The organism is Arcicella sp. LKC2W (genome assembly GCF_034931005.1).
GTDB lineage: Bacteria > Bacteroidota > Bacteroidia > Cytophagales > Spirosomataceae > Arcicella.
Genome location: NZ_JAYGIN010000024.1, coordinates 1 through 57,671 on the forward strand (window position 1 = coordinate 1; position 57,671 = coordinate 57,671).

Sequence of the window (57,671 nt, forward strand, 5' to 3'; positions counted from 1 at the left end):
GAGTAAAGTAAAATCCAGTTCAGATGGCAAAAATAGTGATTGTTTCATCCGCCAAAACTAAGCTAAAAATATAGTTTTCACCAAAATTGACGAAGAACCTTTTTAAACGCAATACTCATAAACAAACTATTTAATAAGTTATCTAAGTAATTTTTATCCTAAAATGTTCGATTGGGGACCTTTCTAAAAAATGGAGCAAATATCATGAAATAATTTTTCACTAAAGTGTAACTTTTACTTTCTCTAAAGGAATTAAGTGATATAACCTATATAGATTTTTTGATTTGGTAAAATAAAGCAGTTTCTCTATAAAGTATTGGAACTTATTTTTTAAATATAGAAGAGGCTTCAGGATAAAATATGGATTTAATGAGTTCTAAAAGACTTGGTTATATTACAGACTACTTAACCGAAAGTTTATATACAGTTTATCTTTAACTTCTAATTTATGAAGGATATTTACCTTTTAGAGCAAATAGTCGGTTTTCATAATAAAGATGATAATGCCTTTAGAAGTGCAGCCAAAAAATTTAAGGACAATAATTATTCTCAGGTATTAAAAACAGCTTTAAAAAAATACGATGATGTATCTATTGCAAAAAGCCATGTAGATTTGAGTTTTAATTTATTTTTTGTCGCCATAACTCAATTCAAATTTCCGAAAGCAGACTATACTACTTCGCTCAATATTTTAGTTTCACTACCCTATTATCAAAATAAATTAGCAACTGAATTACTTTATTATCTAAATCAAGGAGCGTCAGATTATATCTCTACCGAGAAAGAACTAAAAAGTAGTATTCTCCATTTTTTTAAGCCTTTTGCTGAAAAATTATTTGTAAAAGTTTTGGAAAGTGAGCAAAGTAAAAACCTAAAAGAAAGTGCAATAGCACTTGATTGGATATATAAATCAGCTTTTGAGATTTATATGCACTTGACTTTGGGCAAAAATAGTAGAATGACAATGGTGAGATTTCATCAAATAGTGGAAGAGTCTTTTTATCTTTTTGTGTTAAGATATTCCATGAATATTTCGTTAAAGAATAAAGTCGAAAGTAAAGTAAATGAGTTATTCAACACTACAGTAGGATTGATGCGTCCTTACAAAGAGTTACAGAATGAAACAAATGCTATACAAAATTTGTCAGTTGAGCGTTTCTTCGATAAAATAAACGACCCCAATTTTATCTTAAAGACCACGATTTTTAATTACTTAAAAAGCTTTTTCAACAATATTAACCGAGAATTTAGCAAAGGATTAACCCATGAACAAAAATTAGCAAAAAAAACGAAGAAAAGACAATTTATGTATGCTAATCTTCCTTTTGAAAGAGAAGAAGCTTTTGAGTTTATAAAAGAAGGAGTTGATGCCATTAAGTATCTCAAAAACGGATACGCTGCTCAGTTATTAGTATCAGGACGAAATATGAATTTTGTACTGATTCTTAAGGAAGCGTTGGGCTTACAAGAATTAAGTTCGGATGATTTTGAAAAATCACTACTCGAACATTATGGGAGCAAAGAGTCTATCAATGTACAAAGAAATGATTGTAAAATAGAATTAATTAAATGGATGAAAAACCAAGTGACAGACCGCAATACCAACTGGTATGGACAACGAGGGGAACAAATTATTTCTTTTTTAGCTAACAACAAACCAGTATAAACAATGGATAGGGCAAATGAAGGACTAATATTAATTGAGGATTTTTTGAAGGGTAATCTCGATAAAAAAAACAGAGAAATCATTTTAAGAAAACTTAGTCTTGATGATGCCTTCTATCAAGATTTTCAATTATGGGTAAATCTTGATGATTGGTTGGAAGAATTACCTGCCTTTGAAATCAATCAAGTCTTAGACATGGAAGTTCGAGAAACTATTCCCATTTACAAAAGGTATCCCATTGTTTTTTCAATGGCTTGCTCGATTTTACTATTAATTTACACTGGCTGGTATTTTTACCAAAAATATGATAGCGTCGATAAGCTTACAGGGCAATTCTCTTATACAGAAATCAATAATCCCCAAAATGACCAAGGAATGGCAGGAGGAGATAATACCAAACCAAACATCACCCAACAGGCTTTTGAGGCAAGCACTTATGAGCAAATAGATACTACGTATCAATTTAGTCTTCAACCATTTATGTTGAAAGTTAGAATGCCCAAAGTGAGTAAAAAATTTGGAAAAAACCTTCGTATAGTTTACGATTACAAAATAGATAAGTATAAAATGACTCTTGAAAATCAGACATTTAACATAGAAGAAAGTACAGAATGGAAAAAATTATACCTTCGAGCTGTAAAGTAATTATCATTTTACTGTTTTTTTCTTTTTCGGTATGCTCACAAGTTCGGATGGCTTGTAATTGTGAGAGCGTAACGAAAGGTTTTGTGAGTCAAGATGGTTTTGCCAATCAAGATGAAATTGTATCATGGGTAAACTTTCGTTTTTTACCTTTATTTAACGAAATGGCACAGAAGCGACATAGTAAAACTCCACCAATTAAAGGAATAAATGTCATTCCTGTTTTTTGCGTTGGTGGAAATGGGGCGGTAGCAAAAAAATGTGAGAAAGAAAAAGCAAGCCTCAATGGAAATCCATTCTTAATTCTCTATGACGACTATTTTATCAATAAAATAGAGAAAAATAACGCTTTGAATGTATTATTTGTCTTGGCTCACGAAATGGGGCATTTACTTTCAAATCATTACCACAATACTATACCAGTTGATGTGGATTATGAAGCGTACTTGAAGAAAACTGTTAAGGGATATAAGCCAGTTTTTATATCCAAAGATGTAGAAACTCAAAAAATGACTGTTCGGGAAAGGCACATTGAGGAACTCACGGCAGATGCTTTTGCAGTCTGGTTTTTGAGAATGTATTACGAAAAAAATAAGAAAGACCCTAACATAGCTAAAAAATTCGACCCAGATAAAATTAATGATGTGCTACCACAAATCAAAAGTGTTTTTCCCAGTATGTTCAATCAGGAGACTACTCACCCAAGTTGCGAACAACGCACCTATTTCGTAAAAAAATTAAACGATTTTGATAATTGGAGTCAGGTATCCAACTTCAAGAAAACATTAGGTGGGTTTGCTTCTGAATTTATTGATTCTACATTAACAGTATTAACTCAAGAAGAGGCAAAACAAATGGGCTTGGCGGTGGAAAGAGCCAAAGAAAAAACAGAGGGAGATGCACTAAGAATAAAAGGCTTAGATTTGTTTAGAAAAAATTATTTTGAAGAGGCAAAAGTAAATCTTCAAGCTTCCAGAGAGATATATACACGTTTGATTTTTCCAGAAGATTCGGCAAAAGTCACAGCAGAACTCAAAGAGGTTGAGGAAATTCTTTCCGTTAGGTCATTTATGCACTTTTCGATTTTGGGAAATAGCAGTTTTGCCAACTATCAATTAAAATCAGAAGGGCAAAATATCAACGCAACGAATGCCATCGTCGGACAATTGGGTTTGCGTTTGGGTAGATATAGTTATGATAGCCCCTTTGGCTTGGAAGTAGATGCCACTTACGATTTAGAGGCTTGGCAATTTGATACGTATAGTAATGACCGTAAGTCTTTGGAGCGATTTAAAACCTCTACAATTACGGTTCAGCCTAAACTTACTTATCGGTTTCTCAGCTTCTCAAAAAGTAACAAAATTCAGGGCTTCGTATTTTCGGCGGGAGCTTCATGGATGAAGCCTATTAAGTTTGAATATTTGAATTTTCAAGTTCCAGCCCAAAATTTAGGTATTCGTTTAAAGCCCTCTTGGGGTTTCACCGTTGGGATTGGTTTTGAGAATATCAATCGAAAGCCGACATTAAATATTTGGGGACTTTGCCGAGTCGCTATCGTTAGTAGCTATCAACCACTCGTGTTTGATATTTCAGAGCCATTGCCACAAAATTATTCTGCCGCAGCTTGGACAGTAGGTTTATCGGCATCTGTTGGAATTTTACCAAAGTTTTTGATTAAGAGAAAATTAGATAATTAGGATTAAAGAGTTTATGAAAGAGGGCTTTACTTATTGTAGAGGGCTCTTTTTTTATTTTTTTATTTTTTGTGTAACGTATTAGATGGTGTAGGGAATAATAAGTTGAATTGACTCGAAAATACTAATGATGAATTTAAAAAATCTGTACGTTTTGGATGAAAAATGATAATACTCACCATAATTACGAACACTTGAAACTCATTTAGTCAATCAAAAAGTGGTTTCAATAAAGATAACAATCATTTATTTTATATTTTAAATTTCTAACTCATGAAAAATCTTACGCTTTTATTTTTAATCACTTTACTTTTTTCTTGCAAAAAAGAAGAAAGTGTATCCCCGATTTCGTCTGACCAAATTGTAGGAACTTGGCAAATGAATACATCAAGAGTAATCCTAAAGGCAAATATAAACGGTAAAGAAGAAACGGCAGACCAAACTCGGAATGGAACGAGTGCCGATATTTTGATTGTGACAGATAATGGTACAATTTCAGACCCATCCGATTTGTTTGGTACTAATACCTACGCTTGGAAATATTCAATCAATGGAAACGAGTTAAAACTATCCAAGAACTCATTAGATTTAGCCTATTTCACCATTTCAACTACTGCTTCTGGTATGCAGTGGAAAATGAATACAGAACAACTCAAACGTTCTTTGACTGAAACAACAGGCAATAATTCCGTACTAAATGGGGATTCTTCCGCTAAAGATTTTATCATCAGTAACGACTTAACAATAGATTTTATAAAGAAATAGCGGGTGAAATTTGTGTTGTTATATTATACAAACAATAAAATGAATTTTGAAAATTAATTTATAGATAATTACTCCAGAACAACCATGAAAAAATTACAACTTATGCCTTTTTTGTTTCGATACGGCATTTTTATCTTATGTTTTCTTAGTGATTTCTCCATTATTTACGGGCAGAAAACGCCGGAAATAACGATGGAAAAGGTGGCTGAAAAGTGTAAGGATTTACCCAGAGACAAGCGAGTAACCGTTAAAGTTGCCCGATTTAGTGTTTCTTCAAAGTCAACGCAAGCTCATGCCACTTTTGGAGATGAGCTATCCACGATGCTTACTTCGGCAATTCAGCAAACTAATTGTTTCAGAGTATTAGAAACTAATAAAAATACAGTAGATGCAACTGATGAAATGGCTTTTAATCAGGATGGTTTTACGAATGGAACTGGACCTAAAGCAGGTGAAATGACAGGAACTCAACTCATTGTAACGGGTGAAATTACAGACTTTACGGAAGGAACTAAAAATACCTCATTACTGGGTGTTAGCGTAGGAAGTAACCAAGCCACACTTGGTTTTACACTTAAACTTTTAGACCCACAGAAAGGAGAAATACTTTTCAGTAAAGACATTAATATGAAAGGAAGTTCTTCGGGTTTTTCTGGGGTAAAAATGTTTGGACTCCAAGCGGGTGGAAAGACTGAAAATAGAGCCGTGCAGGATGCTTTACAAAAAGCAATCATCAAAGCTGTAGAGGTGATGGTCGATGCCCGAGACAAAATTGAAATGCCTGAACCCATGAAAGCTCCTGTAATTAAAAAATTTAGCCCTCAAAACTGTTCAATGCTCCGTAATGGCTCTCCCAAAATTATGATTTTAATTACCGAAGCAACAACTGGAGGTACAAACCGAGATAATTCAAACACAGATATTGCTCGAAGAGAAAGAGAATTACAGCTTAAAGAAAAAGAGGCAAGTATTAACAATACCAATGCTATAATTACAGGAATTTTTGGCCGCAAGAATTCAAATGAGAATAGTAAAAAAGAGGAGACTGCCAGTAAACAAAACCTCACTACTGCTGTGTACAAAACAGTAACTATCGAACAATCCGCTACTGAAACTGAACTTACTCGTCATTTTGTAGAAGCTGGCTTTAGAGTTATTGACCCTAAAATGTTTGCCAAAATGCGTCAAAAAAGTGATTCTCTTGGAGCAGATATGGGTGGATTGGCAGCAGAGGGATTAAAAATGGGAGCAAATATTGTTATAACTGGTCAAGCAATTTCAGAACGAACCAGTAGTCAAGGCTCAATGGCTAATTGTCGTGCCAGATTAGAAATTAAGGCAATTGCCACTGAGGATGGTTCTATTTTGGCTACCAACACGATTTCAGCGGGTGGAATGGATGTATCAGAAGTTATTGCCAATAAAGTTGCACTACAACGTGCTTCTTTTGATATGTCTCAGTACTTAATGAATCGACTGTGTGGGATGAACATACAGTTTGCTGGTAGCCCCAAAATGAGTAATTCATTAGTAAAACCAACATCAGGAGGAAATTCCAATATGACTGAAATTGTACTCCAGAACGTCAATTTTGCTCAATTACAAGCCATCACAAATTTTATTAAAACCAACAATAAGGTAAAAGAAGTTAGAAAGTCACTAAGTGGAAAAGAAGGTCATTTGGAGATTGACCACACAACAAATACAGATACTATTGCTGAATTCTTATCTACTTATAAAACATACAATATTGAAGTTACAGGTATGGAATCAAACCGAATAGAGGCTTCTCTCAAATAAAGAATTATCCTAAATAAATACCTTTCAATAAAATAAAAAACGAATAATCACATGAAAAGAATATATACTATTTTAACGATGATAACCTTATTTTCAGGAAGTTGTTTTGCTCAATCACAAAACTATAAAGCTTTCAAAGTTGAATTCTTACCAGGTTATGCTCTTCCTATCAGCTCCGTAGGGGGTATTAAAGGAGGGTTTTGTCTTTCTTTAGAGCCTAAATATAACATTAACGATAATATTGCAGTTGGCATCAAGATAGAAGGTGCGGCAGTAGCAATTGTCACCAATACGAATTCAAATGATGGAATTGTATCTTTAATCAGTTCTTATTCTTTAACGGGAGAATATTATTTGGGGGAAAGTGGTGTAAGACCTTTTGCTGGTATTGGGATTGGCTCTTATAAAACCTCCATTTTTGATACTAAAGAATTGAAAGAACTTGCATTAAGTGAATCAACTATCGGTTTTGCTCCTCGTTTAGGCTTGCAAATTAATCACTTCAGAATCGTCGGAGAGTATAATTTGGTTAAAGACTCAAACTATCTGACGTTCAAATTAGGTTTTACAATTGGCGGTGGAAAGAAATAGAAAATTATCAATTGCATCATTCTCAATGAGGTCAGAGCGACTCCTATGTAACCTATCGCCTTTTAGAAGGAATAATAAGATAGTTATTATTGTACTCTTCATCGGATGTATCAGTAAGTAGTAGTAGTTAGTATTTATGGAAAAACTTGCGGAACAACTGAATTATCATGAGCGTGTTCTATATCAATTTTCTAATTTTTCTATTAGAGAGCATCTAAAAAAAATTACGTAAAACAAACTCATTCTTGATTGGTATATATTCACATTACGTGGAATTAGGATTTAGCTGTTGGTCGCCAGACGCTTCGGATAAGTATTGGAACTCGTTCTTAATCAGATGATTGCAATCTATTCAAACATGAAATAATTTTTAACGAACACTTAAAATATTTGTAATTATGAAAACCTTACTATATCGTTTGACTTTACTTTTATTGACATTAGTTGGTTTACAAAGTTGCCTAAGAACCATTGAAATTCCCGTTTTAGGTGACGCTTCTGGGGCAATTATCAGAGTGGGAACTCCCATAAAATCAGCAAATACGCAAACATTCACCATTGATGTGCACGTGGTAGATGCCACAGGTACTTATTTGGGCAACTTAAATAAAAGCAATTTTGCTATTAAAGATACCTCTTCAAATCCAAGAGGAATGTCATTTTCGTTGATTGATGTAAAAGGTGGGAACAAAACGGCTGATAGAGGCGATTACAGTGCTTTTTTACTACTCGACCAAAGTGGTAGTACCAGTGCTACTGACCCCAATAATCTAAGAATTGAAGCAAGTCGTGTTTTCTTGGATGCACTCGGAAGAAACGACCAAGTTGCTCTCGGGAGTTTTACTGATAGTTATTATTACTCCTCACGAAACGGCTACACACTTCTTCATGGAGGCTTTACGAATCAAGTATCTGTTTTTTATCCATCGTTAGATTCACTGCAAAGTATTATTTCAAAAAGTAGTACACCTCTTTATACTTCAACAGAATGGTCGATTAATTATACCGCCCAAAAAGCTCCGACAAAAAACAAAGTGGTTGTACTTTTTACGGACGGGGAAAATAACGGAGGGTCAAATAAGACAAATACAGAGAATCTATCACTGCAAAAGAATGTGCCCATTTTCACCGTTGGTCTGAGTAATGGTGTAAATTTCGATGTCTTGAACAGCTTAGCCCTCAACACGGGAGGAAGCTTTATGTGGGCAAAAGACGCTAAGCAATTAATTACCTATTTTGGTACTTTGGGAAATCTATTACACGGAAATGCAGATTATTACACACTCACGTTTCAAGCTACCGCCAATAGTTTTTCAACCAACGGACAATTGTTATATCTGCAAGTTACACTGCCCAATGGGAAAAAATTCTTGATGCCTTATATAATTCGCTTTGCATAGATTTTAAGCTTTTTTTATGAAAAATATACTCATTAAAAGCCTATATATGGCTTTATTTATTGTATGCTGTGGTGTCAATTCAACTTACAGTCAGGATATAATTTATCTCAAGGACGATAATAAAATAGAATGTAAAATTCAAGAAGTAACACCTGAAAAGATAAAATATAAAAAAATTGATAACCTTTCAGGACCAAATTTTTCGGTAAAAAAGGAAAGCACTTTGTTTGTTTTTAGTGAAAAGGGGAGCTATCTAATTATGACAGAGTTGGATAATTCTGTTCTTGATGCTAATGTAATTACTGAAAAATTTAATGCTTCTTTAAACCAATCATTGCCTTCTGAAGATGTTGTTTTTACAAAAAAAACGGCATTTAGGGGGACAATAATGCAAGAAAATGACCCGCTTTCATTTCAGACACTGACGGGTTCCACTGAAAGCATTGCTCAGAGTGATATTATGATTATTATCTACCGAGATGGTAAGCACAAAATGATTGGAAATAATGTTGAAGCGTCAGAAGTATTAGCAAAATTCAGGAATATTCCCAACGATAAGCCTGCCGAAAATGCTGCTGATAATCAACCATCTTCTGGTGATTCTGCTGAAAAAGATAATGCTTGGGGAAACGGCATGGCAGTTTCAGGAAAAGACATACCAGTAAAAAATATTGGAGGTAAAAATGACAATATTGACATGGGCGAGTTAGGAATGGTAAAGTTTGAAGAATACAGTGACAGAGCCGTAATGAAAGTCAACCGTTTTACGGAGTATATTAAATTATTATCCAGCCAAAGTGTTGATTTTCAGGAGTCTAATAAGGCTATAAACGGAGCTGTTGAACTTTTTTTGAGTGAAAATGCCAAAGTGGAAGTTAGTAGTATCAATCGCCCTGAAAAGAAAAAATATAAAATTAGGGAATACCTAAACCGTGTCAAACTAATAAAATACGACAAAGTAGAAGTGGAATATTCTAATGTACAATACGTAGGAAAACTTCGTAAAGGTGCTAATGGATTATACTACGGAGTTGTGTCGTTCGAACAAGTTTTTAGAGGGTATCAGGATGGAAGGGTAATTTACGAAGACCGTACGATTAAAAACCAAACGATTGTTGTAAAAGTAACAACCGACCTCAAAGACGGACAAAAATCATTGGTTTGGGATGTGTTTTTGTATGATGTTGGGGTACTTGAAACAAGAAAAAATTAATGAAGATATTACTCATTTTCCTACTTTCATTATCATTCAGCTCTATTTTTTCACAGGCTCGGATTGATAAAAAAAGGATTGCGAACAAATCCCAAATTTATAATCGACAAGCAGAAGAACGCTTTGCATTGGAAGTGAAAACGATTGATGAATTTATGGAACGATTCAACTTTGCAGAAACAACTCTGATTAGGCAATATTTGGGGGTAATCAATCCCACTGCCAAGCCAAACCGACAACAATTGTTGAAGACACTCTTTGAAGCAAAAACTCAAATTGCTGATTCTCTAAAAAGAAAATTTATTCATTCGGTTTGTGATAGTTTAAACGCTGAATATCTCAATTTTTTTCAACCTGATTGGTTTGCTGAAGCACGGTGTTTATTTAATCAAGGAAGTCAGCACAAATACATTACACTAATTCTCAGAGTACAACGAACTCAGAATGGAGGATGTAAATGGGTAATTGCTGGTGCAGAAGAGTTTATGACTAATGGTAAATCAAAAAACGTCACGACCAATTCTGATTATGATGGCGAAAAAGGACTTAATCCGTACAGTCATGTCTTAAATTTTACAGAACTGGAAGACGCTTTTGCTGATACCAAAAATATCAATAGCTATTTAGATGAAGCGTTTATTACAGATAGAACAAAACCCATTTTGGAAGCTATCACCACTAAAAAAATCAATTTTAGATATGTTCAAGATATCAAATATCATTTCATGCAAATTGACGGTTGGATTTTTAGCGTTCAGCAATTTAAGAGAATGACCAGACAAGCTGGTTGGTTAATTAGTGAACTTCACTCGGCTAACCAATTTGAGAAAGATTCCTACAAAAAATCAGTATTGTATTTGACTAACAACCAATGAAGAGACCTTTACTATTCTTACTTTGTTTTCTATTGATTAATAGTATTTTGTTTTCTCAAAATACTATTAATCAGTCACTCACGATAAGTGACGGGTCTAAAATTATATTCAATTCAACACAATTACTACATGAATATAAGGATTTACTAAATGGGATTTCATTTGCGGAAATTGATGAAAAATCAGTCGAGGATATGATAAACCGAAGTCACAGTGGAAAAATCAACAAGTTATTTTTTAACAAAGAGATTTTGGTTGAAGACGACCTCGAAGAGAATGCAAGCCTTTTGAAAAATAGTAAAAAAACAATTGACCGTTACCTCCGAGATTTTGATTTATACTATACCAAAACAGATACCAATACCGTAAGTTTTGACAGTATTAGGATTTCTAACATTAAGCAAAGTGCAGAGTATACCTACATCAAAATTTATTTTAAAAGTAATTTTTCAAGTCTTCAAAAGATTTCAGGCAAAGCCTTCCCGAAATCTTGGAGAACATTAGAAATCAGAGCAGATAAAATTGGAAAAAAATGGCTAACTCAAATAGTACGAATTGGTTATGATATTGCCCCAAAAACCATTGAGGAATTACAACTCAATGATGTAATATTATTACCAGATGTTGATGCCACAAAAGTCATAGATACTCTGCAGATTGCTCTGAGTCAGGAAGAATTAAAGAATTTACAAGAACAACAATTACAAAAACTCCAAACAGAATTCAACCAAGAACAAGCACAAAAAGAAAAGGAATTCAGACTTATTTTGGATGAAGCTGATAAAACATTGGGACAAGAGGACTTAAAAGCCGCCAAGATTTTATATGCCAATGCTCAAAATTTAATGCCTAATATGGAATTGAGGCACATTACTCGTCAATTACGTAGAATAACTGAATTACAAGAAGAAATACAGCTTCGCCCAGAAAAATTATGTCGGGAGTTTATCCAAAAAGCAAAAAATGCAGAGCGATTACGAAAATATACCGAAGCTAAGAACTATTTAGAAAAAGCCTTAGAGCAGAAACCAGATGTAGATTCATTGAAACGGAAAATAGAAAAGCTGAATCTGAACATCAGAGTTTTGGCTTCCATCGAAGCAAAAATTACGCAAAACAAAAATACAGAGGCAGAAAGCGAATGTAATTCCGAAATTGATAAACTCAAAAATCAAGAGAAGAATTTTAAATTATTTAATAATGCTCTTTACTCAGATTTATTGACTTGGCAAGCTGTTTCCCTTGCTAAACAAAACAAACTAAAACAAGCAGAGGATAAATTTAAGAAAGCCATTGAAAAAGATGCCAATAATTCCAATGCCTTCAGGCAAAGAGGATTAACTTATTTTCAAAATACTAAATATACCGAAGCCCTCGCTGATTTTAAAGTCTATCTCTCATTTGATGAGAATAACACCACTGCCTTAACCGATTTGGCTCGTTGTCATTTTGGTATTCAAGACAGTACACGAGGAATTCAGTATTTTGATAAAGCCCTCGAACTTGATAAGGATAACCTCGCCCTTGCTTTTGAACGTGCTATGATATTTCATTCTTGGAATAAACCCAAAGAAGCTATTTCTGCCTTTACAAAGTTATATTCCTTAAATTATAATATAGCTAATGTGCTGTTTTACAGAGCTTCAAATTTTGAAAGACTAAAGCAATATTCAAAATCGGTTATTGACTTTGAACAAGCGATAAAATTTGGAATTAGTCCAGAACAAGTAACTTTAATATTAAAGATTGCCGAGAAATTTTATGATGATGGCAAATATTATTTTGAGTCTAAATCGTTTCCCGAAGCCATTGAACGATTTGGAAATGCTACCTTATTTTGGAAAACTCATTACGATGCTTGGTTTTACAAAGGGTTGTCACACATTAAATTAGAGCAATTTTCAGAAGCACAAAAAGCATTTAATCATGCCATCCAGATTGATGATAAACAGGCATTAGCCTTCTATAATAGAGGAATTGCAAAGTTTTTGGATGAAGATTTCGAAGAGAGTATTCCTGATTTTGAAAGAGCTTTTCAATTATCAAATGAATTATATCAAGCAGCTATTTATAAGGGTGATGCCCATCTGCAACTTGAACAATATTCGCTGGCTGTTGAAGCCTTCGGCTATGCCCTCATGGGAGAGTGGACACGTAAGTCTGCAAATTTTACGGGTTTATCAATTCTTTATGGCAAGAGAGCTGCTGCTTTTTTTAATCAGAAAAACTATAAAGATGCTCTTAAAGATTTTGAAGAATGTCTGAAATACAACAAAAACTATGGCGAAGGCTACTATCAGCGGGGAAAAGTTTATTTAGCGAAGGGTGATTTTAGCAATGCAATTAATGATTTTGAAAAAGCCATTATCATGGACTATGATAAAGGTAAATGTTATTTCGCTAAGGCAGAAGCTTATCGACTTAATGAAAAATTTGGCAAAGCCATCAATGATTATACCATTGCCCTGAACCGAGAGGAATGGGAGGAAAATAGAGCTGACGCTCACCGCCAACGAGCTTGGTGTTTAGTAAAAGAAGAGAAATACTTCAATGCTATTACTGACTATGAAAAAAACGAAGAATTATTAGCTGGAAAAACAAGCATTGATGTCAAGGTAGAATTAGCAATTGTGTATTTAAAAACAGACCAAAATGAGGAAGCAAAAGATATTTTGGATATTATTCTTCAACAAAAACCAAGTAATCCAGAAGCACTATTTGCGATGGGATATTATCATTTCTTGACTGGAAATACTGATAATGCCAAAAAATACCTTGAAAGAGTTGCTAACACAGGAGTTAAAAAAAAAGAGCTTAGAGAAAGTATCATTAAGCCTCTTTGGAGTAATAATAAAATAAAACATTTGTCCGAAACCATCATAAAGTAACAAATATGACCATGAAAAAAATAATTATTCTTTCCTTGATTGGCTGTTATATAACGGTAATCTCGGCGATTGCACAAACCTCAAAGACAGACCAGATTGTAAAAATGGATAACTCTATAATTTTAGCATTGATAGATGAGGTAACAGAAACAGAGATTTTCTATAAATTACCCTCTTCGCCCAAAGGTGCTATGCAAAAAATTGAGAGAACTGAAGTTTTGAAAATCATTTATGCCGCTGGAAACATCGACGAAATCAATAAACCCTTAGCAAAGGCAAAAACTGACAGAATTATCAGAAAAGACGGAGGAGTAGTGGAAGGAATAATAGTAAGTATTTCTGCTGGAAAAGTAGAATACAAAAATATTAATGATGACGGTCTTATCTATATGTTATCAGGTGCAGATGTTGCCAAAGTAGAATATGCCGATGGAACCATAAAGGACCTTTCGTTAAAAAGTAAAAAGGAAAAAACGGTAAAAGAAAAAACAGAAAGAGAGAAAATTGTCAAAGTCAAAACAGAGAAAAAGAAAGTTCAAAGTTTTGAAAATCAGGTTACTAATCAACAACCTGTGGCTAAACCCCGTCAATTATTAGATATTCCACGTTTTGTGATAGGAATTGGTGGGGAAGGAACTTATGCCCTCGAACCCCTCAGTAAAAAATGGGTTGGAACAAATGACAGTTTGGGTATCCAGCAAGGCTTTGGTGTAAGTATTCGGACGGACGTTCACCTATCAAAATTTGTGGCGTTCAGTTTTTCAGCGGGCATAAATCAGTGGCAAATACAGCGAAATTACATTTTAAAAGATGTCAAAACGCAAACCACAACTACCCAGTATTCATCGCTTGATAAATTTGTGATGATTCCTCTCCAAGCTGGATTTAAGTTTTACATAGCCAAAGGTTTCTATATCATGCCTGAGGCTTCTTTCAATATCGTTTCTTCTGATTTTAAAAATAATGATGGTGAAATTGCTAATCCTAATGGAAACACTAAAATTTCAAGCTCACTTAGTAAAGTAGGTTATGGCGGAAGTATTGGTGCAGAAGTATATAAACTACCATTCGTAATTGATATTTCAGCTCGTTTACATACAGTCAAAGCGGAAGATTTTCGAACAATTGGCGAACCTCTATATTTTGCAGGACTACGTTTAGGAATTGGTCTCGCACCGAAAAAGTAAGTATTATTTGTAAAACTTTAAAATATCCTTTTATGAAAAAAATTATCTTTTATCTTTTCTTATTCTATGGAATATCTACCCATGTTAATGCCCAAATACAAAAAGGTACAAAAACAATCGGTGGACAAATTTCATTTTCGAGTAGGTCAGTGAGTAGCACGGCCACAATTGGTAGTAGTTCGAGAACAGAATCTGAATCTCAAACCAATTTATCATTAGCACCAATTGGAGGTATCATGATAACAGACAATATTATGGTAGGTACAGAAGTAAAATTAGTCGTGTTAGGCAGTAGTTCAGGTAGCGGGAGTGGTATTGGATTGTTGCCTTTTGGTAGATATTATTATCCTGCTGGAGAGAAGTTTTATATTTTTGGAGAATTAGCATTAGGTTTTGGGTCGGTTAAAGGTGGTAGTAGCAGTACCTCATTTTCCGAATGGCATATTGGACCAGGGGCAAGTTATTTCTTGAAAGACAATGTAGCAATTGAAGCCGCTCTTAATTTTAACTCTCTCAAATATAAAGATTCTTCTTTAGCAAACAACTCTACAACACTTCACATAGGTTTACAATTTTACTTTTAATCCTGCATATACAATGAACAAGATATATAAACTCATTTTCATAATTATACTTTTTAGTAATTATACTTTTGGACAAATCGAAAAAGGTAAAATGCTGATTGGAGGTAGCTTAGATTTCGCTTCACAAGAAGGTGGAAGTATCACCACTTTTTCACCCACTTTCGGGTATTTGTTCACGGATAATATCATGGGTGGGGTATCTCTAAACACGGGCGATGGAAACACTCAATTTACTCCATTTGTCAGGTATTACAAGCCAATCAAAGAACGGATTTTCGGTTTTGGAACGGTTAGTTATGGATTTTCGTCACCAGGTTTGTTTACCATTGGAGCTGGAATCAACTACTTTATCACTGACAACGTCTCACTTGAACCTATTCTATCTTTTAGTCATTTTGGAACGAGCGAATCTTATGGTAGTAATACCTCAGTTTCAAGGTCTTATAATACAATTTCATTAGGAATGGGAATTCAATTTTTCTTTTAATTAATCCGCTAAAATAAATCATTATGAAAAGTATCACAATCAGCTCGGCAACTGCCTTAGTAATTATTTTATTTATTTTTTCTAATAAAATCGTCGCCCAAATTCCAACAGCACCTGGCACCACAGGAAATGCTGAAAACCTTACTCGTGAAACCTCCGACCCAACCCAAGAGTTTTATGCGAGAGTTAGCCCTGATGGAAAATTTTTACTTTATAATGCCCTTGAAATTTCCTATTCATTAACATTAACCAACGGAAAACTTGAGCAGAAAACCAACAAAAAGTATAGAATTGTAAAAAAGGAAATCGGTAAGCCTATTACCAATCCATTGGTTAGCAATGCTGCCTATCCAACTTGGCTACCCGATAATTCTGGCATTATTTTTAGTTACATAAAACCCGAAAAATCAGTCATCGTTCGCTCAGATAATAATGGAGTTGGTCTTAACTATGTTTCGGCGGGAGCAATGGGAGAAGATGATGCCGAACCAGCAGTAACTCGTGATTCAAAAGTAATATTCACCACGTTGATGAGCAATACTCGAATGATTTGTTCGATGGATTTAAAAGGAGGAAATTATTCAGTAATTACAGAAGGTAGCCATCCAAGTTTGAACCCCAACGACAACAATAAAATTATTTATAACATTAAGGTTGGAAAATTTGTACAAGTTTTCACGATGGATATAAAAACAGGTGAAAAAACGCAACTCACTACTGGAGAGTACAATAATCGTGACGGTTCATTTTCAAGAGATGGTAAGTATATCGCTTTTGTGAGTAATCGAGAAAACCCTAAGAAAGAAAATAAACACATTTATGTAATGAAGGCAAACGGTACAGACCTTATTCAAATCACTCAAGGTGAAACTGACGAAAGTGACCCAGCGTGGGGAACCGACACCAACATTTTCTTTAGTTCTAATGCAGAGAAAAATTACAACATTTGGAAGGCTAAGGTAAAAATAGGAAAATAGGGTATAAAAGTTAGAAGTTGAATTTATAAAAAAGCCCCCATTTGGCGGGCTTTTTTGTTGTGTGTAACTTTTAATATCGCTGTAACAATCATGGAAACCTGTTATTTCAATATTTGAAGCCCCAGTGGAACTGCATAGTAGAATTACCTTAAAAAATATTGAATTAGCAGATTAAAATGAACGAGTTTATACCAAAAGAGAAACGTTAAACAGGTTCATTGATAAAACATAAATTCTTTTCCAAGAATACAAACAAATCATCAGTTTTAGCATAGACTTCCTGCGAAAGTGTTTTATGATTGAAAAATGGTATATTTTCGATTGAAAATAGCGGAAATTTTGAAAGCATAGCAGAGCTACGGTTGAAAAATTTTCGCTATTTGTAGCCGAAAAGATGTTGTTTTACGACTTAAAACACTTTCGCAGGAAGTCTAATATTTATCTAACCTTCTCAGGAACAGAAATAGTCCCCAAAGTATTGTTTGACAGAAATGTGAATCTGTAAAAATGAGGATACCGCTTACAGATTGATATTTAGAAGTATCCTCATCATTTACTATGGACTATTTTGGACGGCCTGTTCCAGTTGGCAAGTCTGGAGGAATAACGACATCATTGTTGCTGACCTTAATTGAATCAGACTGTGATATTTTATTTATTCCCACAAAAGTAGGCGTGATAATTTGTGGTTTTTCACATGATACTAACGCTATGCATCCAAGGCAAATTAAGGCTATTGTCTTTTTCATTTTTATTAGGATTATATGTCCTGCATTGTTGCTTGACATAAATACATGACCGTGAAATAACCTTTAACATTTTTATCAAACTGTTATAATAAAAAATGTAACCTTTCTTCAATCCAGAGGGATAATAATTGTAAATTGTTTAGGTGAATATTTAAGTTATTGATTGAAAATATACAAATGGTGAATTGCTCTTGAAAATTTTAAAATAATTTATACTAATACTTCTAAAATTTAATTAAAATCCTATGAATCAATACTTTACTCCAAAGGAAATTATAAGAATACTCAAGGAAGGTAATAGCCGGGAAGTCAATGAAGTGACCACTTTTCTATATAAAAAGTATCGACAAAAGGTGGCATACCATGTGTATAAAAATAATGGGAAACCTGAACAGGCGGATGATATTTTGCAAGAGGTAATGTTGAAATTTTTAGATTTAGTTCAGGAAGATAAGTTTATTTTGCAGTCGAAAGATGATACTATCCAAGCGGAAAGGGAAATGGAAGGTTATTTCATGAAAATTGTATATTTTAAATGGCTCAAATTTCTCGAAGCAGAAGGAAGAAGAAAGGGCAGAGATGGCTCTGGTTTGAACGATGAAATACAATTTAATGTTGAAAATCCTTTAGAAATTTTGTTAAGTAAAGAATCACAAAAAGAAGCAAACAAGATTTTTAGTAAATTAGATGAAATGTGTAGAAATATACTCTTGGCGTTCTACGTTGAAGAAATGAGTTTGGAAGAAATTGCTCTTAAATACAACTTTACAAGTGTAGGGGCTGTTAAGGTCAAAAAATTCAGATGCTTAGAAAAACTTAGAGGCTTTCTCCCTTAAAGATTATATTCTTGTTATTAATAAACAATATTTTAAAATTAGAAGAAATGGAAAATCAACACGACCGAATAGAAATTATTGAGCGGTTCTGTTTAGGACAAATGAAACCTGAAGAATTAGCTTCTTTTGAACTAATGAGGGTCAATGATACAGTTTTTGCCAAAGAAGTTGAAGACTATCAAACGATATTTAAAATGATGAAACATTCAGCTATCAGAACTCAAATGCTTGCCACTTTAACCCAATTGAAGGTTGAAGATCCACTCTCTTTTCAAGAAATGGAAGCTCAAAAATACTCGGAGACCGAACAAGAGATTTTGCATAGTAATAAACCAATTTGGAAGTATTCTTTACGATTAGTTTCTTCGTTGGTAGCTGCTGCTTGCCTAATTTTTGTTTTATATGCTTCGTTTTCCGTAGTACAACTACCAGGTTCTGAAAATGACCTTACCATTGTTAGAGACATCGACCCAGAGATGCTTTCTCCAGTACAAAAGAATGCCTTTGACCATTTTTATGCAGGGCAGTCACACATTAGCGAAGGTCAATTTAATGCTGCTGTGCTTGACTTTGAAGCAGTTTTGAAAACCCCCAATCTTCGTCCATATTTTGAACAGGCTACCCAATGGCACTTATTGGTTGCACAACTTAAAAGCGGACAAACCGATAAAGCAGGGCTATTATATCAAACTTTGAACAACCAAAAGGATACTGTTTATCCTGTTGGTTTTTTGAATAAATCTAAACTCTGGTGGCAGATTTTTTGGGCAAATTTGTTTTGATGAATAAAACTACTCCTATTAGGGCTAACAAACCTAAAACGTAGCCTACGAAAGGCGATTGCTCGATACTCAAGGCTTGATTATTACCAATTAATGTTAGATTTGCCCAATAAAAAGGATGGTCAAGGTCTTTACTTTCTTTAGCTTCCATAAATGCTAATTTCGCTTTTTGCAATGCTACATCTTTTGGCAAACCAGCGTTTAGATAGCTTTCAAATTTTTCCGTAATGATTCCGATGGCTCGGTTGTGTGCTTCCCATGAAGCTCCGACTACCGCCCCAGCACCTGCTCGCATAAAGGCATACGCCAGCGAAATAGAGCCTTCGTGTTGTTGTAAAGCACCTTTTGCACTATTGCAAGAAGCAATAACTACTAATTGTTGCTGTTGGAGAGAGAGTGCCATGATTTCATAAAATCCTAATTGATAAGCTTTTGTGACTGAATCTGGATAAAAGTACAAATAGGCATTGGCTGATTCTTGCATATCAGTGGTAGCATGAGTAATTAAATTGAGCTGATTATACTGATTTATTTTTGCTAACCACATTTGTTTTGTAGCTTGTTTTCCTAAGAGTACATCACGTTTTCTTGTATTTCTATTGGCAAGATTTAACGATTTCAAAACATTGCCGTCGGGTAAAGTATAATTTTGTAAAAAGGGATAAATCGTTAATGTCTTGGGTTGATGATTGATAGAAACTTGCTGCTTTTGAATATAATCAATGGCTGAGAAAGTATAGGTAAAAGCAAATTTTTTCAGTAAGAAATCGTTTTTTTCTTTTCCTTGTTCCAATACTTCAAAGGGAATATTATTTAAGATTCCATCACGACAAACCACCAAACGATTAGTACCTTCTAAAGCTTTCTCAAGAGGTTTTACCAATAAATCATATAATAAAATAGCATCTTTAGTGCCTGTATAAACCATTAGAGCAGGGTTTCGCTGAAGCTTTGGTAAAAATTGATTAATGGTTTTAAGTAATGAAATATTTGAAATTTTACGTTTTTTTATGAGCCAAGAACCACGACGAATCATCAAAATATAGAGGTGGTTGTCGCTACTAAGATCATAGCTGATGAAAGTAGTAAATGGGGATAACTGTGCGGATATTTCTTGAATAGACAAATCATTGATAGTATTACTGCCCTGAGTGGGTAATATTCCATTAAGTTTATTTTTAATACTAAAAAAATCCTTCTCAAGTTCTCTCAACTTGGTTTCTAAGGTATCAATTTTTCCATTTTTTTGTAAAATATCTTGTTTCAATTGAGCGATTTGAGAAGCTAACAATAGTTGTTTTTGCTTATCTAAGGCGTATTTTACGGGAACTCTAACCTGCTCCCTTTTGATGAAATCATTATAGGCTACAGATTTACGACTTTCAACAATACTTAAAAACATTGTTGCTTTCTCCGTATTTGGATTTTGAACATACCACTCATATACCACATTGAGTGCTTCATCGAAAACCATGCTATTACGATTGGTAAACATAATTTTGTCCTCTTGGTTATCAATTGTCTCTCTATAGTTTTCTGCCAATAAAATGGCTAATTGATAGGTCTTAGCAGAAGCTTGTAAGTATTTAAGTTGGTGATTTTGTTGGTAGGTTTTGTGCAATAATTGCCCTTTGAAAGCTAATAATTTAAATAGTGTGTTTTCACCCAAAATGGTTTTTGAAAGGGCAGGATTTTTAAAAATATCGTCTTTCTCGAAGCCAATAATAATTGATATTATTCCTTTTTGTAAACTTGATAGAGCCTCTTGATTGTTGCCAAGCATCGCTGCATTTCGGGCTTTTTGTTCATAACACCAAGCCAAATAAACACCCTTTTTATTATTTTGCTGGGTTTGAATTGTAATTCCTTTGTTTAAATAATAATTACTTTGGGATAGATGTTTCGTTAAAGTAGAGCTTACTGATAATTGATAATAGAGCTTTGTTAAAAGGGTATTGTCGGGTTCATTTTTTGGGGAATTTAACCAGTGATTGTAGTAATTGAGTGCTTTTGTAAAACTTTCATGACCATTTTTATACTTTTTTCTTCCAATCTGATTCCATCCCATCGAAGAAAATAGATTTATTCTTTTGAAATCGTCTTGAATTCTATCTAAAATAATTTTATTGTATAATAAATGAGCCTTTTCATATTGTCCCATAAAATCAAAAAGATTGGCTAAATGTTCTATTGTCAGAAAATAATTAGAGTTTTTCATTTTTGCCTGAATTTTCAAACTTTGGGAAAAACATAAATATGCCTTTTGATAGTTTGTATTTTCACGATAAAAAGCTCCTTGATTATTCCAAAACGCAACTACATATTCGGGGACTTCATTTACTAATTGTGGTTTTATTTTCAATAGTTCATTCGCTTGCTCAAAAGCATAAATTGCCGAATCATCTTTGAATGTACGGGTGTAGTTGGCAGCCAAAAAATTATAACATTGAAATTGTAAAGTAGCATCTTTATTTTTTTCTAAAATCTTTAATTGCCTTAATGTCAATTGGTTACTTCTGTCGAATTGCCCATTTTGATAATATTCACTGACCGTTTCTAATTGCTGCTTAATTTCCTGTTTATTTAAGAATTCTTTGCTATTTTTCTTTTTCTGAGCAAAACAATTGAAGGTCATAAAAAAAATACATCCTAAAAAAAACAAAAATTGTAACTTTAAAGTGTTTAGTGGTGATTTCATAAGTAGTGAGGTATGGGTGAATTTTACAACAAAATTCAGTGGTTTAGCTTCAAAAGCTACTACTTATCAAAATGAAAAACAACTATTTATTTTTATTTTTATTATTTGGTATCTGCTTGATTTTCAGTAGATGTAAGCTCGAATTGGAATCGGCGAATCCTGTCTTTTTAATTAGCACTCAGCAAAATGAAATTAGTACACAGTCCACATCAAGTTGTGTTTTTAAATATAAATTAATAACCCCCTTCAACCAATTGGATAATGAGTCTCAACAAAAAGCCTTAGTTGAGGGAATTTCTTTATGGCAAAAAGCTAACAAGAGAATTAATTTTTTACAGTTTTCAGAAGATGACCGTTGTGAAATTTGGGTGAAATTTATTGACCCAAAATTCTTTGAAACAAGTACAAAAACTACTGAAGGAAGTTTCTTTAAAGTACCTCTTGTTGGTCAAAGTATTTCTAAAAAAGAAAATGATAAATATGTAATTTATTTGAGCAATTCCTATCAGTGGACTCAGCAAAGTATGACTAAAGCAGTTGCTTATCACATAGGTTTGATGTTGGGTATGGCTACTTCTAAAAATGAACAGTCAATAATGTATCCTTTCAGTGTTGGAGATAAAATAACGCTTAGTAAAACAGATTCTATTGATGTCAATCGACTATACCCTCTCCTATGTAAGGATGCTGATTTTAAATTTTTGCCATTCAGTTTCAATTTGAGTAGTAGTACATTACTCAAAATACGTTTAGATAAACAAAACCCTATTAAAATTGTGGCATCAGGACAAATTAGAGTAGGACTGTTTTTGGGTTATAGTACCCCCGTTGGACTTGATAAAGGCTTATTCAGTTTCCCCATAGTTGGTTATAATCTTATTCCAGCTTTTAATCATGCTACAATTATATATAAGAAAAATAATGATACAGAGTGGAAGATTTGTGGAGCATACTTAGAGCTACCCGCTGATGGAAATGAATATTTAGAATTGATTTTGAACCTTAATGATAATGATGTGACGGATAATACAGGTTCGTATCAAGTGACAGTAAGTTATAAATAGTAATTGTTAAGAATGAGTTTATGTATGATAATATTGCAATGCATTGATTAACAGTGAGTTCCATCACTAATTGTCCAATAGATAAAAAATATTACCCCTACTTAGTTTTAAATTGTTTAAAGTCAACTGGTTGATAGTTTGAAATTAATCCTTACCATGGGCGGTATTTTCTGAATTTCTCACAGTCTGTTGCTCGTTCATTATTTCTCTTTGTCCCCATAAAATTAACTCTACCACCTAAACCAAACCAAGCCGACAGTTCAAATGTGCCACCCGAAGACCAACTCAATGACGAGATAGTGACATCATAACTTAGTCCAAATTTCACCTTAGCCAATTCATATCCCAACAACAAAACAAGGGCATCTTGTTGGACAGTATCCTTATATCTTCTTAATGGAATCCCTCTATACCAAATCCCTAAAATTGCAGGAGAATATCTTGCATTGATTCCGAAGTCGAGCATCATATTTTGACCTTGTTTTCGTAAATAACCGCTTACTGACATTGTGCTTTCATCTTGATTATCCTGATGTTCCCACCAGTTGAAATTTACAGGGAATTTATATGAAGCATGAATGCCCAAATGCGGAAGAGGTAGCGTGAAATCCTGTCCACCGAAGATTTTGTCGAGATGAATAATCGCAACTCCCAATTGATAACCGTGTTTATTAGGGTTAAAAACCCCTGATGCTCTATTTTTTAAGGTGTAATAGTTTTCAAACAAGAATCCCATTGAAAAATCGGGATATGATTGGTTTAAAACATTAGCTTTTGTTAGAGGGTCATTACTTTGCGAGCTAATTCCTGAGGCGGAATATTGGTCAATAAATTTTAGACCTTCCAAAGTAGTAGAACGATTAATAAATGAACCTTTAAACCCAAATGTAAGTCCTTTATCTCCTTCGTCATTAAATTTGAGCCAATATGAACCTAAGGCTGAAATAGTATTAGTTTGAAAGTTTGTAGCTTGTTGGTCATGAGATATTTGTCCTCCTATGGCAATTCCTCCATCTAAATAAGTGTCATAAGAAACATCGTATGTTTTGTAGGGTTGCCCCAAAGCCAGCCACTGAATTCGATTATTGAGAATAATTCTTGCTCCTCCTGTATTACCAGTAAAAGCAGGATTATGTGTAAGTTGATGTGTGTAGAATTGTGAAAACTGTGGGTCTTGAGCCTCAATAGTTGAGGTAAAACTGACGATAAAAAAACAAATTTCTAAGAATAATTTTACGTATCTCATGTAACAAAATAGATTTAGCGGTACTAATTAATCAATTTGATTATTTTATTAAAAGATTCCTGCCATACTCTATTAAGTTACTAAATATGAGAAAGTATCATTTTTTTATCATCATACTTTTGTTTTGTACAGAAGTATATGCTCAGAACTCGAACTACACAGTATCTTCAGTCGCTGGAACTTCTATCTGTTTACCACGGAACCAGACAAAATATATTTTGAAAATTAAAATTAATGTTCCGAACTCCCCGTGTACAATCTCCAAATACAAAATTATTTGGGATGATGGTAAAGAAGATACCTACCCTTTTGACCTCACTAAAACCGAACATGAACACGAATATGATTTTAAGGATTTTGTGAATGGTTGTTCGGAGAGAATCAGGAAGCAAGTGGAAATATTGACCGATAACAAAAACTGTGAAAGTAATATAACTCCTGTAAATTTTTATAATACCCCTAATCCTAATTTTACGGCAAATCGCCAGTTTCCGTGTGTAGGACAGGAGGTTATTTTTTCTCCACAAGCATGTCCAAGTACCAATAATGTTCAATATACATGGGACTATGGGGACGGAACGGCCACTGATAATAGAGGAAGATACACTTATCCTAAAATAGGGACATATTCTGTTAAATTGACCGTTAAGACTGATTGTGGAACAGAGTCTATTGAGAAATCAATCACCATCATTGACCAGGCGAAGGCCGCCGTGAAAGATTCTGGTTTTGTCGCTATAAAAGCTGACACCTCCATTTATTGCCTTACTAATGGAAAGGGGATTATTAGGTTGGATGGTACAGTCTCAACAAATGCTACGGAATATGACTGGATAATTTCACCAGCTGGTTCTGTGACGTTTTTAGATAAGACTAACAGAAATTCACCACGTCCAAAACTACAATTTAATGGAACTGGGAATTATTCAATTGAGTTGACCGTTAAAAACGATTGTGGAATACCGAGTAAAATTAAATGTTTTCATACGGCAGAAGAGTTACCCAATATCTCAATAACCCACCAAAATGATGTCTGCGAAACCCTTAGTTATAAAATTCCCAACTTTATAAACGGAGTGACTTATACCTTGAATGGTAACCCAATCACCCAAAATCAAATCATCTCAATTCCTGTTTCAAATCAGATAAATCGAGTTGAGGCTAAAGTCACAGGATATTGTGGAACTCAAGTTGCTAAAGATTCATTTTATGTATCTCCTCCTACAATTGCTAAAATCACTTCTGCTCGTGACACCAGTTTATGTGTAGGTAGTTCTCCATTATTACTAACTACCAATATTACGACAGGTAGTTGGACTGGGGCATTTATTGAAAATCAGAAACAGTTTCGACCCACTACTGTGGGAATTTACTGGCTAAAATACACCAATGGTTCGGGAAAGTGTGCCACCTCTGATAGTGTGAGGATAACAGTAAAAGGGGTAAATATTGATGCACAAAGTCTATCTATCTGCAAAACCGATGTTTATGTTTTACTGAAAGGAACACCATCAACGGGTATCTGGTCGGCGGTAAATTGTACTACCTGCAACATAAAAAAAGATACTTTATTTCTCACTAATGTGGTCAATTCTTCCATTTCTTTAAATTATGAGGTATTTGAAAATGGTTGTAAAGCTCAAAAAAATGTTACTGTTTCTATTGGAAATCCTAAAGCTGGCTTTACGATTACTGGGGGGTGTACTGGAACACCTATTTCAGTAAGTAATACTTCGACAGGAGCAAATTCCTTTCAATGGTTTATTAATGGAACTCCCGAATCTACGAACAATACACCGAATCTTAATAATCTTCCATCGGGACCAACAACACTTTTGTTGGAGGCCATTATGGGTACTTGCAAAGACTCTTTCAGCCAAGTAATAAGTTTAACTGCCCCGCCAACCACGTCAAATTTTAATACCAATATTTCCGAAGGATGCTCACCTTTGAAAGTAGATTTTATACCTGAAGGTAAAGTTCGCTTGGATGTAAATTATACATGGGAATTTGGCAACGGAACAAATAGTAAATTGTTTCAACCGCCTACTCAAACTTTCATTAATCAAAACACCCAAAGCAAAATCCTTAAAATCATCTTCACAGCGGAAAATATCTGTGGAAAAAAGTCTTCTGAAAAAGAAATTACTATTCGTCCTGTTCCGAATGCTGAAATAGGAGTTGATTCAACAATAGCAAGGTGTTCGCCCGCTCGAATACGCTTTTCTAATCGTTCAAAAGGAGCTGAAAAAGGCGGAATATGGTCTTGGGGGGATGGTAAATCGGAAACATCAATGGCGGATACCCTTTCACATTTGTTTTCTGCACGAGATAGTATTCGTACGTATTGGGTAAAATTAGAAGTAAGTAACAGTTGTAAAAAAGAAGTCGATTCGATAACGGTTAAGGTATATCCAAGTACAGTTGTGCCACTATTTCAAATTAGTAAAAGTATTGTTTGCACAAGTGATACAATTATTTTTAAAGACTCCACAAAGCCAATTCCCGAAAGAGTATTATGGGATTTTGGGGATGGGAGTAGTCCTTCACAAGAAAGAAGCCCCAAACATTTATTTAATCAACCTGATAAAACGTATATCGTAAAGCTGATAGCTTATACTCAGTGTGGATATGACTCTGTTCAACGAATTATCCAAACTCGAAGCGTGCCAACTGGAGATTTTTCTTTTAACAATTTTGTCTGTGAAAACCAGTCTGTCAATTTTAAAAATTTGAGTAATTCAAATCTCTATTCATCTATTTGGGATTTTGGGGATAATTCTCCACTCGATTCTGCGAATGTTTCACCTTCACACACTTTTAAAAATATTGGTAACCAAAGCATTAAACTCACGCTTAAAGATTTCAGGACGGGCTGTAAAATAACTCTGCCTTCCAAGCTCTTAAACGTAAAACAAGGGCCAAAAGCACTATTTAGTATTGTGGGTGATTCTGCTCAATGTACTCCTGCTACAATCCGATTTAACAATTTATCAAAAAATGCAGATGATTATCTTTGGCGGTTTAGTGATGGGAAAAACTCCGCCAACGAATCTCCTGAATTGAACTTTGGTTTAGGACAATATTCTGTTTCATTATTGGCTACTCTAAATGGTGTATGTAAAGACTCTATTCTGGTTGACAATGCGTTTAAAGTTGATTCATGCCATGTTTTTTTTCCAGAAGCATTTTCTCCAAATAATGATGGGATTGGTGATAAATACACCATTTTTGGTAAGGGAATAAAACGAATAATATCCTTGAAAATAAGAAACCGTTGGGGAGAATTAGTGTTTGAGAATACTGATTTTCAACCTAATAATTCTGCCCTTGGGTGGGATGGTGAATTTAATAAACAACCAGCTCCTGAAGGTATATACATTTCTGAAGTAGAAGTTGAGTTTAAAGGGAAAAAGCCCGAAAAATTACCATCAGGGTGCATTTATTTAGTTCGATGAAACTGAAACTTGTCTTAAAATCAGAACACTCCGATAAGATTGTATAAGAATCATAATATTGAGCAAAATTTAATCATTTTTTTGTCCGCATTTCTCACAGAAAAGTGTAGAGCAAAAATGAACCACCTCAATTTTTGAACTACGCAGTATTTTCTTCCGAACCAAGTTTCGCATACTCCGAAGGACTAACGCCAAACTCTTTCTTGAAACAGGTTCTAAAATATTGGAGGTCGGTAAAACCAACTTCATAGGTAATTTCGGAGACGTTCAATTGTTGCTGTTTTAATAGTTGTGCGGCACGTTTTAGCCTTATGTTTCTTACAAATTCTACGGCTGTTTGTCCTGTAAGTGCTTTGATTTTTTTGTATAAAGGCATTCTGCTCATGCCGAGTTCTTTACTGAGGTCTTCTACTCGAAATTCTGAATCAGAAATATTTGCTTCAATACATACTAATACTTTTTTCATGAATATTTCGTCCAATGGCGTAATCGTAATTTCTGAGGGTTCAAGCACCAATCTACGACTTTGAGCAAAACGTTCTGCTAATAGTTTTCTGGATTTTATCAAATTTTTCACCCTCACTTCCAGCTCATTAGAATCAAAAGGTTTTGCCACATAGTCGTCTGCTCCTGTTTCGAGTCCCTCAATTTTATTAACAGAATCGGTCTGAGCGGTCAATAAAATAATAGGAATATGCGAGGTAAGGACGTTATTTTTGAGCAAACTACACATTTCAATCCCTGTCATTTTGGGCATTAAAATGTCTGAAATAATTAAATCAGGCATTTTTTCTAAACCTATTTCTAAGCCTTCTTGTCCGTTTACTGCCTCAATTACATTATATTTTTTACAAAGCCTCAGATGAAGGTAATTTCGCATATCATCGTTATCTTCTACTAATAAAATAAGCGGTTGTTGTTCGTCGTTGGCATTTTCAGCAGAAGTTAGTGCTGTGCCATCAACCATCGAAATTGGTTCTAAATCGGTAGCATAATCGTTATCATTAACAAGTTGAAGTGCTGACTCTCTGGTATATTCCGTGATGATGGGTAATAAAATCCTAAAAGTTGTTCCTTTGCCTATCTGACTTTCAACTGTAATTGTTCCTTGATGAAGTTCAACCAATTCTTTGGTTAAAGACAAGCCTATTCCAGAGCCTTCATTTTTATGATGATTATGGACTACTTGATAAAAATGGTCAAAAATATAGCTTAGATTATCTGCTGGAATACCCATGCCAGTATCTGAAACAGTGATTTGGATACTTTGATTATTTCCATGTTCCACTGTTTTGAGAGATAGTACAATCTTGCCTACTTCGGTAAATTTAAAGGCATTTGACAATAAATTAGTGACAATTTTTTCGAGTTTATCGGAGTCTGCTAATACAAAAATAGCATCATCGGCACTGTCTAACACATAGCTGATTCCTTGCTTCTGGGCAAAAGATTCAAACGATAAAAATATGGGTTTTAAGAAATCCATCAAGTTGAATGTTGTCGTAACAAGTGTCATTTTGCCAGAATCAAGTTTAGATAAATCGAGTAATTGATTGATTAACCGTAACAAGCGTTCTGAATTACGAATCATTAATTGGTATTGATTTTTGTAATTACCCTCGAATTGGTCGTGATACATATCTTTCAAAGGACTCAATATCATGGTTAGGGGTGTACGAAATTCGTGCGAAATTTTAGCAAAGAAAGTTGATTTTAAACGTTCTAATTCTTGCATTTTAGTAAGTTCTAAATGCTCCAATTTGAGGTCACTTTCTAAACGCAATTGTCTGATAATAAGCTGTCTGTACCACCATAACGAAGTAATTGCGATAAAGAAATAAAACAGATAAGCCCACCACGTTTTCCACCAAGGCGGAAGTATCTGAATGCTCAAGGTTACTTCTGTATGATCGTTCACATCTAAATTTTTTACCCTAAAAAGATAAGAACCCGAAGGAACTTGGGCATAACTGGCACTTCTATCCATGTTTGTCGTTTGCCATTCTTTATCATAGCCATCAAGGATATAGGCAAGCGGTGCGTTTTGAGGAGCAGCATAATTCAGTGATGCAAAACCAATGCTAAAATCGTTGCTGTCATGCGATAAGGTTATTTCATGGGTTTCGCTGATATGTCTTTTTAAGGGCGAATCTTTTTGATTGGGTTTTATGAGAATATTATTGATTTTAAGTTCTGTCAAACAAAGAGGAAGTTTATTCTTTTTGTCCGAAATCTGTGCAGGGAAAAAGCTATTATAACCGTTAATTCCTCCAAAGAAAAATTCTCCTGCTTTACTCTTAAAAAACGAACCTTTGAGAAATTCAGCCGATTGTAACCCATCGGCAACCGAATAATTAGTGAATTTTTGTGCAACACGGTCAAACTTGCTAATTCCTTGATTGGTACTAATCCAGAGAAAGCCCTTTTTATCTTCTATTAATCCATTGATAATATTATCAGGAAGCCCATTTTCTTTGGAATATCCCTTAAAAGTACCTTTATTATCATCAAATTGATATAGACCTTTACCCGTTCCTATCCATAGATGATGCTGACTATCTTCGGTAATGACATTAATCAGATTGCTACCAAGTTTTCCAGATTGGTAGCCTTCAAAACGATTATGTGTAAAAGTCACCTGTCCATTTTTTCTGTTTAGCCTATCCAATCCGCCTCCATAAGTGCCAATCCAAAGGTTCTTTTTGCTGTCTTCAAATAGTACGGATATTAAGTTGCTACCCAGACTATTAGGAATAGTAGGGTTGTTTAAAAATTGTTTGAAAGAGTCCGTTTTGGGGTCATATAGATTGAGTCCTGCATAATACGTACCTACCCAAAAATTGCCATCACTATCCTCACATATTGCATAGACATTTTCAACTTTCATCGCTCCTTTGCTCGAAGAAGGAAGGTAATGTTTAAACGTTTTGGTAGCTTTATCAAACAAATTGAGCCCCCCGCCCCATGTACCAACCCATAGATTTTTCTTTTTGTCTATATAGAGCGAAATAACGGCATTACTTCCGAGGCTTTTTTTATCTTTTGGATTATAAAAGTAACGAGTATAGTGAGTTGTTTTTTTGTCGTAATAATGGAGTCCGCCCCCGTCTGTTCCAATCCAAAGATTCCCAAGTTCATCTTCTTGAAAACAGGTTACATCGTTGTTATTTAATTTTTGATTTCCCGCAATCGTTACGCTATGGTGTTTAAATGGCTTATGATGGTAGTCCCATTTATTTATTCCTCTATTTCTAACGCCAAGCCACATTGTCCCCATTTTATCTCTGTACATCGACCATACCGAATTGCTACTAATACTATATTGTTGAAGTGGGTCAGGATAAAAATTAGTAAAAAACTGTTTTTGTGGGTCATAAATATACAAGCCATTCAACTGTGTTCCAATCCAAATTCGCCCTAATAAATCTTCTGACAAACAGACAATTACATTATTTCCGAGACTGTTGGGGTCATGTTTTTCATGCTGGTATCGTTCAAAAATAACCCCTTTAGGTGTTTCTACTAATCGATTCAGTCCATTTTGAGTACCTACCCAAATATGATTTTTGGAATCCTTAAAAACGGTATTGATGACATTATTGCTGATAGACTTGGGATTATTGCCTTCATTGAGATAACTAATAAATTTTTGATGCTTTTGGTCAAAAAGTTTGAGACCGCCGCCTTTTGTACCCAGCCAAAGGTTGAACTTGCTGTCTTCAAAAATCGCTGAAATATTGTTACTGTTGATGCTTTGTGGGTTCTGATTTATGTACCTAAAATAGACAAAATTATGCTTTTCGGGAACATAATAATTAAGTCCGTTTTCTGTGCCAATCCATAATTTGTGCTTATTGTCTTCATAAATACAGGTGATATTGTTGTGGCTAATGCTTCCCTGTTTGGAGGTACTTTTAAAATTCGTAAACGTTTCGTTTTCTTTGTTAAAGAGGTTTAACCCTCCTTCCATCGTTCCGACCCAAATATTTCCTTTTGTATCCTCAAAAATGGTGGTGATATAGTTATGACTAATGGAGGAACTCCCTGACAAATTATTTTCAAAAGTGGTAAATTTTACCCCATCATAACGGTTCAGTCCATTTCTTGTTCCAAACCAAATAAAGCCTTTTTTATCTTGAAAAATACACGTCACCGTACTCTGAGAAAGTCCCTCAGAGATATGTTCAAACTTGATGTTTTGAAAAGCATCAAAAGCCTGAGCCATACCTCCTTTTGAAGATACCATAAGCAATACCACTAAAATGATAATTCGTTTATAAAAGCACATTATCTGAGAAGACATTAACATCGTTAATTGGGTTAACAAAATACCATTTTTTACTTATAATCCCCTATTATCGGGGATTCTTACCACCTTTATTTGTTGAAATTATGTAAAATAATCTTACAATATTACCTTTAAATCGGCTTTATAACCATTGTTTTTTGCATAAAAAGCAATGGTATTTTATCCTTTCCATTTATTAATTTCTTCATTATAAGATTATTAAAACTTCATTGGTATTTGTGTTTTTTCTCATTCATGTAAGGGCAAGAATCTTTCTTACTTTGTAATAACCTGACAGCTAATCAATTGCTCGTTAGGGAAACTTATAACGCATTTTAATTTTCCAAAAACACATGAAATTATTCCTACAAAAACATCGTTTTTTATTGCTTTTGATATGCCTCTGTATATCAAAAACGGGTATCACGCAAGTGTTACAACCTGCCAAATGGACGTATTCTTTTGCCGATAATTCGGTAAAAGTTGGCAAACAAACAGATATTATTTTCAATATTAAAATTGATAAAGGCTGGTATATGTATTCTTCGGACTTCGACCCCGATTTGGGACCAATGGTTACGTCGTTTAAATTTCAGCCCAACAACACGTATGAATTAGTGGGAAATCCTGTACCGATTCATGCTAAAAAAAAGCACAGTGACATTTGGGGTGGCACTTATTCCTACTTTATCAATCATGCAGAATTTAAGCAAAAAATAAAGATTCGTTCTGAGCAATATAAAGTAGCTGGAAATGTAAGTTATCAAGTTTGTACCGAAGCAGATGGCAAATGTGTTTCGCTGGATGAACGTTTTTCGGTGGTTAATGAACCTACCAAAAGCAAGTCAGAAAAAGCCGTAATCACCACGTCAATTAAAGAAGATAGTCTTGTCAAAATAGCTGCTTCTGATACCAAAATAGCGACAAAAATAACGGAAATCAAAGTACCCCAAGTAACGACAATTCCTATAAAAAAGACTTCTGAATCCCTTTTAACCTTTATGTTTTTGGCATTCATGGCAGGGTTAGCGGCATTATTGACCCCTTGCGTATTTCCGATGATACCCATGACAGTTACCTTCTTTACCAATACCAGTAAAGACCGTAAAAGCTCCATTTTAAAAGCCCTTATTTACGGTTTTTCCATCGTCTTTATTTACACGTTGGTCGGCACAATCGTTGCCAAAATCAACGGGCCTGAATTTGCTAATTGGCTTAGTACCCACTGGTTGCCCAATCTGATGTTCTTTGTTATTTTCATTTTTTTTGGTTTATCTTTTCTTGGACTTTTTGAAATTGTGCTACCGCATAGTTTGGTGAATAAAATGGATAAAGAAGCCGATAAAGGAGGATATTACGGCATTATTTTCATGGCTTTTACTATTGTATTGGTTTCATTTTCATGTACAGGCCCTATTGTTGGCAGTATTTTGGTAGAGTCGGCAGGTGGTGCTATTCTAAAACCTATTGCAGGAATGTTTGCTTTTTCGATGGCATTTGCCATTCCGTTTACCTTGTTTGCCATTTTCCCCAATTGGCTAAAATCATTGCCAAAATCAGGTGGGTGGCTCAATTCGGTAAAAGTAGTATTGGGTTTTTTAGAACTGGCTTTAGCCTTGAAATTTTTGAGTACTGCCGACCAAGTTTATCATTGGAGAATATTAGACAGAGAAATTTTTCTGGTAGTATGGATTGCCATTTTTTCCTGTCTTGGGCTATACCTACTTGGCAAAATCAGATTACCACACGATAGCGAAACAAAATCGGTCAGTGTGCCAAGACTCCTTGCATCAATACTAACTTTTGCTTTTGTGTTTTATCTAATTCCAGGGCTTTGGGGTGCTCCACTCAAAGTGCTTGCGGGTTTTTTACCACCGATGCACACGCAGGATTTCAACCTTAATAGCCTGACTATTGAAGGTTCGGATAAGCCCGTTTCTACCCTTTGCGAAACGCCAGAAAACCCTGCTTCTTTAACGTTCCCTCATGGAATTCAAGGATATTTTAATCTTGAACAGGCAATTGCTTGTGCTAAAAAACAACATAAACCCGTGTTTATCGACTTTACAGGACATGGCTGTGTCAACTGCCGAAAGATGGAAGAAAATGTTTGGGTTGCTCCCCCTGTGATGAGTCGGTTGAAAAATGACTTTGTGATGGTGGCATTGTACATTGACGAAAAAATGGAATTGCCCGAATCAAAATGGTACACTTCTGCTTACGATGGCAAAGTTAAAACAACCATTGGAAGTCAGAATGCAGATTTGCAAATCACTCATTATCAGAATAATGCCCAACCGTATTACGTAATTCTTGACCCCAATACCAAAGAGTTACTGGTAAATCCTGTGTCTTATGAAACAGACATTGCCAAGTTTACCGCATTTCTTGATACTGGAATTAATGCTTTTAAAAAAGTTTCTAAATAAATCTCAAACATATCGTTATCCAATGAAAAATAGACGTGATTTTTTGAAAGTTGCTGGTGGGGCTACTTTATTAAGTGTACTTGGCACGGGAATGACTAAGGCTAAGAAAGTAAAAAACGTTGGTGTTAATCTTTTTTCTCTCCGTGAACCCATGGGTTTAGACCCCGTTGGTACGCTTACAGAATTAGCTAAAATAGGCTACAAAATAATTGAATCTGCTCCAAGTGCTAAGGGAAATTACTATGGTTTGAAACCGAAGGAAATCAAGCAAGTAATGCAAGATTTGGGGCTAATACTTGCCAGTGGTCACGCCATTATTAATGCCGATTGGCAAAAAAGTATTGACGAAGCGGCTGAGGCAGGACAAGAGTTTTTACTTGCTCCGATGCTTCCGACAAAGGGGCAAACCGTTGATAATTACAAAAAAGCCGCTGAAACTTTTAATAAAATGGGCGAAGCCTGTAAAAAATCAGGCGTTACCTTTGGCTTTCATAATGGTATTGCAGAGTTTGAAAAGGAGAATGGGCAAGTTTTATACGATGTTTTACTCGACAATACCGATGCTGCATTAGTAAAAATGGAGTTAGATTTAGGTTGGGCAATGGTGGCAGGGGCAAACCCTGCCTACTACTTTGAAAAATACACAGGTCGTTTCCCTCTTTGGCATATCAAGGATATTAAAAAAGATAAGGACGAAAGCATAGAGTTTGGCAAAGGGAAAATAGATTTTGTGGCAATGCTTAAAAAGCAGTCAAAATCAGCCATGAAATATATGTTTGTCGAACAAGAACACCTCACGCAACCAGCCATAGATACCATGAGCGTTAACTTTAATTATTTGCAAAAGTTGCGGTATTGAGGTAAATAAATGAAAAACTTCCCGAAAGTAGAAATAACTTTCGGGAAGTTAAAAACCCTTGCGAGGGTAATCAATTTAACTAAAATCTACTTCTCAAACGTATTTCAACAGCGTTTGAGCCAACTGATTTTTGGGAATATTACCGCCTACAAATTTTTCTTTTACCTCTCCATTTTTAAAAATTAAGATGGTAGGAATTGAACGAACACCAAAGCTTGCAGGTACATTGGTATTGGTATTAGCATCTACATCCATTTTAGCGACAATTGCCTGTCCTTCAACATCTTCTGCTAATGCTTCTACCACAGGACCAATCATTTTACAAGGGCCGCACCATTCAGCCCAAAAATCTACTAAAACAGGTTTGTCAGAATTGATTAATTCTTGAAAATTTTCATCGGTTGCTATGCTATATTTTTCCATTATGCTAATTAATTGTGTTAAACATGATAAGCCACTAATCGTTTACAATTCATTTCCATACTTTCCATCACATCACCACTAAAATTATCTTGTTCCACAATAAAATGTTTCATTCCAGCCTTTTTAGCCTCTTTTAAAAGCGTGGTATAATCTATTGTACCATCACCAATAACTACATTTTTCTTAGTATCTACCTTCGACATATCCTTAATATGCCCCAAGGTAAAGCGATTAGGGTATTTTTTGAAGTAGGCTATTGGGTCAGCCTTAGCGGCTACTACCCAATAAACATCCATTTCCCATTGTACTAATTTTGGGTCTGTGTTATCAAGTAGGTAATCAAATAGTAAGGAATCTCCCACTTTTTCAAACTCATAAGCATGATTATGAAATGAAAACTGTAAGCCCGATTTATGGCAAGTTTCTCCTGCTTTATTGAACAGTTCGGCAGTCCTTTTTACCTCATCTGGCGTAGTTCTCAAACTTGGAAATAAATAGGCACAGGTCAGGTGTTTTTGTCCTGTTTCAGCCGCTTTTTCCACCAATTCATCAAACCTTGAAAGTAGTGTGGCTTGTCGCCACGATTCGGCTTTTTGTTCTGCTGTTCCCGAAATAAAATGACTTCCGATAAGTGTTAAACCTTTGTCTTTCAGCATTCCCGAAAACTCTTTGGGCATCATGCCAAAATAATGCCCTTTACTATTTGAAAAAGCTTCAACTTCCTTATAGCCCATCTTAGCGACTTGCTCCAATGTTCCGTGTAAGTCTTTTTCTAACAAGTCTTTGATAGAATACAGTTGAATTCCTACCGTTTTAATTTCTTTATTGCCGAAAAACTGAGGGCTATTTCCTTTTACAATTTCGGGCAATACTAACGTTCCTAAAGCAAAAGCTCCTGTATTTTTGAAAAATGTTCTTCTATTGATATTCATGTTGATACGTTTTCTTAAATGTGAAATTTATACTTCTACGGCGGCATGATTACTTTCCAAGACCATTAAAAACCGTTCGGCTTCTAAAGCTGCCATACAACCAGAACCAGCCGCTGTTACTGCCTGACGGAAATGTTTATCCTGCACATCGCCACAGGCAAATACACCTGCTACATTAGTTTTGGTAGAATCGGGTTGCGTAAGAAGATAGCCTTGCGAATCCATGTCAAGGTAATTGCTAAACACCTCCGAATTGGGTTGATGCCCGATAGCCACAAAGAAACCTTGAATTGGGATTGTGTTAATTTGTCCAGTTGAAACTTCCTTAATGCTTACGGCTTCTACTACTTTTTCACCCAATATTTCTTCTGTTTCTGCTCCCCAATGTATCGTGATATTGGGTGTATTCTTCACTCTTTCTTCCATAATTTTAGAGGCTCTCATCTTGTTTTTTCTGACAATCATGTGTACCTGTAAGCAAATTTTAGCGAGGTACAACGCTTCTTCACAAGCAGTATCTCCAGCCCCCACAATGGCTACGGTTTGTTTTCGATAGAAAAAACCATCGCAGACTGCACAAGCAGAAACGCCACTCCCATTAAGTTTTGATTCAGAAGGTATTCCTAACCATTTGGCGGATGCTCCAGTAGCAATAATAACCGTGTCTGCCGATAGTTTTATTTCACCATCAACCGTAACAAGATGTGGATGTCCCGAAAAATCAACCGCTGTAACTACGCCATAACGAACATCTGTTTCAAACCTTTTGGCTTGTTTGGCAAACATTTCCATCATTTCAGTACCCCCTACTCCATCAGGAAATCCTGGGTAGTTTTCTACATCGTTTGTAATCGTCAATTGTCCCCCAGGTTGGTTGCCAACGTACATTACAGGTTTTATATTTGCTCTGGCAGCATAGATAGCGGCAGTATATCCCGCAGGGCCTGCTCCAATAATTAACGTTTTTATGTGTTCCATTTCAATCATAAAAGATGGAGCATTTTGTATGTATGCTCTTTTGAAGAATTGACAAAATGAGGTTGTGCAACCAATATTTTGGATAAAATACCGATGACACAACCCCACAATAATACTAATAAACTCGTCCCACTTGCTCCACAATCATTCGCTTCATTTCCTGTGGTACAATAGCACCTTGCGTTCTGTACAGAATCTTTCCATTAGGGGCAATCAGCAACGTATAAGGCAAAGCTCCTTGCCATTTAGGGTCAATGGCTTCAATCAATTTGTACTTATCTTCCGAATTATAGGTATAGTTTTTACCTGATGCCTGCATTTTTTTAAGCAATTCTTGTGCTTTATCCTTTTTAGCAGGTTTATCTGCACTGATGGTGATAAACTCAAAATCACGTCGTCTGTACATCCTATTAATCGTAACAAATTCAGGCATTTCAGTTACGCAAGGACCACACCAAGTAGCCCAAACGTTGATTAAACGTATTTTATCCGTCTTGTTTGCCAGTAATTCTGCAATTCCTTTATCATCAATCAATTCCATATTAACGGGTTCTTTTGCCCATTCTAAGGGAGCTTTTACAGCCCATTCGCTTTTTTCTGACCATTTAGTGGAACAACCAAATGTTTTGGTTACTGGTGTTGCAATTGGATTCCCCGCCAAAAGAGCATCAAAGGCATTTCGAGCATCTTCTGCATTGGCACTGCCTATTTTTTCAGAACCGTCTAAACGCCCTACGTATTGAAGTTTACGGTTTTTGTCGAAAATAAATAAATGTGGCGTAGCAATTGGGCCATAGGCTCTTGACATTTTTTGGGTTTCACCATCGTACAAATACGGAAATGTATAACCCTTTTCCTTGACCCGAATTTTCATTTCTTCATAGGTATCGCTCATATCGCTGTATCCTAATTCGTCAAGAGCAATTGCCTTTGGGTCATTCGGCGAAACGGTAATTAATGTTACTCCTTTGGCTTTATAATCATTAGCCAAAGCAATCATTCTGTCTTCATAGGCTTGTGCCGTTGGACAGTGGTTACAGGTAAAAACGATTGCCAATATCTTGGCATCGGAAAAACTGTTTAGACTATACGTCTTCCCGTCTGTTCCTCGCAAACTAAAATCAGGAGCAGAAGCCCCGATTTCAAGCGTTTTAACGTCGGTGGCAAAAATGTTTAAACTCACGAAGAGTAAAAAGAGGAAAATTTTTCCTATTAGGAAATTGGGTTTTAAAAAATTCATCATGACACAAAAGTTAAAATTTTAAGAAGATTACAATGTTTATGGTTTAATTATTGAATAATTGACACTATTTGAAATACACAATTATTTATATTTTAAACCATAGTTTACGGTGTCAAAATTGGGGATAAAATAAGCATCCGTACCATGACAGATGTAACAAAAAGCAAGGGTATTTAGGGGAAAAAGTCCAGAGTTAATGACGAATTTAGATTTTTCCAAAAACATAGTAGGAGTACCTTGTTTTTGGGTGATGTAGAATAGAGCCTCAGGATAATTATTTATGTATCTTAATGTAGTACAACAGACGTTCCAACATTAAGCCGATTCAGTAGAATATGGTAGGTAACAGAAACGCTACATAAGTGTATTTTGCGACTACTTATACAATTTTTCCTCAATGATTAAATGCAATAATATACTTCATTACTTCCAATAATTCCAGTTTGTACCGTCAAATACAGGTTGAAAGAATTTTTAATTGTGCTCAACCTACGTCGTGAAGGAGTTATTTGATATTTCTTATCGTTTCATTTGAAACAAACACCAACCAACCATGCTTTTGTGCAAATGTTCAAAATGAGGAAAAGAATGTCGTTTTTGAGTTAATAGAAAAAATGGGAACGAGGTACTTTTGGGAATTCTATTCTTATGGTAGAATTATTTATATTTTCAAAAATACTCACTCCTTAAAACCATTTACGCTATGTGCAGTGTATCTTTTTTTCAAAAAAGCGACTTTAAAGGCAAGGGCAAAGCATTTAATGATGCTCAAGTCCAACCAGATTTAACTTACCAATATTACGACTCCAATCAGTCAGAATTCTTATTTGATAATATTGATACCATACAAACTGACTCCAATGCTTGGGTAATTGTATTTGACAATATCGGTTATAAAGGGAATTATTTATTGGTTGAACCTAATTCAAATATTAGCGACCTCAATAAAGTACATCGTGACAATAAAGGAGACTGGAAAAACCAAATCAAAAGTTTTATCATGTACGATGTCAAACCTCCATTTTGGGATGCTGGGGTAGCAAGACCATACATTGATTACGGAAAATTAGCCAGTTATTATCCCCAAAGCTATACTGAGAAAGATAATAATACTTTTGCATACCAAATCGAAGACTCCATCTATCGTATCAACTGTCCAATATTTTCAAACCAAACACTCGACAAAGTGGTCTATTCTATCACATTAGACCATGAAAACGCTGCAAGCAAAGATGACCACGCTTCATTTTTAGCGGTATTTGATAACAAGGGTGTTTTACAAGATATTACTTCGTTTGTTTGGGCTAAGGGTGGAGCTTTTCAAATAAGTGACGATGCCGTTTCTGATATTGAAGATGGTATTGATTTTATAGCCGATTTAGCAGACCCTTTTACCGATGGAGCCGCTACTGAAATTGCAAAGCAAATTGATAGAGCTTTTAGTATCAGTTGTAAACTATTCAATTTTGCATCAATGAAAATTTATAAACTAACTGATAATGGGGGGATGTTCTACTTTTTACCTGTTATATGCCATACAATTAATCGACTTTCTTGGGCTTCATCCATTGAATATCCAGACCATATAGTCATTATCAAATAGTTTATTCCCATCTTTTTACATAACAACAATAGAAAAATCATGAAATTCGATATAGATATTTTTAACGCAAAAATGAAAGAATACGACTCAGAAAAATTAGTAACCAATAACTGGGGGATAAAAAAGGGTACTAATAATTTAATGATGGAATATACTTACAATCCTGAACCTATGAATGCCTCCTTACTGGAGAATTTCAGAACATGGGAACAAGAATCTTCAAGTCCAAATATAAAAGTAGCAGACACAGAAACGGGACTTATCGTCACCTGTAAAATTGATTATGTAAGACCTGATAAACAATTGGATGACCATATTATTCTCATGACTGGATTTCTGCCGAAGGGAAATACGCCTACACTTTGTTTTGCTCAGGTATTAGTTGAATTTACAGCCAATGAAAATCTAAATTTTAATACCGAAGCCATCACCAATCAGACCGTTGAAAAAGGTAGTGATATAACATCAACACTTATAAAAATACTTACCAAGTATTGTAATTTATTACCTAATTCGATTAAATCACAAAGTGAAATTGGTCAAATGGTTGATGCTCCAAAAGGATGGAAATATTTTCCTGATATAGTGAAGGCAAATATTGAATGTATGGCAGAATCTATTTATTAATTGTTTAAGCTCAGAACCATCAAATATGGTGGTTCTTCGTCAATTTTGGTGAAAATATTTGCTAATGTAGTTTTATAGAATAAAGTTTCTCCAATAATCTGCCCATTTAGAAACATGAGAAGAATATGATAATTTAAGCATCTGCCATTTTAAAAGAAAAACAACCTTTCACCAAAATTGACGAAGAACCAAATTTGTCAGCATTTCTCAATCGTAATAGGAGTTAAATTCGTCGAAACAGCGTTTTGAATGCGACTTTAGTATAATTGAAAATAGTTGAAGTTATTCTCTTCTAATCAAAAAATACTTTTCAGTTAGAAGAATTTTTCATTTTTTGAATTATCTCTTCAATTTTTTGAAATGATAATCCAAAAGACTTAGAAATCAATTCCATCGAAGCTCCATTTTGAATCAGATTTCTGATAACATTAGAAATTGTTTCTTCTTTAAGTTGTTCTGTCGCTGTCATAGCAATATTGGTTACAATAGTTGAAACTTTGGTAAATATAATAACGATTTCATTTGATGTCAAGTTCGATGTACTGTGCAAATAATAAAAAACGGCACTTATAAAGTCGTTTTCGTTATAGGATTCTAACAATCTTAATTTTTCAATCAAAAATGATTCAATTGCTAACAATTTGTCCTTCTCATCACGGCTATGTTTTAAAAGCATTGCCGTAGTTGAAAGAAACGTATTTTTAAAATTAGCAATTTGCTCGTCTTCAAAATCATTGAGCGAAAAGAGTAAATAATCAAACTCAGGTAAAAATTTCAATAAATCTTCATGAGGATTACCAAATTGTTTTCTCATCGAAACTTTTTTCCAAGCACTAATTCCATGATGAATAACAATCGGAATTACCACAGTAGATTTCTTCGTTTTTTTGTCTTTTTTTTGTATCCTTTCTTCTCTATAAGCGTTGTTCATGTATTGAAGTAACTGCAATTCTGGAAAATCCTCCTGATACGACTTATGTTCAAACAATAACGAAATCTTGGCAGGTTCACCCGCATATTCTGCATGATAAACCAAATCTGCCAAATGTTCTGAAAGTTCTTCATCAATAAAGGATGAACTCGACAATCGAAGCGAATCAAGATTGATTCTGTCCCTATACTGTTTTGGTAATACTTCCTCAATAAAACTTCGAACGACATCTAATCGAGAGAAAGATGTTCTGAAAAATTTATCGTGAGGATTGGTAATATTGGCCATGAAATAATTTAGAAAGCACTCATAAATTCAATAATACAAAGATACTCTAAAGAGATAAATATATTACGATTGTCGTCTTTGAGTTACAATTAAGAACCGTCCGTTTTAACATTAAAAAAAGTCACTTCTCGAATGCTAACTCTTCATCAGATGGAATGCACAGAATGATACTTCAATGACACTATTTCTTTGAATTTGGATAAAATTATAGATTTTAAACTATTTTTGTCTTCATTTGTGTACAAAACGTTTATATTTGTATAAATATAAATCCATTTTCTTTTCAGATGATTACAAACGCACAAGTCCTTACCTTCCTTACGAATAAAGATGGTTTGACACTTTCAAAAGTTGAAAAAGAGGCACAAATACCCAAAGGTATGCTTTCTAAATCTTTGAGTGGAGAACGAGAACTTAATCAAGACCATCTTACCAAGTTATATCCTGTTTTAGTTGGCTACGGCTGGAAGGAGTTTTTCCAATCCAAAGCAAAAGTTATTGCCATCGTAAATCATAAAGGAGGCGTTGGAAAGACAACTACAACACTAAATTTAGGTAAAGCCTTAGTTTTATCTGGACATAAAGTTTTAGTGATTGATATAGATTCTCAAGGAAATTTATCTCAGGCATTAGGAGTTGATAATCCTGATAAACAAGTCCTTCATGCCATTATTGATGATGAACCTTTACCGATTTATCCAATCAGTGAAAATTTCGACCTTTCTCCGAGCGATTTAAGTCTTGCCAGTAGAGAAATAGAAATGATTCGAATGGTTTTAAGCGAACTACAATTGCAACGAGCTATTGAGTCAAAATTGAGTCAATACGATTATATTTTGATAGACTGTCCTCCTGCTCTAAATGTCTTTACTACCAGTGCATTAATTGCAGCTAATTCATGCTTAGTTACTTTACAGCCAGAGATTGCTGCTTTAAAAGGTGTAAAAGGATTATTTGACCATATTTTCCAAGTTCAAAAAAGACTTAACACCAATTTACATATCGAGGGCGTTCTTCTTACTATGGTTGACCAGCGTCTAAATATCCATCGTGATATTATAGAACAAGTTCATCAACAATTAAATCCTTTCAGAGTTTTTAAAACACAAATCAGGATGAACGTTGCTTTGAAAGAGTCTCAAATTTCTCAAATTGATATTTTTGAATATGACTCAAATTCAAATGGAGCAAAAGATTACATGAGTCTTGCAAAAGAAATAATGGCATAAAATCATACATACGATGGCAAAAAAATATCAATCATCTTTAGGCGAACAAAAAGTATTTCAACACTCTACATTTGTTCAGCATGAGGAAATTAAAAAAAATATCACAATAATTCCAGCGTTAGAATCTTTGATACCACCCTTACTTGGTGACGAATTAGCTCAATTAGAAGCTAACATTATAAAAGATGGTTGCAGAGAAGCATTACTCGTTTGGCCAACCACGGAGCAAATTGTAGAGCCAATCGATAAGTCTGACTCTACCAAACCAATATTTGTGTTAATTGATGGACATAACCGTTATAAAATCTGCACTAAGAATAACATCGACTTCACAATTCACTTAGTCAATTACAAAACTCTTGAAGAAATTAGAAGTTTTATGATTGATAATCAGTTAGGTAGGAGAAATTTAGGTACTGAGCAAATATCTTATTTGAGAGGAATGAAATATATTCATCTGAAGCAAGACAAAGGTAAATATAGTAGAGAAGAGCATATAGCTCAAAATGATACTTATGCTATTGGAGGCAGAGAAGAGCATATAGCTCAAAATGATACTTATGCTATTGGAGGCGGAGAAGAGCATATAGCTCAAAATGATACTTATGGCTCAAGAGATAAAAAAGTAAATACTGCTGAATTACTCGCAACTCAATTTAATGTAGGTCAAGCTACAATTAAACGTGATGCTGAGTTTGCTGAAGGACTTGAAAAACTTACACCAAATTTCAAAACACAAGTGCTTTCTGGTAAACTAAAAATCAATAAAAAGTATATTCAGCAATTATCTAAAAAAGACCTTTCAGAAAATAAAATAGATTCCATTGAAGAGCTTGAACAGGTTTTAGGGTTCAATTCTACGGATGTAGAAAAACAAAAGGCAATTACAAATAATAACCCAGAAGAATTAATCATTGGAGAGATAAATTCATTAGTGAAAAAATTAAAAGATGTAGATAGAAGGAAGGAAGTCTGTGAAGAAATTATTAGGCTTATCAATAGACTTTCATAAAATGAAAACTGGTGTTTTATCATATCCTTTCCCATAATAGATTTATTGATTAAATAATGGTCTGCGACAACCCATAGTCTAAAAAGTTAATACGAGTTTTTTATGAATCACCTAAGAGTCTAAGTTTTTAATAATGAGATATTTACATCATAATACTATTGTCAGGTTTTACTTTTAAATATGAATGAATTAAGCCAATACGAGTTTTTTATGAATAACTAACATGAAACTTCTGCTAAAAATCATTTTTAAAAACACAACTATCTAAAAATCAACACATTAAACCACAATACGAGTTTTTTATGAATAATAGCCATAAGGGATTTTAGCCCATACAAGTTTATTATTGATTATGCCGCAGAATGTGCTATAATGGCTTCAAATAACTTAAAATGCTGATAATCAATGATTTATCAAATATGAATGAATGTCGAATTAAATAAGTGTCGAATACTAATACGAGTTTTTTATAAATTAAAACCATAAGCATTTTTAGCTAATGCGAGTTTTTTATAAATCGTAATATCCTGATAATCAAATAAATATCTAAAAATTATCTAATATCCGTATTTTCTATTCGTATTCATTAGTAATTCATATATTGTGTAATTTACTGATAATGAGAAAATTACACAATAATGCGAGTTTTTTATGAAAACTACTTTTTATAAACTGAAAAGGTAATAAGTCTTAATAGAAGCTATCTTTAGCAAAAAGTAGTGCAAATACTTTTATTTTTAGTAATTTTTAACTGATTTTTAGATTTATCAATAATATTTGATTGATTTAGGACGCATATAACTGACTGACAGTCAGTATTTTATATTATTTAATACGAGTTTTTTATGAATTAATGCGAGTTTTTTATGAATTATAATACTTTTAATACGAGTTTTTCATGAATTAATGCGAGTTTTTTATAATTTTAAACATCAAAATCTACGCTACTTCTAAACAATATTGACAATATGAGAATACCATCGAATAATAGCCTTGTTTTCCCATTCAAACATAGCAGGACAGACAATTATATATCAAATAAATTTGTAGTTTCTACAATTCCATACAAACGTATAGAACAGAAATTATTTGAACTATTTGTAAATCAGATAGATTATGAAGCTCTGTCTAATGCTGACGACAACACGTCTATCATCATAACAATTCCTCGTAGTGAAATTGTAAAATATCTTACAATTCAGCAGTCGCTATCGGTAACAAAATCAATGATGGAGAAGTCTATTACATTTTTAGATTTTAATAGACCAGAAATTGAATATGAGCATATAACCATATTTTCTCGTATAAGTTACCAAAATGGCTTTTTAGAGTTTGAGACTAACCATGCGATTGGCAAATATTTAAAAGACTTTAAAAAGCAATATGCACGATATAACTTAGAAAAAATACAATCATTTAAGTATGTATATTCGAGTACATTATACAGGATTTTACGGATGCACATCGGTCAAAAACGGCTAACATTCGCCTATACAATTGCTGAGCTGAAAAAGCTGTTACAAGTTGATGAGAAAAAATATACTAATTTCTATGATTTTAACATCAATGTTCTTTCAAAAGCACATAAAGAAATAACCGAATTGAATATTGATAATATCCAGTTCGACTACAATACTGGCAACAAACAAAGAGGAGTAGAAAAAATATATTTCACGATACACACCGCTTTTACAAATAGCGAGCTTGAAAAAAATGAATTTTTAGAGGCAGTATCAATAAACCCAAATGTAGTATTACATCAAGTAGAAATAATTATAGATAAACAATATCATTTTAGAGCTAATCACAAAAAAATGATTCTGGAAGACAAGGATATTTTGGATAAATTCATCACATTACATATCGAATTTGAAAATGGGCTACATTCGAATGTGAAGAATAAAACTGCTTATATTTTAACTTGTTTAAATTTATTGAGGAAAAAGGCATAAATAAAAGAGTCTCACGTCTGAGACAGAAGCGTGGGACTGTATTAAAAATAGAGCTATTCGAATTTTTTATTTTATTTGTTTCATGGTTATTCAGATTAAAAGCATTTAAAAATAAGGCTTATTTTTAAAATTAGGAACTTTGTAGGAGGAACTGCAATATTCCCCAAACTTTCGGATAAATCGACGTAAATCAGGTCGCCGAATCGAAAATTTATAAGTATTTTAGTAGTATCGATATGCGTTTGTACGAAGCAGAAGATTTTGAAGATAATGCACTTTATGTTACTCAAAAGAGTCATTTCTTCGGATATTTTTAGAATTACCTCGTGACATACCTTCCCATGATACTTTTAACAGAGTCCGATGGCTTGCGAAGGTAAAATGCTGATTTAATTACTCAAAAACAAAGGCGTTACATCTTAAAGTTTGTTTTAGAATCATAATCTGCTGATTATTATAGATATAAAAGCAATTTGTATCATAGCTTAAGCAGAAAATACTGTTTTACTGACATCTCCGAATAATCTTCGCCTAAAGCGGAACACTCCAGATTGAATTGAACCAGCCAAAATACCTTTCAACTTACCAACGATTATTTTGGTTAGATTCAACACGCTCTTCAAAAGCTGTTTTATAGCCCACATCGGCAGTTTTTTTTCTAATCTCAGAACTTTGCCATTTAGAAAACTAACTGTTAAAATACCAGCTTGATTATCAGAAATGAAAAAAGTAAAAGATTTTAGCGTTTATCGTCGATAAAAAGTTCATAATTCTCTTTAATCAAATCAAAATGGGGAGAATTAGAAGAAAGTACAAAAATCGTCACCAATCTCACAGAATTTTCAACTTTTATAATCATTACTGCATTCAAAAAGCTGTCCATTATCAACAATTACTTCAATTTCAAATTCTCGAACCACTTCATAAGTTCCGATTCATAATTCAGTTAAAAATGAGTCTTATTTCTTTTATAATTTGAAGATTCATAAATTTTAAAGGTGTATTAGTGATTTTTGTTTCAATAAATGATAAAATAGTATTATCATTTTACTTCAAAAATATATCAATTTTGTACAATTAATTTCAAACATAAAATTAGTCGTATGAAAATTTACATTACTAAAATTTTTCTTTGGGGAGTTCTACTACTCTGTGGAAATGTCTTATTCGCTCAACAGCGGACAATAACGGGGAAAGTAACGGATGAAAACGGCGTGATCCTTCCTGGTGTTGCTGTTTTGGCAGAAGGTACCAAAATTGGAACCTCGACCGACGGTAAAGGGCTATATAGTATTAGCATTCCTTCATCTGTTACTATACTTTCTTATTCATTTGTTGGTATGCAAACATTGAAGCAGTCAGTGTTAAATCGTTCTATTATTAATATTGCTTTAACCCAAGACAATAAGAATCTTGAAGAGGTAATTGTTGTTGGTTACGGTACTGTAAGAAAAAGTGATTTAACAGGTTCGGTTGGTTCAGTAAAGGCTGACGTTATCACAAAAATTGCTACTGCTGACCCAGTTCAAGCATTGCAAGGAAGGGTTGCTGGTGTGGATATAGTTAGTAATTCTGGAGAGCCTGGAGCTGGTACTCGTATTAGAATTAGAGGGGTAGGAACAATAAATAACTCAGACCCTCTTTATGTGGTTGATGGTTTTCAAACTGGAGATATTTCTTTTTTAGCACCTGGAGATATTCAATCAATGGAAATTCTTAAGGATGCTTCTGCAACGGCAATTTATGGTTCAAGAGGAGCAAATGGAGTTGTTGTGATTACAACCAAACGAGGAAAAACAGGGGATACTAAAATTTCGTTTGAATCTTATGTAGGTATTCAAAAATTAAATAAACAAGTTGAGCTTACTAATGCGTCTGAATTTGCAACATTACGATTAGAAGCGTTTGCAAATGATGGAACAACACTTGACCCTGCATCAAATTTATCAACGGTTCTAAATTTTGTTAAAGATGGCAATTATAAAGGGACTAACTGGCTAAACGAAATTTTTCAAACTGCCATCGTTCAAAATTACAGCGTCAATATCTCTGGAGGTAATGAAAAACATAAGTATAGTTTAACAGGAACACATTTTGACCAAACGGGGATTGTGAAAAATTCGCCGCTTGTAAAATCATTTATCAGATTTAATAATGATTTTCAAGTGTCAAAATGGATTGATGGAGGTCTTTCAGCGGCTTATCTAATTCAAGATAAGACTTCTTATAATGGAGCTCAATATGGAGGTATCATTCCAAGTTCAGTAACCACAGTTCCGTTAACACCTGCATTTGACCCAAATACAAATTATTGGGGAACACCTGTAATTAATGGTGGTGGGTCTGGTAATCCAGCACGTGTTGTTGATGAATACAAAAACAATAAAAATTATGATAAACTTCTGAATGTCAATGCTTTCTTAGATTTTAAATTGACAAAACAATTGAGTATTAGGACTCAATATGGTGCAAACATTAAAAACTCACAATCTAAAGGGTACTTTGGAACATACTATTTAGCCCCAGATGATAACCGAACTCTTAGCACTTTAACTGATAACAGAAGAGAGAGTTTTGGTTGGATTTCTTCAAATTATGCAACCTATTCCAATAAATTGGGATTAGACCATTCTATCACTGCTGTGGCTGGAGTGGAAATTCAACAGAGTAAATCCGATGAAACAAGAATCACAGTATTTGACGTACCCAATGACCCAAGTCAATGGTATGTGGGGAGTTCTAAAAACGCTACTCCAAGAATTGGAAGTGATGCCAGTGATGAGTCACTATTGTCATATTTTGGACGATTTAACTATAACTTCAAAAATATGTTATTGTTAACTGGTACACTAAGACGAGATGGTTCTTCACGCTTTCTTCCAGCAAATCGTTGGGGAACATTCCCTTCATTTGCGGCGGCAGTAAACCTACATGAATTTAATTTTATGAAAAATTTAACCGCAGTCAGCCAATTAAAACTACGTGCAGGGTGGGGACAGGTTGGTAACCAAAACGCCGCACAAAACTATGGGTATGTAACTAAAATTGTCCCAGGGTATGCTGTGATTTTTGGTGACCAACAAGTTTTCGGTGCAGTGCAGACACAAGCTACAAACCCTAATATTAAATGGGAAACGACAACCAGTACAAATATTGGTTTTGATGCAGGCCTATTGAATAATAAATTAAGCATTACTGCAGATTATTTTATCAAGAAAACTTCTGATATGATTGTAAGAGCTCCTTTGCCTGTTTTTGCAGGACTTGCTACAACTGATGTAAATGTAGGAAGTGTCGAAAATAAGGGCTTTGAATTCGCTTTAGGATATAATGATAAGATTGGAGATTTGGGATATAATGTAAATATGAATTTTACCAAAATTACCAATGAGGTTACTTCATTGGGTGGTGGAACTCCATTAGCTGGTGGCGTATCTATTGGCTTAGCTCCAACAACACTTACTTTGGTTGGAAGAGAAATTGCAACCTTTCATGGACTTAAAACAGATGGAATTTTTAATTCTAAAGAAGAATTAGATTCTCACGCAGCAATTCAACCCAATGCAGCTTTGGGCGATGTAAAGTTTGTTGATATTAATAATGATGGAAAGATTGATGACGCAGACCGTACCTATCTCGGGAGTGCAACTCCTGATTTCTCATTTGGAGTGAACTTAGGGGCAAATTATAAAGGATTTGATGTAAGTGTTTTCGTTCAGAGTGTACAGGGTACAGAAATCGTTGGAGGGTTAGACCACTGGTTGAAAAGCTCAAATGGTGAGACAAATTCATTGAAAAGTCGTTTGGACAGATGGACACCAACTAATACAACTTCGAATGAGCCACGTATGACAGCAAGAGACCCAAATCAAAATACCCGCTTCAGCGACCGTAACGTATATGATGGGAGTTATACACGTATCAAAAATGTTACATTAGGATATACTCTTCCTTCCTCATTGCTTTCAAAAATTAAAGTGAGTGGCTTAAGAGTATATGTCTCAGCAGATAATTTAATGACAATAACTAAATATCCAGGTTTTGACCCAGAGGTTTCTCAATTAAATGGTAGCCCACTTGCTTTAGGTGTAGACTTAGTTTCGTACCCTCAACCTAAAAGTTATAGAGTAGGTTTAAATCTTAACTTTTAAGAAAGAAAAGAATCAATTGTAAAATATTAAGTTGTTCGTAATCTTAAAATATTAAATTTTAATACAAAATGAAAAAATATGTAATGTTAATCTTCACTACAACCATTGTATTTTTCTTACAAAGTTGTACTGACTTCCTTGAAAAAGAACCACTTGGAAGAGAAACAGATTTAAACTTTTTGAAAGACCCTAATAATGCAATTGCTGCTGTGAATGCTGCCTATGACGTTCTCCAATACGACGAAGGAGTGGATGGACAAGGTAATTATTTACCTCACAATTACGAATGGATGTGGGGAGATGTCTTGTCTGATGATGCTGAAAAAGGTAGTACACCTTCCGATTTTGATGCAATTCAGGAACTTAAGGAATGGAGAACAACTTCAAGCAATGGGCCTGTTACAGGTGTATGGGGGAATTTATGGGTAGGAGTTTTTCGTAGTAATTTCGTACTCCAAAACATTGATAAATCTGGTTTAAATCCTGATTTGTTGAATAGAGTAAAAGGTGAAGCTAAATTTTTAAGAGCTTATTATTACTTTTATTTAGCACGTTTATTTGGGGGTGTTCCTTTATTTACTTCTGCTGTCACGCCTGACCAATATAATACATCTAAAAGAGCTTCTCTCTCAGAGACATACACTTTTATTGAAGCTGATTTAAAAGAAGCGATTAGTTTATTACCTGAAAAAGGTTCTTATGCAACTACTGACGCAGGGCGTGCCACAAAAGGAGCAGCAAGAGGATATTTAGCCAGAGCAATTATGTATCAAATTGGTACTGATAATAAAAATGGGCATAAGTGGGATGAAGTTTACACTTTAACGAAGGATATTATGAATTCAGGGCAATATTCTCTTGTGAATAATTATGCGGAAATTTTTGACTTTGTCGGTGAAAATAGCTCAGAATCTGTTTTTGAAGTACAAGCGAGTGAATTTTCTACCGAAGAGTGGGGCGGAAATGCAAATAAGACTGGAGTTACCAATAACATCATTCAAAATAACCGTGCTACTTGGGGATGGGGATTCAATAATCCTACACAAAGTTTAGCTGCCGAATTTGAACCAAATGACCCAAGAAAAGGAAATACTTTGTATGGTAATGATGATGTGATTTTAGGAGTAAAACAAGTAATAAAATATCCAGAACAAAATGCAACTGGATATTTGAATAGAAAAGCAGCACTTTTAAAGCCCGCTGGACCTAAAGCATCGGGACAAAATATTCGTAAAATGAGGTATTCCGATATTTTATTGATGAATGCTGAAGCGGCTGCCAATACAGGAAAAGCAAGTGAAGCAATTGCAATCTTAAATCAAATTCGTGATAGAGCGAGAAAATCAACCAAATCATTAGGTTCAGTTGAAGGTACAATGACCTATGAGAGTGCTAATACTCCAACAACAGCATTACCAGCAGTTTCATCGTCATTAACTGGACAAGCTCTTATGACGGCGATTTGGCATGAACGTAGAGTGGAGTTAGGAATGGAACAACTACGATTCTGGGATTTAGTTCGTACTGGCAGATATTATAACTCTCTAAATGCAAAAGTGAAAGCTGCTTGTCAATCACACTCAATAGTTGGTTCTGTGAATAGTATTCCAGTATTACCAATTCCTGTAAATGATGTACAATCGTGGGGATTAGAACAAAACCCTAACTATTAATAAGATTTGGAAGGAGTTTTTATTTAAGATTACCTTCCAAATATTATCAGTAGTTTACATAGAATGTTTAATAAAAATCAAAAAGAAGATAACATGAAACGTAATATAAAACTTGTCTTATCAATCTCTTTAAGTTTGCTGACAGGTGCAGCATTCTTAACAGCGTGCGAAAAAGAAAAAATGTTTGGAGAAGGGTTTGATATTCCTTATCCTTTACCGGTAATTGTTGGTTTTACGCCAAACAATGCCCTTGTAGGTAGTGAAATAACTATTTCAGGGGAAAATCTCGATAAAACAAATTCAGTAACAATTGGAGCTGAAAAAGTTAGTGCTGAAATTATTGCAAAATCAGCCTCAAGTGTAAAAATTAAACTTCCTCGAAGATTTTCGGCGGGCGTGATTAATTTATCTACTGCTTTTGAAAAATCAACAAGCAGTGGACAAGTTTACACACCCAAATACCCAGCGACAAGTGTTACAAAATGGCCCACAGAAATAACTCAAACTCAAGATATTATACTAAGAGGTGATAATATGGATTTGATAAAAGAAATTGAGGTAGGGGCGTTCAAAATTGTTGCTAATGCAAGTAGTCTAAGTACAACACAGGCTGTATTCCCGACTACAAACCTCGCTCTGAAAGTAGGTACAAAACTAACAATTAAAGTATCTAAGGCATTTGGGGATTTAACAAATAATGTATCTCCAGCATTAGATGTAAAGGAATTTGACCCCGCTAATACAGCATTCATTCCAGAAGCTCCAGTAATACTTGCTGATTATGAGAATGGTCTCAATAACTATGTTGGTGGTACAAAAATCGCCCAATCTGGTATTAATTTAAGTAAAATAACAAAAGGAAGAGGTGAAAAATATTTAACCGTAAAAACGAATGATGCAGATGGTTGGACAAGTGACTTAGGTTCGATGTCATTTAAGGATATTAATATTTCAGATTTCCATGACCCGCATTTAACATTTATGGTAAACACAAATGGACAAAGAGGATATTTTCAGTTAGAAATCCAACAAAATGGTGTTAAAGGTGGTGGACACTTTACGGGTGCGAGTTCAAGTAGCCCTGAAGATGATTATACTTTTCCTGTAACTAAAGGTTGGGAGTGGAGAAGTATCAGTTTGAAAAACTTTCCGTGGGAAAACTGGTGGGGCTCTTCAAATGGAAAATTAGTTTTTAATCCAAAAGGGAAGATAGAAAATATCGCATTTACTTTTAAACAGGGGAACGGAGGCTCAAATGGTAGTAAGGTGTTTGAATTAAATTTAGACCAAATTATGGTAACTGATGGCAAATCTTTACCTGTAGCTAATCTTTTTGATTTTGAAAATGGGGTGAACCCTTATAGCGGCTCCGCAACCTCAAAAATTAATACAAATGCAACTATTTCAGGAGATAAGTATCTAACTCTTACTAAAAGTGGTGTTAGTAATTGGGATTGGACAGGCGATATTAGCTCAACTGGACCATATTCACTATCTGCAATGAAAAACCCTCATATCAATATTTGGGTAAATACAGGAAATGAAAAAGGATTCTTCCAAATCGAGACATTCCAAAAGGATACAAAATTTGGAGCAAGTGTTGACATCGACAATTACTACCTCGAAACAAAAGGTCAATGGAAGCGATATAGTTTACCACTCGCAACTCTTGGTTGGGGTGTTTGGGGTGGTACTGGTAAATTTGATGTAAAGGGGACGTTTGATTATTTTAAATTTGGTTTTTCAACGGGAAATATATCAGGGAAATACGAAATTAATATAGATGAAGTGACGCTCTCAGATGGACCAGTATTCTAATACTTACTTTATTATCATTACTAATGGATTATTATATTATTGAAATAACACAATTTGAATCGTAAATGGATAAGGATTTTATTATAGAAAATGATAAAATAGTATTAGTTAATGTTGATATTTAGAATGGGATATTTCGCTCACTTGGAGACTTCCATTTTTTTATTGAAAAATGAAAGTAAATGACAGTTTATTTTGTGAATAATATAAAGTAAATAAAACCAAGGGATTGATGCAAAAGTCGGAATCATTTTGATTCCGACTTTTTTTATGTGTCCATGTGAGTTAATCAGTTGAAAGTAGGAGGAAAATCTACATGCTCATAACTATACAAAAATATACATTAACGATAAAAATATTATTTAAATAAAAAATAAATTATTTAAATGGATTCTCAGTGTTTCAATATTTAATTTTTTACTTAAAATATAATCTCAGTATCATAAAAAGGTATAATAGTATCACTTGCCATAAATTGTATTATAAATGGATAATATTGTATTATATGTCATGTTTGAGAAATGTCTTACTTTGTACTGAGCTCAAAAAAACAATATCTCAATTTTAAAAACAATTTATTATGCTAACTCAAAAGACTTTAGTAAGAACATTATGTTTATTTGTCGGAACATCAATGTCCTTTTTTTTCACAAGTTGTTCAGAAGACATTTCAACTGAACCTAAAAACACCAATAACATCAATACCGTTGTTAATGAAGAAGGTATCTATGGAAATGGTGTAAATCTTCAGCCATCTTATTATAACGGAGGTAATTGTGACTTAGGTTGGAATTTAATGAAAGCTAATACCAAGATTAAAACCGTAAGAATTGAAATTGAACCCAATCAGGTAACGAATGCTAAAAGATGGATTGCTGAAGCTAAAGCAAATGGTTATACCGTGATTGCTACTTATCACAAATCAACTGTTTTAGGTTCAGATAATACCTCAGAATTAACAGCGGCAGCTAACTGGTGGAAAACCAATTACAAAACCTTAGGGGGAAATTTTGTTATTAATCTTACCAATGAATGGGGAAGTCATAACATAACATCTAATGCTTATGCTTCAGCATATAATACAGCAATCAGTATTGTACGTACTGTTTATTCAGGTAGAATAATTATTGATATCCCAGGTTGGGGACAAGAAACAGCAACTGCCGCTGCAGCAGTAAAGGGAACCAATGGAACAAAAATCAATGATACCAACATTATTTTGTCAGCTCATATTTATCCTGGTGCATATAATCAAGGAAAAGGACGCTATATGAATACCTCTGATATAGATGATTTGGCTTCTTCAGGAAGAGTATGTATAATTGGAGAGTTTGGACCAATAGGAGGCTCAGGAGCGGATTGGTATGCAATAACAAATTATGCGAAAAGTAAAGGATGGACAGTTCTGGGATGGGCTTGGGCAGGAGACGGAATAGGAATGAATATGATTACTCCTCAATTCCAAGCTTATACTGCTGGTAGTCCTAAAACATACTCAAAGTCTACTTACTTTAATACAGTTTACAATTTATTGTAAACGGATAAATTTTGGGTTTTTCACTCTCTAAATGGCTTTGCCATATTAGAGAGTTTTTTGTTTTAAGATAAAGACAACTGAGCAAAATATTAAATAAATTTTATACCAAAATAATAGCTTTAAAGCTTGAATAGTATAATCTATGGGTAATATTCCAAACACAAGAAAATACACTTTATGAAGTATTTAAAAAAAGTATTAAAACTTAGATGTAATTGTGCATCATAAATCAATAAAAAACATATTAAGGTAGAATTTAGACAAGGATTAGATAAAAAAGTATTATTAAAGAGACCATAAAAAGTGTCAATTTTGTATTATCCTTTATTTAAAAAAATAGGGATGTCATAAATGAAAATATATATAAAATATCAATTACTATTTTTGCTATTAATGATGGTAATAACACTGAATGCACAGTATTCACCTATTGATAAATTTGCAACTCCTCAAACAAAAATATTCTATAAAAATCTCGTTCGCCAAACTCAAAAAGGATTTATGTTTGGACATCAAGATGACTTAGCTTATGGTATCGGTTGGAAAGAAGTTGAAGGAGAATCAGATGTCAAACGAGTTACTGGACAATATCCTGCTGTATTTGGGTGGGATTTAGGGCATATAGAATTAGATAGTTCAAAAAATTTAGATGGTGTTTCTTTCGAAAAAATTAAAAAATATATTCAGGATGTTCACGCTCAAGGAGGGGTAAATACAATGACTTGGCATTTACGAAATCCATACAATGGGAAAACCGCTTGGGATGTTGACTCAGTAGTGAAACATATATTGATTAATGGAGATAAATATTCATTGTATCAATCTTGGTTGAATAAGGTAGCGGTATTTTTCAAGAGTCTGAAAGATGAAAATGGTAACCCAATTCCAATAATTTTCAGACCATTTCACGAACATAACGGAAGCTGGTTCTGGTGGGGCAAAAACCATTGTAGTCCAGAGGAATACAAGCAATTGTATCAAGATTTGGTAAAATATATGTCTTCTCAGGGTGTCCACAATGTAGTATATGCATATTCGACAGATAACTTTCTTGATGAAACTGACTACTTAGAACGTTATCCAGGAAATGACTTTGTGGATATATTAGGTTTTGACAGTTATCAAAAAAATGCCCCATTAAGTAACAAACAATTTATTAGTGATTTAAGACGAATGTTATCAACTATCGGTAACTATGGCAAAAAATATAAGAAGATTACCGCTATTACAGAGACAGGGTTAGAGACAATATCAGAATCAAAATGGTGGACTAACATTTTGCTTAAAGGTATCAACAATCACAAGATATCTTATGTTTTAGTTTGGAGAAATGGAAGACCTGACCACTATTACGCTCCATATCCTCAACAAATTAGTGCGAACAACTTTAAGAAATTCACAAAAAACCCTAAAGTATATTTAGGTCAAAAAATTAAAACCTCTAAACTTTATAATTAGCTCTGGAAAGAACATAAGTCACAAAGGTATCATAGAAGTTTTCATTTATGATACCTCCAATGTGATAATAACCTTTCAATAATAAAAATCTAAACATTTTTATTAGCTTTTATAAATCCCCAAACCCATACCACTTATGAAGATTCAATTATTAGATTTTATTGTCATTATTTCCTATTTAGTGCTGGTTTCAGTCATTGGAGTTGTACTGAAAAAACAAGCCCAAAAAAGCAATAAAGATTATTTATTAGGTGGAAATTCCATGCCATATTGGATGTTAGGTGTATCTAATGCATCTGGTATGTTTGATATTTCTGGAACTGCATGGATGGTTGGAATTATGTTCGTTTACGGTGTGAAAAGTATTTGGCTTCCTTGGCTTTGGCCCGTATTTAACCAAATATTTATGATGGTTTATATGTCAGTTTGGCTACGCCGTTCTAATGTTTCAACAGGTGCAGAATGGATGTTAACGAGGTTTGGGACAAAAAAGGATGCTCAACTATCACATAAAATAATTATTGCTTTTGCTCTCCTATGTTGCTTAGGTTTTATGGCTTATGGTTTTATTGGATTAGGGAAGTTCATTGAAATTTTTATTCCTTGGGAAATTGTCAAAAACTATATTCCTTTAAACA

General features: G+C 34.2%; 40 protein-coding genes (1 of these 40 running past the window's edge). 31 read left to right on the forward strand and 9 right to left on the reverse strand.

The features are described 5' to 3' along the window. The first annotated feature begins 448 nt into the window (after positions 1-448). The 14 genes from VB796_RS18455 to VB796_RS18520 all read left to right on the forward strand — a co-directional run bounded on the left by VB796_RS18455 (position 449) and on the right by VB796_RS18520 (position 16,769). Positions 449-1,666: a hypothetical protein gene (locus tag VB796_RS18455; RefSeq protein WP_323348060.1), complete on the forward strand. Its 1,218-nt coding sequence runs from the start codon at positions 449-451 to the stop codon at positions 1,664-1,666. 3 nt (positions 1,667-1,669) lie between these two features. Continuing rightward, positions 1,670-2,311 (forward strand): hypothetical protein, encoded by a 642-nt coding sequence (locus VB796_RS18460; RefSeq protein WP_323348061.1) that lies wholly within the window; start codon positions 1,670-1,672, stop codon positions 2,309-2,311. Further along, entirely contained in the window at positions 2,278-4,005 is a 1,728-nt protein-coding gene (locus tag VB796_RS18465; protein ID WP_323348062.1) for a hypothetical protein, read from the forward strand. The genes VB796_RS18460 and VB796_RS18465 overlap by 34 nt, the downstream gene beginning before the upstream one ends. A gap of 270 nt (positions 4,006-4,275) precedes the next feature. Continuing rightward, positions 4,276-4,767 carry a hypothetical protein gene (locus VB796_RS18470; RefSeq protein ID WP_323348063.1) on the forward strand — a complete coding sequence of 164 codons (492 nt, stop codon included), beginning with the start codon at positions 4,276-4,278 and terminating at the stop codon, positions 4,765-4,767. 192 nt (positions 4,768-4,959) lie between these two features. Then, positions 4,960-6,567: a CsgG/HfaB family protein gene (locus tag VB796_RS18475; protein WP_323348064.1), complete on the forward strand. Its 1,608-nt coding sequence runs from the start codon at positions 4,960-4,962 to the stop codon at positions 6,565-6,567. Positions 6,568-6,618: 51 nt separating this feature from the next. After that, positions 6,619-7,158: a hypothetical protein gene (locus VB796_RS18480; RefSeq protein WP_323348065.1), complete on the forward strand. Its 540-nt coding sequence runs from the start codon at positions 6,619-6,621 to the stop codon at positions 7,156-7,158. A 398-nt stretch (positions 7,159-7,556) separates the two neighbouring features. Then, on the forward strand, positions 7,557-8,558 hold the full coding sequence (locus tag VB796_RS18485) for a vWA domain-containing protein (protein WP_323348066.1): 1,002 nt from the start codon (positions 7,557-7,559) through the stop codon (positions 8,556-8,558). 16 nt (positions 8,559-8,574) lie between these two features. Next, the gene (locus VB796_RS18490; RefSeq protein ID WP_323348067.1) at positions 8,575-9,771 is read left to right on the forward strand and encodes a hypothetical protein; all 1,197 of its coding nucleotides are present in this window, start codon (positions 8,575-8,577) and stop codon (positions 9,769-9,771) included. Further along, the gene (locus VB796_RS18495; RefSeq protein WP_323348068.1) at positions 9,771-10,646 is read left to right on the forward strand and encodes a hypothetical protein; all 876 of its coding nucleotides are present in this window, start codon (positions 9,771-9,773) and stop codon (positions 10,644-10,646) included. The genes VB796_RS18490 and VB796_RS18495 overlap by 1 nt, the downstream gene beginning before the upstream one ends. A gap of 194 nt (positions 10,647-10,840) precedes the next feature. Next, complete coding sequence (locus VB796_RS18500) at positions 10,841-13,534, forward strand: tetratricopeptide repeat protein (protein WP_323348069.1); 2,694 nt, start codon at positions 10,841-10,843, stop codon at positions 13,532-13,534. 11 nt (positions 13,535-13,545) lie between these two features. Then, positions 13,546-14,721 (forward strand): hypothetical protein, encoded by a 1,176-nt coding sequence (locus tag VB796_RS18505; RefSeq protein ID WP_323348070.1) that lies wholly within the window; start codon positions 13,546-13,548, stop codon positions 14,719-14,721. A gap of 32 nt (positions 14,722-14,753) precedes the next feature. Continuing rightward, positions 14,754-15,305, forward strand: coding sequence for an outer membrane beta-barrel protein (locus tag VB796_RS18510; protein ID WP_323348071.1), 552 nt, complete (start codon positions 14,754-14,756; stop codon positions 15,303-15,305). Between the two features lie 13 nt (positions 15,306-15,318). Further along, a complete protein-coding gene (locus VB796_RS18515; RefSeq protein ID WP_323348072.1) occupies positions 15,319-15,792 on the forward strand; it encodes a hypothetical protein in 474 nt (157 codons plus the stop codon). Positions 15,793-15,815: 23 nt separating this feature from the next. Next, positions 15,816-16,769, forward strand: coding sequence for a DUF5050 domain-containing protein (locus VB796_RS18520; RefSeq protein ID WP_323348073.1), 954 nt, complete (start codon positions 15,816-15,818; stop codon positions 16,767-16,769). Positions 16,770-16,974: 205 nt separating this feature from the next. On the opposite strand, the gene VB796_RS18525 is transcribed toward VB796_RS18520, so the two are convergent. Beyond that, positions 16,975-17,118, reverse strand: coding sequence for a hypothetical protein (locus tag VB796_RS18525; protein ID WP_323348074.1), 144 nt, complete (start codon positions 17,116-17,118; stop codon positions 16,975-16,977). A gap of 645 nt (positions 17,119-17,763) precedes the next feature. Between VB796_RS18525 and VB796_RS18530 the strand changes: the two genes are divergently transcribed. Both VB796_RS18530 and VB796_RS18535 read left to right on the forward strand, forming a co-directional pair. Next, entirely contained in the window at positions 17,764-18,354 is a 591-nt protein-coding gene (locus VB796_RS18530; RefSeq protein WP_323348075.1) for a sigma-70 family RNA polymerase sigma factor, read from the forward strand. A 47-nt stretch (positions 18,355-18,401) separates the two neighbouring features. Next, on the forward strand, positions 18,402-19,136 hold the full coding sequence (locus VB796_RS18535) for a hypothetical protein (RefSeq protein ID WP_323348076.1): 735 nt from the start codon (positions 18,402-18,404) through the stop codon (positions 19,134-19,136). Here VB796_RS18535 and VB796_RS18540 read toward each other — a convergent pair. Next, the gene (locus VB796_RS18540; RefSeq protein WP_323348077.1) at positions 19,096-21,834 is read right to left on the reverse strand and encodes a CHAT domain-containing tetratricopeptide repeat protein; all 2,739 of its coding nucleotides are present in this window, start codon (positions 21,832-21,834) and stop codon (positions 19,096-19,098) included. The genes VB796_RS18535 and VB796_RS18540 overlap by 41 nt on opposite strands. A gap of 71 nt (positions 21,835-21,905) precedes the next feature. On the opposite strand from VB796_RS18540, the gene VB796_RS18545 reads away from it, so the two are divergent. Continuing rightward, the gene (locus VB796_RS18545; RefSeq protein ID WP_323348078.1) at positions 21,906-22,898 is read left to right on the forward strand and encodes a matrixin family metalloprotease; all 993 of its coding nucleotides are present in this window, start codon (positions 21,906-21,908) and stop codon (positions 22,896-22,898) included. 151 nt (positions 22,899-23,049) lie between these two features. Here VB796_RS18545 and VB796_RS18550 read toward each other — a convergent pair whose 3' ends face one another. Beyond that, on the reverse strand, positions 23,050-24,144 hold the full coding sequence (locus VB796_RS18550) for a PorP/SprF family type IX secretion system membrane protein (RefSeq protein WP_323348079.1): 1,095 nt from the start codon (positions 24,142-24,144) through the stop codon (positions 23,050-23,052). Positions 24,145-24,362: 218 nt separating this feature from the next. Here VB796_RS18550 and VB796_RS18555 point away from each other — a divergent pair, with 218 nt between their 5' ends. Beyond that, positions 24,363-27,602, forward strand: coding sequence for a PKD domain-containing protein (locus VB796_RS18555; RefSeq protein ID WP_323348080.1), 3,240 nt, complete (start codon positions 24,363-24,365; stop codon positions 27,600-27,602). A 139-nt stretch (positions 27,603-27,741) separates the two neighbouring features. Here VB796_RS18555 and VB796_RS18560 read toward each other — a convergent pair whose 3' ends face one another. Further along, positions 27,742-31,905, reverse strand: coding sequence for a hybrid sensor histidine kinase/response regulator transcription factor (locus tag VB796_RS18560; RefSeq protein ID WP_323348081.1), 4,164 nt, complete (start codon positions 31,903-31,905; stop codon positions 27,742-27,744). A gap of 338 nt (positions 31,906-32,243) precedes the next feature. On the opposite strand from VB796_RS18560, the gene VB796_RS18565 reads away from it, so the two are divergent. Beyond that, the gene (locus VB796_RS18565) at positions 32,244-34,319 is read left to right on the forward strand and encodes a protein-disulfide reductase DsbD family protein (RefSeq protein ID WP_323348082.1); all 2,076 of its coding nucleotides are present in this window, start codon (positions 32,244-32,246) and stop codon (positions 34,317-34,319) included. A gap of 22 nt (positions 34,320-34,341) precedes the next feature. Continuing rightward, positions 34,342-35,178: a sugar phosphate isomerase/epimerase gene (locus VB796_RS18570; RefSeq protein WP_323348083.1), complete on the forward strand. Its 837-nt coding sequence runs from the start codon at positions 34,342-34,344 to the stop codon at positions 35,176-35,178. A 93-nt stretch (positions 35,179-35,271) separates the two neighbouring features. On the opposite strand, the gene trxA is transcribed toward VB796_RS18570, so the two are convergent. The 4 genes from trxA to VB796_RS18590 all read right to left on the reverse strand — a co-directional run bounded on the left by trxA (position 35,272) and on the right by VB796_RS18590 (position 38,754). Next, positions 35,272-35,601, reverse strand: coding sequence for a thioredoxin (gene trxA, locus VB796_RS18575; protein ID WP_323348084.1), 330 nt, complete (start codon positions 35,599-35,601; stop codon positions 35,272-35,274). 17 nt (positions 35,602-35,618) lie between these two features. Then, on the reverse strand, positions 35,619-36,533 hold the full coding sequence (locus tag VB796_RS18580) for a sugar phosphate isomerase/epimerase (protein WP_323348085.1): 915 nt from the start codon (positions 36,531-36,533) through the stop codon (positions 35,619-35,621). 27 nt (positions 36,534-36,560) lie between these two features. Further along, the gene (gene trxB / locus VB796_RS18585) at positions 36,561-37,520 is read right to left on the reverse strand and encodes a thioredoxin-disulfide reductase (protein WP_323348086.1); all 960 of its coding nucleotides are present in this window, start codon (positions 37,518-37,520) and stop codon (positions 36,561-36,563) included. Between the two features lie 106 nt (positions 37,521-37,626). Next, positions 37,627-38,754, reverse strand: a complete 1,128-nt coding sequence (locus VB796_RS18590; protein ID WP_323348087.1) for a redoxin domain-containing protein — start codon at positions 38,752-38,754, stop codon at positions 37,627-37,629. Between the two features lie 703 nt (positions 38,755-39,457). Between VB796_RS18590 and VB796_RS18595 the strand changes: the two genes are divergently transcribed. Both VB796_RS18595 and VB796_RS18600 read left to right on the forward strand, forming a co-directional pair. Then, positions 39,458-40,357: a hypothetical protein gene (locus tag VB796_RS18595; protein WP_323348088.1), complete on the forward strand. Its 900-nt coding sequence runs from the start codon at positions 39,458-39,460 to the stop codon at positions 40,355-40,357. Between the two features lie 39 nt (positions 40,358-40,396). Beyond that, positions 40,397-40,984, forward strand: a complete 588-nt coding sequence (locus tag VB796_RS18600; protein ID WP_323348089.1) for a hypothetical protein — start codon at positions 40,397-40,399, stop codon at positions 40,982-40,984. A 310-nt stretch (positions 40,985-41,294) separates the two neighbouring features. Here the strand turns inward: VB796_RS18600 and VB796_RS18605 are convergent, their stop codons facing one another. Continuing rightward, complete coding sequence (locus VB796_RS18605) at positions 41,295-42,203, reverse strand: Rpn family recombination-promoting nuclease/putative transposase (RefSeq protein WP_323348090.1); 909 nt, start codon at positions 42,201-42,203, stop codon at positions 41,295-41,297. A gap of 287 nt (positions 42,204-42,490) precedes the next feature. Between VB796_RS18605 and VB796_RS18610 the strand changes: the two genes are divergently transcribed. The 9 genes from VB796_RS18610 to VB796_RS18650 form a co-directional block, all read left to right on the forward strand. Further along, on the forward strand, positions 42,491-43,432 hold the full coding sequence (locus VB796_RS18610) for a ParA family protein (protein WP_323348091.1): 942 nt from the start codon (positions 42,491-42,493) through the stop codon (positions 43,430-43,432). 13 nt (positions 43,433-43,445) lie between these two features. After that, positions 43,446-44,444, forward strand: a complete 999-nt coding sequence (locus VB796_RS18615) for a hypothetical protein (protein ID WP_323348092.1) — start codon at positions 43,446-43,448, stop codon at positions 44,442-44,444. A 968-nt stretch (positions 44,445-45,412) separates the two neighbouring features. Continuing rightward, the gene (locus VB796_RS18620) at positions 45,413-46,396 is read left to right on the forward strand and encodes a replication initiation protein (RefSeq protein ID WP_323348093.1); all 984 of its coding nucleotides are present in this window, start codon (positions 45,413-45,415) and stop codon (positions 46,394-46,396) included. A 1,103-nt stretch (positions 46,397-47,499) separates the two neighbouring features. Continuing rightward, entirely contained in the window at positions 47,500-50,547 is a 3,048-nt protein-coding gene (locus tag VB796_RS18625) for a TonB-dependent receptor (protein WP_323348094.1), read from the forward strand. A 68-nt stretch (positions 50,548-50,615) separates the two neighbouring features. Then, the gene (locus tag VB796_RS18630; protein ID WP_323348095.1) at positions 50,616-52,220 is read left to right on the forward strand and encodes a RagB/SusD family nutrient uptake outer membrane protein; all 1,605 of its coding nucleotides are present in this window, start codon (positions 50,616-50,618) and stop codon (positions 52,218-52,220) included. Between the two features lie 93 nt (positions 52,221-52,313). Continuing rightward, complete coding sequence (locus VB796_RS18635) at positions 52,314-54,038, forward strand: IPT/TIG domain-containing protein (protein ID WP_323348096.1); 1,725 nt, start codon at positions 52,314-52,316, stop codon at positions 54,036-54,038. Positions 54,039-54,618: 580 nt separating this feature from the next. Further along, complete coding sequence (locus VB796_RS18640; RefSeq protein ID WP_323348097.1) at positions 54,619-55,575, forward strand: hypothetical protein; 957 nt, start codon at positions 54,619-54,621, stop codon at positions 55,573-55,575. 351 nt (positions 55,576-55,926) lie between these two features. Continuing rightward, complete coding sequence (locus tag VB796_RS18645; RefSeq protein ID WP_323348098.1) at positions 55,927-57,033, forward strand: glycoside hydrolase family 26 protein; 1,107 nt, start codon at positions 55,927-55,929, stop codon at positions 57,031-57,033. A 136-nt stretch (positions 57,034-57,169) separates the two neighbouring features. Further along, on the forward strand, positions 57,170-57,671 hold the 5' end (the start) of the coding sequence (locus VB796_RS18650) for a sodium:solute symporter family protein (RefSeq protein WP_323348099.1). It continues 1,325 nt past the right edge of the window; the window shows 502 of its 1,827 coding nt (coding positions 1-502); it begins with the start codon at positions 57,170-57,172; its stop codon lies off the right edge, out of view.

Coding starts and splice junctions, on each gene's coding strand:
- trxA (WP_323348084.1), bottom strand. CDS start 35,601: ATGGAAAAATATAGCATAGCAACCGATGAAAATTTTCAAGAATTAATC.
- VB796_RS18630 (WP_323348095.1), top strand. CDS start 50,616: ATGAAAAAATATGTAATGTTAATCTTCACTACAACCATTGTATTTTTC.
- VB796_RS18580 (WP_323348085.1), bottom strand. CDS start 36,533: ATGAATATCAATAGAAGAACATTTTTCAAAAATACAGGAGCTTTTGCT.
- VB796_RS18570 (WP_323348083.1), top strand. CDS start 34,342: ATGAAAAATAGACGTGATTTTTTGAAAGTTGCTGGTGGGGCTACTTTA.
- VB796_RS18610 (WP_323348091.1), top strand. CDS start 42,491: ATGATTACAAACGCACAAGTCCTTACCTTCCTTACGAATAAAGATGGT.
- VB796_RS18480 (WP_323348065.1), top strand. CDS start 6,619: ATGAAAAGAATATATACTATTTTAACGATGATAACCTTATTTTCAGGA.
- VB796_RS18460 (WP_323348061.1), top strand. CDS start 1,670: ATGGATAGGGCAAATGAAGGACTAATATTAATTGAGGATTTTTTGAAG.
- VB796_RS18455 (WP_323348060.1), top strand. CDS start 449: ATGAAGGATATTTACCTTTTAGAGCAAATAGTCGGTTTTCATAATAAA.
- VB796_RS18625 (WP_323348094.1), top strand. CDS start 47,500: ATGAAAATTTACATTACTAAAATTTTTCTTTGGGGAGTTCTACTACTC.
- VB796_RS18525 (WP_323348074.1), bottom strand. CDS start 17,118: ATGCTTTCAAAATTTCCGCTATTTTCAATCGAAAATATACCATTTTTC.
- VB796_RS18600 (WP_323348089.1), top strand. CDS start 40,397: ATGAAATTCGATATAGATATTTTTAACGCAAAAATGAAAGAATACGAC.
- VB796_RS18495 (WP_323348068.1), top strand. CDS start 9,771: ATGAAGATATTACTCATTTTCCTACTTTCATTATCATTCAGCTCTATT.
- VB796_RS18490 (WP_323348067.1), top strand. CDS start 8,575: ATGAAAAATATACTCATTAAAAGCCTATATATGGCTTTATTTATTGTA.
- VB796_RS18535 (WP_323348076.1), top strand. CDS start 18,402: ATGGAAAATCAACACGACCGAATAGAAATTATTGAGCGGTTCTGTTTA.
- VB796_RS18565 (WP_323348082.1), top strand. CDS start 32,244: ATGAAATTATTCCTACAAAAACATCGTTTTTTATTGCTTTTGATATGC.
- VB796_RS18635 (WP_323348096.1), top strand. CDS start 52,314: ATGAAACGTAATATAAAACTTGTCTTATCAATCTCTTTAAGTTTGCTG.
- VB796_RS18595 (WP_323348088.1), top strand. CDS start 39,458: ATGTGCAGTGTATCTTTTTTTCAAAAAAGCGACTTTAAAGGCAAGGGC.
- VB796_RS18615 (WP_323348092.1), top strand. CDS start 43,446: ATGGCAAAAAAATATCAATCATCTTTAGGCGAACAAAAAGTATTTCAA.
- VB796_RS18520 (WP_323348073.1), top strand. CDS start 15,816: ATGAAAAGTATCACAATCAGCTCGGCAACTGCCTTAGTAATTATTTTA.
- VB796_RS18540 (WP_323348077.1), bottom strand. CDS start 21,834: ATGAAATCACCACTAAACACTTTAAAGTTACAATTTTTGTTTTTTTTA.
- VB796_RS18500 (WP_323348069.1), top strand. CDS start 10,841: ATGATAAACCGAAGTCACAGTGGAAAAATCAACAAGTTATTTTTTAAC.
- VB796_RS18510 (WP_323348071.1), top strand. CDS start 14,754: ATGAAAAAAATTATCTTTTATCTTTTCTTATTCTATGGAATATCTACC.
- trxB (WP_323348086.1), bottom strand. CDS start 37,520: ATGATTGAAATGGAACACATAAAAACGTTAATTATTGGAGCAGGCCCT.
- VB796_RS18475 (WP_323348064.1), top strand. CDS start 4,960: ATGGAAAAGGTGGCTGAAAAGTGTAAGGATTTACCCAGAGACAAGCGA.
- VB796_RS18645 (WP_323348098.1), top strand. CDS start 55,927: ATGAAAATATATATAAAATATCAATTACTATTTTTGCTATTAATGATG.
- VB796_RS18515 (WP_323348072.1), top strand. CDS start 15,319: ATGAACAAGATATATAAACTCATTTTCATAATTATACTTTTTAGTAAT.
- VB796_RS18465 (WP_323348062.1), top strand. CDS start 2,278: ATGGAAAAAATTATACCTTCGAGCTGTAAAGTAATTATCATTTTACTG.
- VB796_RS18550 (WP_323348079.1), bottom strand. CDS start 24,144: ATGAGATACGTAAAATTATTCTTAGAAATTTGTTTTTTTATCGTCAGT.
- VB796_RS18530 (WP_323348075.1), top strand. CDS start 17,764: ATGAATCAATACTTTACTCCAAAGGAAATTATAAGAATACTCAAGGAA.
- VB796_RS18505 (WP_323348070.1), top strand. CDS start 13,546: ATGAAAAAAATAATTATTCTTTCCTTGATTGGCTGTTATATAACGGTA.
- VB796_RS18485 (WP_323348066.1), top strand. CDS start 7,557: ATGAAAACCTTACTATATCGTTTGACTTTACTTTTATTGACATTAGTT.
- VB796_RS18545 (WP_323348078.1), top strand. CDS start 21,906: ATGAAAAACAACTATTTATTTTTATTTTTATTATTTGGTATCTGCTTG.
- VB796_RS18470 (WP_323348063.1), top strand. CDS start 4,276: ATGAAAAATCTTACGCTTTTATTTTTAATCACTTTACTTTTTTCTTGC.
- VB796_RS18620 (WP_323348093.1), top strand. CDS start 45,413: ATGAGAATACCATCGAATAATAGCCTTGTTTTCCCATTCAAACATAGC.
- VB796_RS18640 (WP_323348097.1), top strand. CDS start 54,619: ATGCTAACTCAAAAGACTTTAGTAAGAACATTATGTTTATTTGTCGGA.
- VB796_RS18560 (WP_323348081.1), bottom strand. CDS start 31,905: ATGTCTTCTCAGATAATGTGCTTTTATAAACGAATTATCATTTTAGTG.
- VB796_RS18605 (WP_323348090.1), bottom strand. CDS start 42,203: ATGGCCAATATTACCAATCCTCACGATAAATTTTTCAGAACATCTTTC.
- VB796_RS18590 (WP_323348087.1), bottom strand. CDS start 38,754: ATGATGAATTTTTTAAAACCCAATTTCCTAATAGGAAAAATTTTCCTC.